The sequence below is a fragment of the Paenibacillus rhizoplanae genome, assembly GCF_042684125.1.
GTDB lineage: Bacteria > Bacillota > Bacilli > Paenibacillales > Paenibacillaceae > Paenibacillus_AQ > Paenibacillus_AQ rhizoplanae.
In genome coordinates this window covers 57672-113453 of the sequence record NZ_JBHUKY010000026.1, presented here as the reverse complement: position 1 = coordinate 113453, position 55782 = coordinate 57672, and the positions used below count along the sequence as shown (strand labels likewise).

Annotated in this window: 56 protein-coding genes, 5 tRNA genes, 1 pseudogene and 2 CRISPR repeat arrays (2 of these 64 running past the window's edge); of the genes and pseudogenes, 52 read left to right on the top strand and 10 right to left on the bottom strand. The window is 51.5% G+C overall.

Features of this window, described 5'->3' with window-relative positions; genetic code table 11:
- The 12 genes in view from ACFSX3_RS16370 to ACFSX3_RS16315 are tightly spaced (at most 53 nt apart) and all read left to right on the top strand, a layout consistent with a single transcriptional unit that may run on beyond the window.
- On the top strand, nucleotides 1-584 hold the 3' portion of the coding sequence (locus ACFSX3_RS16370) for a cyclase family protein (protein WP_209991698.1). The gene continues 178 nt to the left of window position 1, outside the view; 584 of the gene's 762 nt are visible here — the last part of the coding sequence; the start codon falls outside the window, past its left edge; its stop codon occupies nucleotides 582-584.
- A gap of 53 nt (nucleotides 585-637) precedes the next feature.
- Complete coding sequence (locus ACFSX3_RS16365) at nucleotides 638-946, top strand: TIGR04076 family protein (RefSeq protein WP_036723289.1); 309 nt, start codon at nucleotides 638-640, stop codon at nucleotides 944-946.
- A gap of 16 nt (nucleotides 947-962) precedes the next feature.
- Nucleotides 963-2330, top strand: coding sequence for a radical SAM family heme chaperone HemW (hemW, locus tag ACFSX3_RS16360; protein ID WP_209991697.1), 1368 nt, complete (start codon nucleotides 963-965; stop codon nucleotides 2328-2330).
- Nucleotides 2331-2344: 14 nt separating this feature from the next.
- Complete coding sequence (locus tag ACFSX3_RS16355; protein WP_209991696.1) at nucleotides 2345-2662, top strand: carboxymuconolactone decarboxylase family protein; 318 nt, start codon at nucleotides 2345-2347, stop codon at nucleotides 2660-2662.
- Complete coding sequence (gene hemW, locus ACFSX3_RS16350) at nucleotides 2652-4034, top strand: radical SAM family heme chaperone HemW (RefSeq protein ID WP_209991695.1); 1383 nt, start codon at nucleotides 2652-2654, stop codon at nucleotides 4032-4034. The genes ACFSX3_RS16355 and hemW (ACFSX3_RS16350) overlap by 11 nt, the downstream gene beginning before the upstream one ends.
- Nucleotides 4031-5470, top strand: a complete 1440-nt coding sequence (locus ACFSX3_RS16345) for a U32 family peptidase (RefSeq protein WP_209991694.1) — start codon at nucleotides 4031-4033, stop codon at nucleotides 5468-5470. The genes hemW (ACFSX3_RS16350) and ACFSX3_RS16345 overlap by 4 nt, the downstream gene beginning before the upstream one ends.
- A complete protein-coding gene (locus ACFSX3_RS16340) occupies nucleotides 5467-6663 on the top strand; it encodes a flavodoxin family protein (protein WP_209991693.1) in 1197 nt (398 codons plus the stop codon). The genes ACFSX3_RS16345 and ACFSX3_RS16340 overlap by 4 nt, the downstream gene beginning before the upstream one ends.
- Before the next feature lie 39 nt (nucleotides 6664-6702).
- Complete coding sequence (locus ACFSX3_RS16335; protein WP_209991692.1) at nucleotides 6703-7461, top strand: alpha/beta fold hydrolase; 759 nt, start codon at nucleotides 6703-6705, stop codon at nucleotides 7459-7461.
- A gap of 2 nt (nucleotides 7462-7463) precedes the next feature.
- The gene (locus ACFSX3_RS16330; RefSeq protein WP_209991691.1) at nucleotides 7464-8747 is read left to right on the top strand and encodes a B12-binding domain-containing radical SAM protein; all 1284 of its coding nucleotides are present in this window, start codon (nucleotides 7464-7466) and stop codon (nucleotides 8745-8747) included.
- 26 nt (nucleotides 8748-8773) lie between these two features.
- Complete coding sequence (locus ACFSX3_RS16325; protein ID WP_209991690.1) at nucleotides 8774-10060, top strand: B12-binding domain-containing radical SAM protein; 1287 nt, start codon at nucleotides 8774-8776, stop codon at nucleotides 10058-10060.
- A gap of 4 nt (nucleotides 10061-10064) precedes the next feature.
- A complete protein-coding gene (gene hemW, locus ACFSX3_RS16320; RefSeq protein WP_209991689.1) occupies nucleotides 10065-11363 on the top strand; it encodes a radical SAM family heme chaperone HemW in 1299 nt (432 codons plus the stop codon).
- Between the two features lie 15 nt (nucleotides 11364-11378).
- A complete protein-coding gene (locus ACFSX3_RS16315) occupies nucleotides 11379-12185 on the top strand; it encodes a hypothetical protein (protein ID WP_209991688.1) in 807 nt (268 codons plus the stop codon).
- Between the two features lie 1297 nt (nucleotides 12186-13482).
- Here ACFSX3_RS16315 and pyk read toward each other — a convergent pair.
- Entirely contained in the window at nucleotides 13483-14913 is a 1431-nt protein-coding gene (gene pyk / locus ACFSX3_RS16310; RefSeq protein ID WP_209991687.1) for a pyruvate kinase, read from the bottom strand.
- Nucleotides 14914-15052: 139 nt separating this feature from the next.
- On the opposite strand from pyk, the gene ACFSX3_RS16305 reads away from it, so the two are divergent.
- The 7 genes and pseudogenes from ACFSX3_RS16305 to ACFSX3_RS16275 all read left to right on the top strand — a co-directional run bounded on the left by ACFSX3_RS16305 (nucleotide 15053) and on the right by ACFSX3_RS16275 (nucleotide 22076).
- Nucleotides 15053-15955, top strand: a complete 903-nt coding sequence (locus ACFSX3_RS16305; RefSeq protein ID WP_209991686.1) for a LysR substrate-binding domain-containing protein — start codon at nucleotides 15053-15055, stop codon at nucleotides 15953-15955.
- A gap of 422 nt (nucleotides 15956-16377) precedes the next feature.
- Nucleotides 16378-17489: a CRISPR direct-repeat array (repeat unit 33 nt; unit sequence GTCGCACTCTGTATGGAGTGCGTGGATTGAAAT).
- A 229-nt stretch (nucleotides 17490-17718) separates the two neighbouring features.
- On the top strand, nucleotides 17719-18381 hold the full coding sequence (locus ACFSX3_RS16300) for a Type 1 glutamine amidotransferase-like domain-containing protein (RefSeq protein WP_209991685.1): 663 nt from the start codon (nucleotides 17719-17721) through the stop codon (nucleotides 18379-18381).
- Nucleotides 18382-18508: 127 nt separating this feature from the next.
- On the top strand, nucleotides 18509-19057 hold the full coding sequence (locus ACFSX3_RS16295) for a glutathione peroxidase (RefSeq protein ID WP_209991684.1): 549 nt from the start codon (nucleotides 18509-18511) through the stop codon (nucleotides 19055-19057).
- Nucleotides 19058-19104: 47 nt separating this feature from the next.
- A pseudogene (locus tag ACFSX3_RS16290) lies at nucleotides 19105-19263 on the top strand (RidA family protein); the annotation flags it as partial.
- A gap of 26 nt (nucleotides 19264-19289) precedes the next feature.
- A complete protein-coding gene (locus ACFSX3_RS16285; RefSeq protein ID WP_209991683.1) occupies nucleotides 19290-20282 on the top strand; it encodes an HD domain-containing protein in 993 nt (330 codons plus the stop codon).
- A 3-nt stretch (nucleotides 20283-20285) separates the two neighbouring features.
- Nucleotides 20286-20480, top strand: a complete 195-nt coding sequence (locus tag ACFSX3_RS16280) for a hypothetical protein (RefSeq protein ID WP_209991682.1) — start codon at nucleotides 20286-20288, stop codon at nucleotides 20478-20480.
- A gap of 524 nt (nucleotides 20481-21004) precedes the next feature.
- Nucleotides 21005-21434: a CRISPR direct-repeat array (repeat unit 32 nt; unit sequence GTCGCACTCTACGTGAGTGCGTGGATTGAAAT).
- A gap of 93 nt (nucleotides 21435-21527) precedes the next feature.
- Entirely contained in the window at nucleotides 21528-22076 is a 549-nt protein-coding gene (locus ACFSX3_RS16275) for an HAD-IIIA family hydrolase (RefSeq protein ID WP_209991681.1), read from the top strand.
- A 38-nt stretch (nucleotides 22077-22114) separates the two neighbouring features.
- On the opposite strand, the gene ACFSX3_RS16270 is transcribed toward ACFSX3_RS16275, so the two are convergent.
- Entirely contained in the window at nucleotides 22115-22825 is a 711-nt protein-coding gene (locus tag ACFSX3_RS16270; protein ID WP_209991680.1) for a hypothetical protein, read from the bottom strand.
- Nucleotides 22826-24138: 1313 nt separating this feature from the next.
- Nucleotides 24139-24372, bottom strand: a complete 234-nt coding sequence (locus ACFSX3_RS16265) for a helix-turn-helix domain-containing protein (RefSeq protein ID WP_209991679.1) — start codon at nucleotides 24370-24372, stop codon at nucleotides 24139-24141.
- Nucleotides 24373-24489: 117 nt separating this feature from the next.
- On the opposite strand from ACFSX3_RS16265, the gene ACFSX3_RS16260 reads away from it, so the two are divergent.
- From ACFSX3_RS16260 to ACFSX3_RS16250, 3 genes are all read left to right on the top strand, one after another.
- On the top strand, nucleotides 24490-25131 hold the full coding sequence (locus ACFSX3_RS16260) for a hypothetical protein (protein WP_379313036.1): 642 nt from the start codon (nucleotides 24490-24492) through the stop codon (nucleotides 25129-25131).
- 940 nt (nucleotides 25132-26071) lie between these two features.
- Nucleotides 26072-26407: a hypothetical protein gene (locus ACFSX3_RS16255; protein ID WP_209991678.1), complete on the top strand. Its 336-nt coding sequence runs from the start codon at nucleotides 26072-26074 to the stop codon at nucleotides 26405-26407.
- 306 nt (nucleotides 26408-26713) lie between these two features.
- Nucleotides 26714-27832, top strand: coding sequence for a GGDEF domain-containing protein (locus ACFSX3_RS16250; protein WP_379313034.1), 1119 nt, complete (start codon nucleotides 26714-26716; stop codon nucleotides 27830-27832).
- A gap of 1 nt (nucleotide 27833) precedes the next feature.
- Here ACFSX3_RS16250 and ACFSX3_RS16245 read toward each other — a convergent pair whose 3' ends face one another.
- Complete coding sequence (locus ACFSX3_RS16245) at nucleotides 27834-28406, bottom strand: CGNR zinc finger domain-containing protein (RefSeq protein ID WP_209991677.1); 573 nt, start codon at nucleotides 28404-28406, stop codon at nucleotides 27834-27836.
- A gap of 172 nt (nucleotides 28407-28578) precedes the next feature.
- On the opposite strand from ACFSX3_RS16245, the gene ACFSX3_RS16240 reads away from it, so the two are divergent.
- A complete protein-coding gene (locus tag ACFSX3_RS16240; RefSeq protein WP_209991676.1) occupies nucleotides 28579-29073 on the top strand; it encodes a DinB family protein in 495 nt (164 codons plus the stop codon).
- 152 nt (nucleotides 29074-29225) lie between these two features.
- Here the strand turns inward: ACFSX3_RS16240 and cmpA are convergent, their stop codons facing one another.
- Nucleotides 29226-29363 (bottom strand): cortex morphogenetic protein CmpA, encoded by a 138-nt coding sequence (gene cmpA / locus ACFSX3_RS16235; protein WP_209991675.1) that lies wholly within the window; start codon nucleotides 29361-29363, stop codon nucleotides 29226-29228.
- A gap of 119 nt (nucleotides 29364-29482) precedes the next feature.
- A complete protein-coding gene (locus ACFSX3_RS16230; protein ID WP_209991674.1) occupies nucleotides 29483-29842 on the bottom strand; it encodes a hydrolase/acyltransferase in 360 nt (119 codons plus the stop codon).
- Nucleotides 29843-29962: 120 nt separating this feature from the next.
- Between ACFSX3_RS16230 and ACFSX3_RS16225 the strand changes: the two genes are divergently transcribed.
- On the top strand, nucleotides 29963-30448 hold the full coding sequence (locus ACFSX3_RS16225; protein ID WP_209991732.1) for a SprT family protein: 486 nt from the start codon (nucleotides 29963-29965) through the stop codon (nucleotides 30446-30448).
- Here ACFSX3_RS16225 and ACFSX3_RS16220 read toward each other — a convergent pair.
- On the bottom strand, nucleotides 30445-31086 hold the full coding sequence (locus tag ACFSX3_RS16220; RefSeq protein WP_209991673.1) for a pentapeptide repeat-containing protein: 642 nt from the start codon (nucleotides 31084-31086) through the stop codon (nucleotides 30445-30447). The genes ACFSX3_RS16225 and ACFSX3_RS16220 overlap by 4 nt on opposite strands.
- 153 nt (nucleotides 31087-31239) lie before the next feature.
- On the opposite strand from ACFSX3_RS16220, the gene ACFSX3_RS16215 reads away from it, so the two are divergent.
- From ACFSX3_RS16215 to ACFSX3_RS16195, 5 genes are all read left to right on the top strand, one after another.
- Nucleotides 31240-31315, top strand: a tRNA-Asn gene (locus tag ACFSX3_RS16215).
- Nucleotides 31316-31321: 6 nt separating this feature from the next.
- A tRNA-Ser gene (locus ACFSX3_RS16210) sits at nucleotides 31322-31410 on the top strand.
- 195 nt (nucleotides 31411-31605) lie between these two features.
- Nucleotides 31606-32610, top strand: coding sequence for a Gfo/Idh/MocA family protein (locus ACFSX3_RS16205; RefSeq protein WP_209991672.1), 1005 nt, complete (start codon nucleotides 31606-31608; stop codon nucleotides 32608-32610).
- Nucleotides 32611-32658: 48 nt separating this feature from the next.
- The gene (locus ACFSX3_RS16200) at nucleotides 32659-33582 is read left to right on the top strand and encodes a helix-turn-helix domain-containing protein (RefSeq protein ID WP_209991671.1); all 924 of its coding nucleotides are present in this window, start codon (nucleotides 32659-32661) and stop codon (nucleotides 33580-33582) included.
- A gap of 12 nt (nucleotides 33583-33594) precedes the next feature.
- On the top strand, nucleotides 33595-34677 hold the full coding sequence (locus ACFSX3_RS16195) for a Gfo/Idh/MocA family protein (RefSeq protein WP_209991670.1): 1083 nt from the start codon (nucleotides 33595-33597) through the stop codon (nucleotides 34675-34677).
- A 278-nt stretch (nucleotides 34678-34955) separates the two neighbouring features.
- On the opposite strand, the gene ACFSX3_RS16190 is transcribed toward ACFSX3_RS16195, so the two are convergent.
- Entirely contained in the window at nucleotides 34956-35789 is an 834-nt protein-coding gene (locus ACFSX3_RS16190; RefSeq protein ID WP_209991669.1) for a CPBP family glutamic-type intramembrane protease, read from the bottom strand.
- 546 nt (nucleotides 35790-36335) lie between these two features.
- Here ACFSX3_RS16190 and ACFSX3_RS16185 point away from each other — a divergent pair.
- The 11 genes from ACFSX3_RS16185 (at nucleotide 36336) to ACFSX3_RS16135 (ending at nucleotide 44918) form a co-directional block, all read left to right on the top strand.
- Nucleotides 36336-37241, top strand: coding sequence for a branched-chain amino acid ABC transporter permease (locus ACFSX3_RS16185; RefSeq protein WP_209991668.1), 906 nt, complete (start codon nucleotides 36336-36338; stop codon nucleotides 37239-37241).
- 12 nt (nucleotides 37242-37253) lie between these two features.
- Nucleotides 37254-38222 (top strand): branched-chain amino acid ABC transporter permease, encoded by a 969-nt coding sequence (locus tag ACFSX3_RS16180; protein WP_209991667.1) that lies wholly within the window; start codon nucleotides 37254-37256, stop codon nucleotides 38220-38222.
- Entirely contained in the window at nucleotides 38191-38973 is a 783-nt protein-coding gene (locus ACFSX3_RS16175) for an ABC transporter ATP-binding protein (RefSeq protein ID WP_076086757.1), read from the top strand. The genes ACFSX3_RS16180 and ACFSX3_RS16175 overlap by 32 nt, the downstream gene beginning before the upstream one ends.
- A 4-nt stretch (nucleotides 38974-38977) precedes the next feature.
- On the top strand, nucleotides 38978-39679 hold the full coding sequence (locus tag ACFSX3_RS16170) for an ABC transporter ATP-binding protein (protein ID WP_209991666.1): 702 nt from the start codon (nucleotides 38978-38980) through the stop codon (nucleotides 39677-39679).
- A 75-nt stretch (nucleotides 39680-39754) separates the two neighbouring features.
- A complete protein-coding gene (locus tag ACFSX3_RS16165) occupies nucleotides 39755-40951 on the top strand; it encodes an ABC transporter substrate-binding protein (RefSeq protein ID WP_209991665.1) in 1197 nt (398 codons plus the stop codon).
- A 247-nt stretch (nucleotides 40952-41198) separates the two neighbouring features.
- Nucleotides 41199-42332, top strand: coding sequence for an alanine dehydrogenase (gene ald, locus ACFSX3_RS16160; protein ID WP_209991664.1), 1134 nt, complete (start codon nucleotides 41199-41201; stop codon nucleotides 42330-42332).
- Nucleotides 42333-42451: 119 nt separating this feature from the next.
- Nucleotides 42452-42526: transfer RNA gene (locus ACFSX3_RS16155), tRNA-Glu, on the top strand.
- 4 nt (nucleotides 42527-42530) lie between these two features.
- A tRNA-Leu gene (locus tag ACFSX3_RS16150) sits at nucleotides 42531-42613 on the top strand.
- 463 nt (nucleotides 42614-43076) lie between these two features.
- Nucleotides 43077-43970, top strand: a complete 894-nt coding sequence (locus ACFSX3_RS16145) for a polysaccharide deacetylase family protein (RefSeq protein WP_209991663.1) — start codon at nucleotides 43077-43079, stop codon at nucleotides 43968-43970.
- 74 nt (nucleotides 43971-44044) lie between these two features.
- Nucleotides 44045-44587 (top strand): GNAT family N-acetyltransferase, encoded by a 543-nt coding sequence (locus ACFSX3_RS16140; RefSeq protein ID WP_379257603.1) that lies wholly within the window; start codon nucleotides 44045-44047, stop codon nucleotides 44585-44587.
- A gap of 58 nt (nucleotides 44588-44645) precedes the next feature.
- Nucleotides 44646-44918, top strand: a complete 273-nt coding sequence (locus tag ACFSX3_RS16135; protein ID WP_209991662.1) for a hypothetical protein — start codon at nucleotides 44646-44648, stop codon at nucleotides 44916-44918.
- A 144-nt stretch (nucleotides 44919-45062) separates the two neighbouring features.
- On the opposite strand, the gene ACFSX3_RS16130 is transcribed toward ACFSX3_RS16135, so the two are convergent.
- Nucleotides 45063-45260, bottom strand: coding sequence for a hypothetical protein (locus tag ACFSX3_RS16130; protein ID WP_036697411.1), 198 nt, complete (start codon nucleotides 45258-45260; stop codon nucleotides 45063-45065).
- Nucleotides 45261-45406: 146 nt separating this feature from the next.
- On the opposite strand from ACFSX3_RS16130, the gene ACFSX3_RS16125 reads away from it, so the two are divergent.
- A complete protein-coding gene (locus tag ACFSX3_RS16125) occupies nucleotides 45407-45769 on the top strand; it encodes a helix-turn-helix domain-containing protein (protein ID WP_209991661.1) in 363 nt (120 codons plus the stop codon).
- Between the two features lie 83 nt (nucleotides 45770-45852).
- Nucleotides 45853-45935, top strand: a tRNA-Leu gene (locus tag ACFSX3_RS16120).
- A 119-nt stretch (nucleotides 45936-46054) separates the two neighbouring features.
- Here ACFSX3_RS16120 and ACFSX3_RS16115 read toward each other — a convergent pair.
- On the bottom strand, nucleotides 46055-46534 hold the full coding sequence (locus ACFSX3_RS16115; protein ID WP_209991660.1) for a glutathione peroxidase: 480 nt from the start codon (nucleotides 46532-46534) through the stop codon (nucleotides 46055-46057).
- A gap of 170 nt (nucleotides 46535-46704) precedes the next feature.
- On the opposite strand from ACFSX3_RS16115, the gene ACFSX3_RS16110 reads away from it, so the two are divergent.
- The 10 genes from ACFSX3_RS16110 to ACFSX3_RS16065 all read left to right on the top strand — a co-directional run.
- Nucleotides 46705-47139: an organic hydroperoxide resistance protein gene (locus tag ACFSX3_RS16110; protein ID WP_036697152.1), complete on the top strand. Its 435-nt coding sequence runs from the start codon at nucleotides 46705-46707 to the stop codon at nucleotides 47137-47139.
- A gap of 278 nt (nucleotides 47140-47417) precedes the next feature.
- A complete protein-coding gene (locus ACFSX3_RS16105; protein WP_036697149.1) occupies nucleotides 47418-47696 on the top strand; it encodes a hypothetical protein in 279 nt (92 codons plus the stop codon).
- Between the two features lie 128 nt (nucleotides 47697-47824).
- Complete coding sequence (locus ACFSX3_RS16100; protein WP_209991730.1) at nucleotides 47825-48223, top strand: thiol-disulfide oxidoreductase DCC family protein; 399 nt, start codon at nucleotides 47825-47827, stop codon at nucleotides 48221-48223.
- 196 nt (nucleotides 48224-48419) lie between these two features.
- Nucleotides 48420-49580, top strand: a complete 1161-nt coding sequence (locus tag ACFSX3_RS16095) for a hypothetical protein (protein WP_209991659.1) — start codon at nucleotides 48420-48422, stop codon at nucleotides 49578-49580.
- Nucleotides 49577-50848: a CpaF family protein gene (locus ACFSX3_RS16090; RefSeq protein WP_209991658.1), complete on the top strand. Its 1272-nt coding sequence runs from the start codon at nucleotides 49577-49579 to the stop codon at nucleotides 50846-50848. Before ACFSX3_RS16095 ends, ACFSX3_RS16090 begins: the two co-directional genes overlap by 4 nt.
- A 53-nt stretch (nucleotides 50849-50901) precedes the next feature.
- Nucleotides 50902-51702, top strand: coding sequence for a type II secretion system F family protein (locus ACFSX3_RS16085; RefSeq protein WP_209991729.1), 801 nt, complete (start codon nucleotides 50902-50904; stop codon nucleotides 51700-51702).
- Between the two features lie 19 nt (nucleotides 51703-51721).
- Entirely contained in the window at nucleotides 51722-52594 is an 873-nt protein-coding gene (locus ACFSX3_RS16080; protein ID WP_209991657.1) for a type II secretion system F family protein, read from the top strand.
- Nucleotides 52595-52607: 13 nt separating this feature from the next.
- Complete coding sequence (locus ACFSX3_RS16075; RefSeq protein WP_209991656.1) at nucleotides 52608-52796, top strand: Flp1 family type IVb pilin; 189 nt, start codon at nucleotides 52608-52610, stop codon at nucleotides 52794-52796.
- Nucleotides 52793-53458, top strand: coding sequence for a TadE/TadG family type IV pilus assembly protein (locus ACFSX3_RS16070; RefSeq protein WP_209991655.1), 666 nt, complete (start codon nucleotides 52793-52795; stop codon nucleotides 53456-53458). Before ACFSX3_RS16075 ends, ACFSX3_RS16070 begins: the two co-directional genes overlap by 4 nt.
- A gap of 143 nt (nucleotides 53459-53601) precedes the next feature.
- Nucleotides 53602-55782, top strand: the 5' portion of a protein-coding gene (locus tag ACFSX3_RS16065) for a hypothetical protein (RefSeq protein WP_209991654.1). Its footprint extends 66 nt past the window's final position; the window shows 2181 of its 2247 coding nt (coding positions 1-2181); its start codon is at nucleotides 53602-53604; its stop codon lies beyond the right edge, outside the window.

The window sequence follows — 55782 nt, the reverse complement described above, 5'->3', positions numbered from 1 at the left end:
CGTCCACCCATACCGGGACCCACTTCGATGCCCCTCTTCACTTCGGCTCCAGGAGCGAGGGAGAGCCGGCAGCATCCATTGACGAAGTGCCGCTGGAGTGGTGCTTCGGTGACGGTGTGGTACTGGATTTCACCCATATCCCAGCGGGCGAGGCTATTGAGGAGCAAGATATAGTGCAGGCGCTTGAGCGGATCGGGTATACGCTCAAGCCGCTGGATATTGTGCTGATCCGTACAGGTGCGGACCGGCACTGGGGAACCCCCCGGTATCTCACGGATTATCCGGGCATGAGCAGGGAGGCTACGGCATTCCTGACCGGCCAAGGCATCAGACTGATGGGCATCGACAGCTATGGGTTCGACCGTCCGTTCAAGCATATGATCAGCGATTATAAGCGGACCGGGGACAACGCCTATCTGTTCCCCGCTCACTTCTGGGGTAGAGAACAGACGTATTGCCACATGGAGCGCCTGGCGAATCTGGAGCAGATTCCGGTGCCGTACGGGTTCAAGGTGGCTTGCTTTCCGATCAAGATCAGAGCGGCCGGTGCGGCCTGGGTCCGGGCAGTGGCGATTATTGAGTAGCGTATTACAGGTTAAGTGAAACGAATCACATAATCCAAGAGGAGGAATTAGGGATGAATTATGAATTTGAGCTTAAGGTTACGGGTGTTAAGGGGCATTGCCGGGCAGGACATAAGGAAGGGGATATTATGAAGGTCTCTCCATTGAACGCAGGCAATCTGTGCGGAACAGCCTTTCATGCGGTCTTCCCGATGCTGCTGGCGCTGAACATGGATGCGAAGCTGCCGTGGGACCCGGAGGGCAACATTGTGCATTCGGCCTGCCCGGATATGCGCAACCAGATGACGATGGAAATCCGCCGTATCCCGGTGGAGCCGTCGGAGGATTCTCCATATGCCGGACGGATGCTGCAATCCAAATGAAGGGAGGCTGCTCCAGATGAATAGAGCGAAGCCATACGTTGAAATGTTCAAGGAGAGAGATTCGATCTGCGTCTCGCATTACCCGGTGCCCGTCTCACAGCACGCAGAGCCTGAGGTCCGGGCGTTGATGGAGCTGGATCAGGTGAATACCAAGGATACACCGGTAGCGCTGTATCTGCATATTCCCTTTTGCGATGCCACCTGCTCGTTCTGCCCGTTCAACCGTTATCTGAAGCGGCAGGATCAGGTGGACCGCTACCTGGACGCTGTCCGGCATGAGATTGACAGCTATGCAGCTACGCCATTTGGCAGCAGTATTACGGTCTCCTCTATTAATCTCGGCGGCGGAACACCCTCCTGCCTGTCCTCGGAAGAGCTGACCGGACTTCTGCAATACTTGAAGCAGTCCTTCCGTGTGGAAGAGGAGGCCATGATCTTCATCGAAGGCAACCCCCGGAATTTCACAGCTGACAAGCTGGAGATGCTGGCCTTGCAGGGCCTCAACCGGATCAGCGTGGGCGTGCAGACCTTCCAGGAGGAGCTTGCCGAGGTGCTGGGGCTGTACCACAGTGTGGAGGATTCCTTCGGGCTGGTGAAGAATGCGCGTAACAGCGGCATTGAGAATATCGGCATTGATCTGATGTACAATCTGCCGGGCCAGACACTGGATCAATGGCGGGCGGATATCCTCACCTCCATCGAGCAGGAGATTGACCATATCTGTGTGATTTCCTTCTGTGTGGTGCCGCATACGCAGATTGCTTCGCGTATAGCGGAAGGGAAGATTCCGGGCATCGGGGATGTCTACCGGGAGATCGAGCTGTATACCATCGCCAAGGAGATGCTGCTGGAGGCGGGGTATGAGCAGTACAGCGTCATTGATTTCGCCAAGCCGGGCAAGACGGACCGTCACGCCACCCTGTATTTCTCGGAGCAGGCGCATATGATCGGGATCGGCGCGGCTGCTTTTGGCATCATTAACGGCTATATGTATATCAACAGCGGCAATCTGAATGAATATATGGCCCGCGTGCAGGACGGGCTGCTGCCGGTCAATTGCGGGGAGAAGGCGGATGAACGTGAACTGGCGCACGGGGCTATGGCCAAGGGGCTACGGATGCTGTCCGTTAACCGTGCCGAGTTCGTGAAGATGTTCGGTCAGGAGCCGGAGCAGCTGTTCCCGGAGACGATAGAGCGTCTGGTGCAGGACGGGCTGCTGACTCAGGATGCCGAAGGGATTCGGCTGACAGGCGACGGTATTATATGGGGCAACAATGTGAGCAAGCAATTTTTCTCCGCAAAATATGCGGATTACGGGCTGCAGCACCGGATGAAGCTGGCTAAGGGACGCCCGGTGCAATCGGTACATTCGGTTCAATCATAAGGAGGGTATAGCTGATGAGCGATATGTTGATGAGAGTTAATCCGCAGGTGGGGGCCGCTTTTGATAGCATGTGCAAGTCGATTGAGGATACAGGGACGCTTGAGCCCAAGGTGCGGGAATTGATCCGGCTGGCTTGCGTGGTTACGGACCGTTCTGCCTACGGCATCCGGCTGCATGCGCTGAAGGCTTATGAGCTGGGCGCGAGCGCGGAGGAAGTGACGGAGACCGTGATGAATTGTCTGCCGGTGGCAGGGATTGAGGCTGTCTCCTCTGGTCTGGCTGCGGCATTGTCGGCTGTGGAAGCCAAGCGGGGTGTTCATCATGGCCGTTAAGACCACAACCCGTGAATCCTTCTACAACGTCTATCCCCATAGAGATCCTATCTGTGTGTCCCACTATCCCAATCCTGTGACCGAGGTTACCCCGGCTGATATTTACGGAACAATGGGCCTTGGTGACCAGCCTCCGGCGCATAATGTCGGCGCAGTCTATGTCCATGTTCCCTTCTGCGCCTCGGTCTGCATCTTCTGCCCCTTCAACAAGATGGCCTATCAGGAAAAACAGGTGGAGCAGTACATGGAGGCCGTCAAAGCCGAAATCGGCATCTATGCCTCTTCTCCATACGGTTCGCAGTCCACGATCAGCGCGGTGACGTTCGGGGGAGGGACGCCTTCGGCTCTGTCGGCTGAACGGATGGTGGAGATGCTGAAGAGTGTCCAGGCGAATTACCGGGTGACGCCGGATGCGCAGATCTCTTTTGAAGGCAGCCCGGCAACCTTGACGCTGGAGAAAATGCAGGCCATCCGCGCCCAGGGGGCGAACCGGATCAGCATCGGCATCCAGACCTTCAATGACAAGATGGGGCATCATTTGCGGATGAGCCATGATTCCCGGCGGGCCTTCGAGGTGCTGGAGGAAGCGAAGGAAGCAGGCTTCGAGAATATTGGCATCGATCTGATGTATAACCTGCCCGAGCAGACCATGGAGGAGTGGCTGGAGGACGTCCGTACGGCGGTGCGGCTCGGCATCGACCATATCACGGTATTTTCTCTGTGTGTAGTACCGTTCACTGCACTGTTCAAAATGATCAAGGAAGGCAAGATTCCGCCTACCGGCAGTGTCGAGCTGGAAGTGGATATGTATCTGGAAGCCAAGCGGTTGCTTCAGGAAGAAGGCTATGTCCAGTACAGCGTGTGGGATTTCGCCAAGCCGGGCTTCGAGGACCGGCATGTCCTCTTGTACTATACCCAGCAAAAGGATCTGTTCGCGCACGGTCCAGCGGCCTTCGGGTACGTCAACAAGCTGATGTATATCAACCAGGGGGATATCCAGGATTACAGCGACCGGCTCCAGCAGCAGCTCCTGTCCGTCTTCATCGCCAGCCAGGCGGATGATCTGGAAGCGATGCACGGCATGATGGCCAAGGGTCTGCGGATGCTGTCGGTGAAGCGGAAGGATTTCGCGGGTATGTTCGGATATCAGCCGGAAGAAGTCTTCGGTCAGACGATCGATGAGCTGGTAGCCAAAGGCCTGCTGGAAACGGATGAGCATGAGATCCGCCTGTCCGCCAGAGGTATTGTCTGGGGCAACAACGTCTGCAAGGAGTTCTTCTCGGAAGCGAACCAGCAGACCTTCGAGAGCCGTGTGAAGCTGGCACGCGGACAAAAGCCGGCTGAGGCTGCCGGAGAGGAGCTGAAGGGATGAAGCTGTCTGTCGGCACGAACTTTGATGACCGGTTGCCCATCCTGCTGAAGGATTCACATGTGGATGTTTTCTATGGCAAGCTGTCCTCTGATCTGGTGGGCGGCGGAAGACCGACCTTTGCACTGCCCACGATAGACCGGGTGAGAGTGGAGGAGCATGTGAAGCTGCTGCATGCCTACGGGTTCAAGTTCAATTATCTGCTGAACGCTACCTGTCTGGATAACCTGGAGACCACCAAGGATTTCCATTACCGCCTGCGCGAGCTGCTGGAATGGATCGGCACGCTGCAGCCGGAGTATGTGACGGTATCGCTCCCGATGCTGATTGATATGGTGCGTACTGCGTTGCCGGATGTGAAGATCAGCCTGTCTACCTTTGCCAATGTGAACACGCTGAGACAAGCCCAGTATTTCGAGGAAAAAGGCGTCAGCGAAATCACCCTGCCCGAGAGCCGCAACCGTGACTTCGCCTTCCTGGAGAGCCTGCGCAAGAATACCCGCTGCGACTATCAGCTCATTGCGACCAATGACTGTATGCTGGATTGCCCGATGCGCCAGAATCATGCGAACTTTCAGAGTCACGCCTCACAGTGCAACCATGTGACTGACGGCTTCGCGCTGGATTATTATATGCTGCGCTGTACGGAGCGTAAGCTCCAGCACCCGGAGGAGCTGCTGAAGTCGCAGTGGATTCGCCCGGAGGACATGTATGTCTATGAGGAGCTGGGCTACCACAAGTTCAAGCTGACCGAGCGTATGAAGACCACGGAGAAGATTGCGGCTACTGCGCAGTCTTACTCCGAGCGGAAGTATGAGGGGAACCTGCTTAGCCTGCTTAATTCACGGATGGCGGAGGCCGACTTCGAAATGCCGAACTTCTCCAAGAACATCAAGGAGGATTTCGCACCGTCTGACAAAATGAGACAGGTCTACCGCCTGCTGTTCAGCTTCCAGGCCAGCATCGACAACGAGAGTCTGGAGGGCTTTCTGGAGGGCTTCCGCTCGAAGCGCTGCGACCGGATGGACTGTGACAAGTGTGGCTACTGTGCCGAATGGGCCAGCCGGACGGTATCCATGGCGAAGCCGGGGGATGAGGCGCTGAAGGAATTTGAGCAGCTGTTCGCGGCGCTCGCTTCGGGAAGCTTCTTCGAGTCAGCGGCCGGGGCGAAGGCAGTCTGGAGCACGGAGGGCGAGAGTCTTCTGGGTGCGGTCATTGGGCGCAAGCCCGAGTTCATCCGCGATATGGCCGGGCCTGAGATCCGTAAGAAGTCCGAGGAGCTGGCAGCGGCGCGTGGAAGTGCTGAGGTCTTAAGGCAGGATGTGGCCAAGGCCAATGTACTATGCACCCCGGCAGACTTCCGGATGTTCGCGCTTAGCGATCTGCGTGCACTGGGCTTTGATACGGCCGAGCTGGACTTAGAGGAGGCAGCCGGATGAAGAAGATCATCGGGCTTGCCGGGTCTATGAAGAAGCATCACAGCTCCAGCGAATATCTGCTCTCCGTTGCGCTTGAAGCCGCAGCGGAGCAGGGGGTACAGACGGAGCTGCTGCGGCTGAATGATTACAACATTCTGCCCTGTGACGGCTGCGGCAACTGCATGAACGGCAAGCACTGCCACCTGCTGAAGGACCCGGAGGACCAGTTGACGGAGCTGTACGACAAGCTGAAGGAGGCGGACGGGTTCGTCTTCGCCTCTCCGGTCTATGCGCTCTCGCTCCCGGCTGTCTGGAAGAACTGGATCGACCGCTGCGAGCCGTGCAGTGACGAGGATCTGGACTTCGAGTACTACAATTATGACCGGGTGGCCGGAGTGAAGGGCAAAGCGTTCAAGGGCAAGGTCGCCGGACAGATTGTTGTTGCAGCGGGCCCGGGGCATGAATGGGCGCTGGCCTCGCTGATGCCTTGCTTCACGGCGATTAAGCTGTCGATGATTGCCAGCGCAGGCATCAGCCTGATTGAATATGACGGCCAGCCGGGTATCCGCAAGCGCTCCTGGAGCAAGCCGATTGAAGAAGCGGAAGAGGCGAAGATGATGGCCCGGGCGGTCGGGATGCGGGTGGCCTCCTCCTTGGGCTTCTCTTACTTCGACCTTCCCGGGCAGTCGGGGGCAGGGCAAGGGCAGGGAAGCGGGGGGCAGGAACCTATGGAGCGGAGCCAGGAACCTATGGAGCAGAATCTGGAACGCGGGGTGCAGGCTGAAGTCTGGTCTGCCTTCACTGTGCAGGATGTCCGGGATGAGGAGGTTACGCTCGGTGAACTGGCTTCGATTCAGCCGCGCATCTTCGTTATCGGCGATCAGCAGGCCAGCCTCCGTTGCGGGCCGCTGCTGGAGCGGCTGGAGCAGCAGTTCGGCGGGACCGCAGACTGTGCGCTGATTGCAAGAGTGGGGCAGCTGCCCCACTTTATCACTCATGAATTCGTAAAGGAGAAGACAAGTCAGACCGTTCCCGGCTTCGCGCTGTACTATGACTGGGAGGATAAGCTGGCCTCGCATTGCACCCTGGCGCCCGGACAGCCGGCCATTCTGGTAGGCCGAAGCCCCGGGGAATGGCGGTTGTTTGCAGTGGATGAAGCAGACGGCCGGGAGATAGACCGGGTCGTGGACTATCTGGAGGAAGCTGTCGTATGAGCGGCCCGGCCGGGAAGTTCAAGGGAGGATACAAATTACATGTTGAAGACTAAAGGGATACCTTTACATCACACTATTCAGGGTACAGGGGATGCCGTGCTGTGTCTGCACGGCAACCGTGACTCTTCGCTCGTCTTCCGGGATTTGGCCCAGGCGCTTACGCCTCATTATCAGGTGCTGTGCGCGGACTTGCGCGCACACGGCCAGTCGGAATACGACGGTCCGGCCTTCACCCTGGAGGATATGGTCGATGATATTCTCAGGCTGCTGGATGAGCAGGGGCTGAAGCAGGTCTCAATCATCGGGCATTCCCTGGGCAGCACGCTTGCGCTGCTGCTCTCCGCGCGTGAGCCGGACCGGGTGAAGAAGCTGGTATTAATGGGGGCCGCCGCCACCTTCGCGGTTCCGTTCAAGCGGCCGGAGCACGGGGAAGAGATCACGCCGGATACTGTGCGGCAGACGAATGCGGCGGCGGTTCCGTATTTTTTCACCGAGGGCCATGAGGAGGTTCAGCAGCAGATTCTGGAGGGCTGGTCCCGGCTGCCTGCTGCGACCCACCGTCTGATGATTCAGATTAAGCATCCCGATCTCCGGCCGGTCCTGCAGGGCATCCGGCAGAGATCGCTGATTATCACCGGGGAAGCGGACCGGATTACGCCGCTGCACAAGGCGCTCGAGCTGAACCGGTATTTGCCGGACTCCCGGATGCATACGGTTCCAGGCGCCGGACATTTTATGTTTCTTGAGGCGGGCGGGGATGTAGCTGCTGCCACGCTCACTTTTCTTAAGGGGGAGTGAGCATGGGCAGAGTGCTGCTGATCTCGGCGAATACGGAGAAGCGGCCGCCTGTATTCCCGCTGGGTCTTAGCTATATTCACGCCAGTCTTGTCGCTTCCGGCTGGGAGGCAGGCATGCTGGACATGACCCAGCTGGATTATACCCGGGAGGCCGTTACGAATTACCTTAACGCCTATGCGCCCGATTACATCGGCTTGTCGATCCGTAACCTGGATAATTGCTGCATGCAGTATCCCCGGAGCTTCGTGGATCAGGTCTGCTTGATGGTGGATTGGGTCCGGGAATGGAATAGCAGGGCCAGTATCATTCTGGGAGGGGCGGGCTTCTCGCTCCTGCCCAGGCAGTGGCTGCAGGAGACGGGAGCCGATTACGGCATTGTCGGTGACGGCTGTGACAGTATCGTGGAGCTGCTGGACCAGCTGGAAGCGGGGCAGGTGCCGTCCGCAGTAAGCGGGCTCATGTTCAGAACAGGGGCCGGGGAATGGAATTACTGGTCACCGTATGCGCCTGAGCAGCTGGATCAGGAGTATTTCCCCAGCCGCAGCGGATTTCTGCACAGCTATGATGTGGAGCGGAGGGTCCGCCATAATGTATTGACTAAAAGGGGCTGTGCGCTAAGCTGCACCTATTGTGCTTACCCGTCACTGGAGGGCCGGGCCGTCCGCCTGCGGTCGCCTAAGAGGATTGCCGATGAGATTGAGCAGATGGTGGTGCAGTATGATATCGGTTCTTTTGATTTCGTGGACAGTGTGTTCAACTATCCGCTGGAGCATGCCGAAGAGATCTGCCGGGAGCTGATCGGGCGGACACTTCCGTTATCCTGGGGCTGCTTCCTGAATCCGAGGTTCTTCACGGCAGCGTTCGCCGGTCTGCTTAAGCAGGCCGGGTGTACGGAGGTGGAGTTCGGCATTGATTCAGGCAGCGATATCTGCCTCAGGTCGTTCAAGAAAAACTTCCGGCAGGCCGAGATCCGGACGGTGGTCCAGCTCTGCCGCGATCAGGAGCTGGACTTCAGCTTCTGCCTGCTGATCGGGGGGCCGGAGGAGACGCCGGAGACCCTGCACGAGACGCTGGATCTGATGGAGGAGCTTGCGGTGCAGCGCATCTTCGGCTTGTTCGGCATCCGTATTCTGCCGTCCACCGATATGTACAGCTATGTAGGTTCGCCGGAGCCGGATGAGTTGCTTCATCCGAAGTTCTTCATGTCCCCGCAGCTGAGTCTGGAGCAGGCGAACAGCATCTGTGCGCCGTACCGGGAGCGTAACCCGGACTGGATGTTCATTTGAATGAGGAAGACAGGGTGGAGTGAAGCATGAGAATACTGGTGGTGTCTACGAATACACTGCTGAAGCCGCTGCCGGTCCTTCCCGTCGGAGCGGGAATGGTCTACTCGGCTCTGACCGCTGCCGGATTCAGGACACGCTTTCTGGATCTGGCCTTTGTGGCTGAGCCGCTGGAGGCACTCCGCGAGGAGCTGCGGGACACCGGAGCGGATCTGATCTGCCTCTCGGTGCGCAATATCGATAATCAGGTGATCCAGCAGCCGGAGAGCTATCTCTCTTTCTTACAGCAAGTCATGCAGGTATGCCGTACTTGCAGTTCAGCCAAGGTACTGCTTGGCGGGGCTGCAATGCTGGTGATGCCGGGCGAGCTGGTGAAGGAGCTGGGGGCGGATTACGGCATCAAGGGGAGCGGGGGCGAAGCGGAAGCGGTGCGGCTGGCCCGTGAGATCGAGCGGGGGCAGGCCCCGGAGACAGGTACGGTACGTAATGCAGATCCCGCCTATCATCCGGTGTACAGCCGTATTCCGCCGAAGCCGCTGTTCGCTCCGCAGTATTTTATCCCCAACCCCCGCATCAAAAAAGCCTCGATGGGCTATCAGGCCTCCAGAGGCTGCAGCCGGCACTGCATCTATTGCTCGGAGGGCTATATGAATTCCGGCGCCTGCCGGATTCCTGCGGAGCAGTTCAGCGAAGATATGAAGATCCTGGAGAATGACTATCAGGTGCATAATATCACTTTTGTAGACGGGGTGTTCAATCATGAGGTGGAGGAGACGGTAGAGTTCTGCAGGCTGATCGGCAGCACAAGCCCCTCGCTGGAATGGAGCTGCGCCCTGACTCCGGCCCATATTACCGAGGACCTGATCCGCTCGCTGAAGGAGACCGGCTGCCGCTTCGTAGACATCGGGGCTGACTCGGGTTCACGGCAGATGCTCCGGCGGATGGGCAAGCAATTCACCCCGGAGCAGCTTGTTGAGCTGGGACGCCTGCTGGAGCACTATCAGCTTCCCTATTCGGTATCGCTGCTGTTCGGCGGTCCGGGAGAGAATGTGGAGACGGTGCAGGAGACGGTAGAGGTGGTCAATCAGCTGAACCCTGTGTATATTTTGGCCAGCCAAGGCATCCGTGTCTACCCTCACACCGCACTCTACAATATCGCTCTACAGGAGCAGGTGATCAGGGCTGAGGATAACTTGCTTTTTCCGGCCTATTACCAGTCCAAGGAATATAGCGCTGACCTGCTCACCGATGCTCTGTCCGTATCACGCCACATCTATAAGGATATGCTTATGAATTCAATTGGAGGAAGGACTTGATAGAATGAACAAGCCTGTGTACCCGTTCCGGGAGATCGGGATAGGGCATTATCCCATGGGGAACACTCCGGTGTCGCCAGAGGACAGCAAACGGCTGCCGTCTCTCATGAACTTGAATCAAACCGCGGCAAGCTCCAAGCTGGTCTATGTACATATTCCCTTCTGCGACTCCATCTGCCCGTTCTGCCCGTACCCCAAGGCGTTCAATGAGCAGGGAGCCCGCAAGGATTATCTGGCTGCGCTGTTCCGCGAGCTGGAGATGTACGGGATGACGCCGCAGATCCGCAATTGCTCAGTGGAGGCGCTCTATATCGGCGGCGGGACGCCGAGCGTGCTGGACGAGGAAGAGATTACCGCATTATTCGAGCAGCTACAGGCCACACTGCCTATGCATAATATTGAAGAGATCACATTCGAGGGCAATCCCGCTTCGTTCACCGCTGCCAAGCTGAAGCTGCTTCAGGCGCTTGGCGTGAACCGGATCAGTCTCGGGGTGCAGACGTTCAACGATGAGCTGGGCAGACGCCTCGGGCTGCTTCAGACCGGTGAGGATTCACTGCGGAGTATTCAGGATTCCAGAGAGGCGGGTATCGCGAACGTCAGCCTGGACCTGATGTACAATCTGCCGGGCCAGACAATGGAGGAATGGCTGGAGGATCTGGCGAAAGTAGTGGAGCTGGAGATCGGTCATGTCACACTATTTCCGCTGAAGATCATTCCCGGCTTCGGTCTGGCGAAGCGCATTGCCAGCGGCGAGCTTCCGGCCTGCGGCGGACTTGAGCTGGAGCAGCAGATGTATATAGAGGCTTGCCGTTACCTGGAGTCGCAGGGCTATTCGGTGGAATCCACTTATGATTTCGTCCGGCCGGGAGGCCATCATGTGTATAGCCGCAAGCATTTCGACGATTACCTGGACCTGCTGTCTGTGGGGCTGGGTGCGTTCGGCGATGTGGGCGGCTATGCCTACCAGAATGTGAAATTGCTCCCTGAATATGTGAAAAAGATTACATCCGGCGACCTCCCCATTGCTTTAGGCTACGAAGTGAAGGCAGAGGATCTGCCCAACCAGTTCCTGGCGATGGGCCTGCGCCGTACAGCGATTGACCGCCAGCAGTTCCGCCGCAAATTCGGCGTTTTCCCGGAGGAGCATTTCCCGGAGCTGTTCGACAAGTTCGTGAAGGAAGGGCTGGTCGAGATCCGCGAGGACACCATCGCGCTGACGCGTTTCCACGGGTTGTTCTGGGGCAACAATGTATGTAAGGAGTTCTGCGAGGAGCAGATCAAGATGGCTTTTCCAAAATGATGGAGGGGTACTGAGATGAATAGTAAAGTAACCAAAAACGTCTTCTATGAGGATCTTCAGGAGGCCGGGAGGTTCGGGGAACTGGAGCAGCGTCTCATGGGCGAGTCGAACCTGCCGGGACCCCGGGCGAATCTGGGCGCGGCTTCCACCTTCGCGGATGCTTTCGCATCGGATTGGGTCGCCATTGAAGCCTGGGAGCTGCTTGTGCAGTGGACGGGCAAGACAGAGGCGGAAGCGCCTACGGATGATCCCCGCGAGTTCCTGCCGTTCTGCGCGCTCCAGGCGATGGGCAGCTATTACCGCTATGCGGAGCCTGCCCGCCAGGAGACCATTCTGGAGCGTTGCCGGGCGGCGATGAATGATGGCCGCTGGCGGATGCGCGAGGCGGCAGCGATGGCGCTGCAGCGCATCGGGGAGCAGGATTTCGGCGTGCTCCGGGCGTTGTTCGATGGCATGAAAGGCACGGCTAACGCGCTGGAGCAACGGGCCTTCGTCGCTGCCCTGGCTCATCCGCCGATGCTGAAGGAGCAGGCTAATGTCTTGTATGCGCTGGAGCTATCCGAGGAGATCCTGGATACCATTGCCGCCGGACAGACCCGCTACGGCGCGGAAGAATTCCGCGTCCTCTCCAAAGGTCTGGAATATGCGCTCAGCGTATTCGTCGAGCGCGCCCCCGAAGTCGGCTTCCGCATGCTCGCCAAGTTCGCTGTAACGAACGACAAGCGCATGCAAAAGATCGTGAAGTCCAACCTCGGCAAAGCCCGCCTGGCCAAAAAATTCAGCCAGGACGTGGAGCGCATTCAGGTGTTGATGAATGCTTGAGGCGTGCAGCTAGAGAGTATCTAGCTGGTGGTGAATGGCTGATGGGCGGGCAAGGGATACTTGCTCTCGCCTGTGGTGAGAGCAAGGCTGCTAGTGCTCCAGGAGGGCCGCGAAACTGCATCCAGTTGGTGAGGAATGCCTGTCGCACGTGGAGCGGGAGTGTCTGCTCAGCTCCTTAGCGGACCTGAGTGCCGCTATTTCCAAGGAAGTGATGTTTTTTGCTGCCTGGCGGACTGTGGTGCGCTTATTGTATCTCTGCGCGTCCTCTTCAGGCGATAAAGTGGCGAATAAGGGCCCTGGAGTCCGCGAAAGCGGATAAAGGTGGGTTTTCCGCGAAATAAGAGCCTCTGAGTCCGTTAAAGAGAGAAGATTGCTCTGTAGGGAGACCGTCCAAGTATTGCGATCACCTCCCTTGTATGGTGGCAGGACTACTGCAGAGCAGTTACTTATGCAACGCACCAGGGTTCAGAGTGTGAACACAAATAGCCGGCCTTGCACACATAAGTATGCGGTCAGGCTATTTGTCGTGTAGAGTAATATTCCTAGTAATAAGTCTTGTTATTGGTCGATACAGTGTTGAGCGGTTTATGATTGTGCAGAATTTGGGAGAAGAGGTACAATAGAAACAAGAATCGGTGCGAATGCCAAGCTCCCATGAAATCCCCGGGTCCTTCGCACCTCAGAATTTGTCGAATCCCTAAGAGATCGAGGGATATCTTAAAAAGTCAAGGTTAGACTTATACCTTTTCAAGAATAGAGTTAGGGAAGAGATGCTGGATTAATAAGGAAAAAGCATGGGTTATGCTGTTTTCCGCTGTCGCACTCCGTGTGGAGTGCGTGGATTGAAATCTGTCCGGGTCACTCTCACGCCTCACCATAGGCAGTCGCACTCCGTATGGAGTGCGTGGATTGAAATTCCTATGCGGAGAGTTTTAGCCTAACCGCCTGGGCGTCGCACTCCGTATGGAGTGCGTGGATTGAAATCCCACTCTGGGCACTCCAGCTGATCAATGAGCGTGTCGCACTCCGTGTAGAGCGCATGGATTTAAATCTTGACTCGTTAGTGCTTGCGGTAAGCAACGAATAATCGCACTCCTGGAGCTTGTTAATCTAAATCCCCTTTCGTTATACTCTATCCTTGCAATCTGTAACAATTGCTATGACTCTCAATTAGTTGAATAGTAAACGCGGTAAACCGTCCAAGCGGGATAATCACCGACAAGCTCCTTAGGGACGTAGGGTAAAACAAAGACATCCATAAAGGTGCGGTAGGCTCCTGCTTCGGATGTCTTTGTTTTTAGAGCGCTTCGCCTACTCGGTGAACCCGCAGCAGGTTAGTGGTTCCGGTACAGTCTGCAGGGACACCGGCGGTGATGAGGACCAAGTCGCCATTTTGTACGTATCCGGCTGACCTTGCTAGTTCAACGGCGGTTGCTATGGCTGCATCTGTGCTGGAAGCAGACTCGTCGCGGAGCAGCGGAATTACACCCCAAGTCAAGGAAAGGGCATGCAGCACGCTCTCCTTAGTGGATACGGCGATGACCGGTGCAGCGGGCTTGTGCTTGGCGATCATCCGGGCGGTAAAGCCGCTTTCGGTCAGGGCGAGAATAGCCTTGGCGGAGAGCGCGAGGGCAGTGCGGACAACGGATTCGCCGATGGCGCCGGTCACGTTGGTGCCAGTCTCGTTACTCTTGCAGTTGGAGCGGCCGTAGCTCCCCAGGACGGACTCAGCGCGGGCGGCGATGCGGGCCATAGTCTCGACGGACTCCAGCGGGTACTTACCTGCGGCAGATTCACCAGACAGCATGACGGAATCGGTGCCATCGAAGATAGCGTTGGCGACGTCACTTGCTTCTGCACGGGTCGGACGCGGGTTCATCTGCATGGACTCCAGCATGTGAGTGGCGGTAATAACGGGTTTTCCGGCCAGATTACACTTCTTGATCATGTCTTTTTGAACCAGCGGCACATCTTCCACCGGCAAGTCCACGCCCAGATCGCCGCGGGCAACCATTAGTCCGTCGGCTACGCTCAGGATGGCGTCCAGGTTCTCCAAGCCCTCGTCATTTTCAATTTTGGCGATGACTTGGATATGGTCGGCCTTGTGTTTACTCAGAATATGTTTAATCTCGAGAATATCTGCAGCTTTGCGGACGAAGGATTGAGCGATGATGTCGATATTCTGCTCAACACCGAATTTGATATGCAGGATGTCCTTCTCGGTTACGCCAGGAAGACTGGTTTTGATGCCGGGAACGTTGACGCCCTTGCGCGGCTTCAGCTTGCCGCCGTTCTTAACGAGGCAGGTGATCTCGGTACCTTCGGACTTTACGACCTCCAAACGGACTAGACCGTCATCGATCAGGATACTGCTACCGGGCTGCACATCTTGGGGCAACTGCTTATAGGTGACTTGGATGCGGTCCTTCGTGCCGAGCACTTCCTCTGTGGTCAGAATCACAGTTTCACTTGGTACCAATTCCACGTAGTCCGAGGCCATTTTGCCGATACGAATTTCCGGACCTTTGATGTCGAGCAGGACGGCCACATATTGGTTTAGTTCCTTGGCTGCTTCCCGGATGTGGCGGATGCGTTCTGTGTGCTCCTCCAGATCACCGTGAGCTAAGTTCAGGCGGGCGACATTCATACCGGCTTGGATCAGCTTACGGAGCATTTCGGGGCTTTCGCTGGAGGGGCCGATGGTACAGACGATTTTTGTTTTGCTCATGAAATTCTCTCCTTCATCGATAAATTATTTAATCTTGTGAAAATTTTCCCTTATCCTTACAATAAAGCATAATGATTCATCAGAAAAATATATATAATTTCGTTCTTCATCAATTTTGATGTAGGAGGCAGGTCATCTTATGAATCTTCATGCCCTTAAAATATTTCACACCATCTCTGAAAAAGGCGGAGTCACCCGTGCTGCGGAGGAACTACGGATCAGCCAGCCTGCGGTTACGGCCCAGGTACGCAACCTGGAGAAGGAATTAGGCATACAGCTGTTAGCCCCCAAGGGGCGTGGCATTCTAGTGACCGATGCGGGACAGATGCTGGCCAGTCATGCCAAACGATTGTTTGCATTGGAGCGTGAGCTGGATGAGGCAGTCCGTGAATACAAGGCCGGGTTCAGCGGAATCCTGCGGATTGTCGCCACCTATCTGCCCGCCAATCTGCTGCTGCCGGAATGGCTGGCACTCTACAAGCAGGAGCATCCTTCCGTGGAGGTGGTCTTGAATACTGCGAATTCTCGGGAAGCGGTGGAGGGGCTGCTACAGTACGATGCCGAGGTAGCCGTATACGGAGGTGGCTGGGAGGAGCAACCGGGTATTGAATGGGAGCAGCTTCTGGAGGATGAGCTCTGGTTCATCGTCCCGAGAAACCATCCATACGGCGGAAAGGAAATTACTTTAGCGGAGATGATGAAGGTTCCCTTCATTCTGCGTGAAGAGGGAAGTTCTACCCGGGAGCGTCTCTTCTCTTTATGCCGGGCTTTGAACGTGAGTCCTCCCAAGGTCGGTCTACAATTTAATGGGGTGAACGAGATGGTTCGGGCCGTCATCGCGGGCTACGGAGCCATCTTCATCTCCTCCCTGGCGGTAAGGGACAATGTGGAACGCGGGGAAGTGGAGCGTGTGATGGTTAAGGGCACTTCGCTGCTAAATCCGATTGCTGTCTGTACCCGGAAGCAGGAGGCATTGTCGCCGGCGGCGGCAGCCTTTCTCTCATTGGTCCGGGAGCAGGCTAAAGGATGGGCAAGAAATTAACTGTTCCGATGGGATAAGACACACCCTAAATATGGAGCATGGGATGTTTTGAACGTTCTTTTTACAAAAGAGAATTACACGATGATAGCCTAAAACTTGCTCCTTCAACCAGCGCGGTGAACCGGATCTTAAGTAAGAGGGATTTTCAACCTCCCTATGTCTTGTTATTGGTCGTTACAGTGTTGAGAAGTTTATGATTATGCAGAATTTAGGCGAAGAGGTACAATAGAAACAAGAGCCGGTGCGAATGCCAAGCTCCCATGAAATCCCCGGGTCCTTCGCACCTCAGAATTTGTCGAATCCCTAAGAAATTGAGGGGCATCTTAAAAAGTCAAGGTTAGACTTATACCTTTTCAAGAATAGAGTTAGGGAAGAGCTGCAGGATTAATACGGAAAAAGCATGGGTTATGCTATTTTCCGCTGTCGCACTCTGTATGGAGTGCGTGGATTGAAATTAACACTATTAACCGTCAGTAATCCAGCCGAAGCAGTCGCACTCTGTATGGAGTGCGTGGATTGAAATATTTTTTTGGCAAGGGCCATTAGGGTTGTACGAGTCGCACTCTGTATGGAGTGCGTGGATTGAAATTTTGAGAGCCTTATTGCAATCTCCCCTAAGCTCGTCGCACTCTGTATGGAGTGCGTGGATTGAAATAAATTGCCCATCCGGGTAGTTCCGGGCGGCAATAGTCGCACTCTGTATGGAGTGCGTGGATTGAAATACTATCCGTCCGATATGCAGCGCATAAGACTGGCCCGTCGCACTCTGTATGGAGTGCGTGGATTGAAATGCATAAAATCCGCGAATGGCTGACCAAGCGGGTTAGTCGCACTCTGTATGGAGTGCGTGGATTGAAATACGATGGATACTCCAGACGATGCTGCTGCGGAATGTCGCACTCCGTGTGGAGTGCGTGGATTGAAATACCAACAACGGCGCGTGTATCAAACAAACCGGGATTAAGTCGCACTCCGTGTGGAGTGCGTGGATTGAAATATGTGCCGCTGTAACTCCTGGCTCCGCATTTTCCGTCGCACTCCGTATGGAGTGTGTGGATTGAAATGAGACAGTGTACTACGGTGACCGTACCCGGCTGCGTCGCACTCCGTATGGAGTGTGTGGATTGAAATATTGCCTCGTCATAAGCTATGCCAGGCTTTTGCATGTCGCACTCCGTATGGAGTGTGTGGATTGAAATATATCGTGACAAATGAACGATTGTGAGTCCACAAGTCGCACTCTGTATGGAGTGCGTGGATTGAAATACGAGAATACTGGCCGTATTGCAGCTTGACTACGTCGCACTCTGTATGGAGTGCGTGGATTGAAATATTCCATCTCCGTTCTCCAGCAAGCAAGTCTTTAATGTCGCACTCCGTATGGGGTGCGTGGATTGAAATCTTAGCGTCACACACCAATCATGCGAGTCAATCGTCGCACTCCGTGTGGAGTGCGTGGATTGAAATAATTGAAACCAAGGCAGGGATTCTGGAAGTCGATGTCGCACTCCGTGTGGAGTGCGTGGATTGGAATAACAATGGAATGAGATGTTTCGGATCGTCATGGCTGGCTACATTGCTATTTTCTCTTAAAGTAGTCGCTGCTTCTCTACTACCTGGAGGAGCTGATCCATTGTATGGAAAGCGATATTGCGGGGTATGAATGACAGAAAAAATCTTACTCTTACCAGCGCACTGCTGACAGCTGAAGCTAAATTAAACTGCTTTAACGGGGCAAATCATACATATGGAGGTAATGAAGCTTGAGTACTCACTACTATTTCAGTTGGTTTAATGATTTTTTCCCAGATAAGCTGGTTAAGTGGTTGCAGGAGGATCTACAAGACAGACAATCGCTTGTTATGATTAGCGCTCAACCGTCTAATTATGAAGACGGGCAGATTAACTTTGAGGATATAACGGAATGGACATGGCTCCATCAGGCTAATCTTATGTTTAAGGAGAAGCATTTCATCGATTACCGCATGCAGAAGGAAGAGGCCCGGCAATGGATTCAGAACGCTTCGGTCATTTTTTTATGCGGCGGAGATCCTGTTCAGCAGAACAAGTTTTTGGCGGAATATGAATTAACGGATGTAATTAAGAACAGCAAAGCCGTTATCTTGGGGGCCAGCGCCGGTGCATTGAACATGTCTGCCAAATGGGTAACCTCGCGTAACGCCGCTCATACAGTTGAAATAGATACGATTCAGAATGGGTTGGGCTTTGATCCTTTTGCCTATGAATCACACTCGCAACGCGACTACACCTCGTTCGTTCAAGGCTACCTGTTCCCCTTATCGGAGGAGATCGATGTATATGCGGCAGAGCAGGAGAGCGCGATTCGTGTAAAAGACGGCAAAATCGAAATAATGGGTCCGGTATATTATATATCCCGCTCGAAGATTCAGAAAATAAGCGTATGACAACGAATTAGTATTCGATTGCGGATGGTATATTGATTCTTCCTATAAATATAATTGCATCTATATATTAGACCAATAAGAGATAACAACCTATGATGTGTTTATCATAACGAAGGGGAATGATCTGATGTCTATATATGATTTTCAGGTAACCAAGATCAGCGGGAAGACCATTGATTTATCAATATACCTTGGAAAAGTACTCCTTATTGTAAACACAGCCAGTAAGTGCAGTTATTCTCGCCAATTCGCTGATCTTCAGAAGCTTTATGACAATCACAGAGAGCAGGGTTTTGAAATCCTCGGTTTTCCTTGTAACCAGTTCAATGAGAAAGAGCCAGGGAACAACTCAGAAGTGCAGGAATACTGTGAGGGACACTTTGGAGTGACATTTCCGTTATTTGAGAAGGTGGAGGTTAGGGGGCAGAACCCGCATCCATTATTTGAATTTTTAACGAAGCAAGCGCCATTTCAAGGCTTCGATACCCAGACTGTGAACGGTAAATGGATGCAGAATTTCCTGCAAGAAAAGTATCCTGACCTATACGCAGGGCATGGGATCAAGTGGAATTTTACAAAATTTCTGATCGGCCGGAACGGACAAGTACAGGGTAGGTACGAAACAACGACGGAGCCATTTGAAATACAGTCAGCGATTGAAGCATTGCTAGACTGATTGTTGATCCTTACCTCATAGGGTAGTATAATCATTGAAATTTTGCTAATTTTGAAGAACATCATAAAGTGTTAAATGGCTGTTCTGATCTTATGCTGGATGTTTTCGGAGAAAAGGGTGTCCATGCGCGATCAGTGTTTGGAGCTGTTTCGGTAAGAGACAATTTTCCAATCATCATTGATTCAATATTTGAGGTTGAAGAATAAAGGAGAACCCAGGAGGAAACCTTGGAATGGACTTTCGGTTAAGACTTGATGGTGCTTTAGATGAAATTTATGAACCTCTATGGAAGTTACAGATTCAGCTCACCGATGAAGAAAAAGCGCTGCTCCGAAGCAAGAAGGTGCGGCGGCTTCATTACATTCGGCATGGCGGAGCTTCTTTCATTAATACCCACCATACCTACAGCCGCTTACAGCATACGTTGGGTGTATTTGCGCTTACAGCGCATTTTGAGCCGGATAATCATACGTTGCGGGCAGCTGCATTGCTGCATGATATCGGGCATGCGCCTTTTAGTCATACACTAGAATCCCTTCCAGGCGTGGATCATCATGAATGGACGCGGGAGGCCGTGTTTTCACAGGAGATCGTTGACATCCTAGCCCGTGCGAATATTCGTACAACTGATGTTATGGACTATATAGATGGATCAAAGCGGAGCCTATTGAGGAACAAGGACGGAATTCTTCATGCAGATCACCTGGACTCCTGGGTCAGAAGTGCATTTGTCGGCGGTTATCTGACTATTTCGACTGGGGAACTTTTAGAAGCGATGAGCTATAGAAATGGAAATCTCCAGTTCACACTGGAAGCCGGCAAGCGTATCACTGAGCTTATATGGGAAGAAGCCCGTATGCACGCTTCCCCGGCTAATATCGGCGTAAACGCGATAATGAGGAAACTGGCTGGCCGCTTAGTACATAAGGATGAAATTGAAGCAGCAAAGTTGCCGATCATGACGGATACGCATATTGAGCAGTTGCTTTGTAGTGATCCAGACACACGGGAAGAGTATGAGAAGTTACTCATGGAATCATGGCGAATTCGCATGTCGCGGGCAAAGCCTGCTTTTCCAGTGGAAACGGCAGTGCTGAGTAAGCTCTATCTCGCAATGCCGCTTATCCAAGGTGTTGTAACTACTGAGTATTCGGAAGACTGCCTCGCCACGATCAACCAGCTTACAGAGCTGCTAGGCACATACTACGTTTGGTGGGAGTATTAATATATGACGAATCAAGAGAATTTAACTTGCAAAGCATGTGGAAGTACTACCTTTGTAAAAGGTGAAGTGAATGCAGTGGATGCTAGAGTGATGCCGATCGGTAAAACCTTTTCCTTTGGCTCCCCGGTTATCTATACATTTTGTAAAAAGTGCGGAGAAGTAGCCTCCATTAGAATTAAAAATCCGGATAAATTTTGAACATAACATTTCGTAATCAAATTTAATGAGGAGTGAATTTATATTGATATTCTTTAAATTAAAGCCCCTATTTAAATTAACTGCTCTGGTTCTTACTGTCTTTGGCTGCTACGTGCTTATTATGAGATTATTTTTCTAATGATGGCCTTATCTTCAAAAAAGTCCAAAAAATTGTGGCCGAGTGCCTTATCGATAACATTCCATCTATCAGAGTTTTGGAGAAATTGAATTTTACACGAACCGAGTAAAGAACGGAATGATTATGTGGGAATTACTAAATATACACTAATTTATCGCGTCATGCAGAATGACTTACGATAGATTAAAATAGAAAAGAGATCCGGTGCGAATGCCAAGCTCCCATGAAATTCCCGGGAGTTTCGCACCTCAGAATTTGTCGAAAGTCTATAAATATGGGGGTAGTCTTGATAAGTCAAGGGTGGTCTTATATCTTTTCAAGAATAGACTTAGGAGCCAGATAGTGAATTAATACGGGGAAAGCATGGTTTATGCTTTTTTTCGCTGTCGCACTCTACGTGAGTGCGTGGATTGAAATATGGCAAGTATGAGCTTCCGGGAGGGAGGGTCAGTCGCACTCTACGTGAGTGCGTGGATTGAAATACATTACGACACTTAAAAACCTGAGACACAAAACCGTCGCACTCTACGTGAGTGCGTGGATTGAAATACAAAATGTCGAAATCAAGGGATAAGGGTGTAGGTCGCATTCTACGTAAGTGCGTGGATTGAAATAGCTCATTGAGCAGCGTCTGGCAGCGTGCCAGCAGGTCGCACTCTACGTGAGTGCGTGGATTGAAATCAAGTGAGGCAGATCGGTAAAGCTTTTCCAATCGCGTCGCACTCTACGTGAGTGCGTGGATTGAAATTACGTCCTGGATGATGTAATGTACATCGGGGATAGGTCGCACTCTACGTGAGTGCGCGGATTGAAGTATCTAACGAGGTGATGTCCATGAGAGGTTTTGTAATCGTTGTTTTGATTTTAGTTGTGGCTTTGGATTCTTCAGAAAGAAGAGGTGAGTCCGCTTGACCCTGCAAGCTGTATTTGTCGATCGCGATGGAACCTTGGGCGGGAACGGTCATTTCATTCACCCCCGGAATTTTGAATTATTTCCATCCTCATTAGAAGCATTGCAATTATTCAAAAAATATGGAATCCCAATCATCGCCCTAACGAACCAACACAACATATCTAAAGGACGTGCTACAGAATTAGACTTTAGGAATGAATTTGACAGTTACGGATTCTATTCCGCATACATATGTCCTCATGAGCCTGAAGACGGCTGTGTATGCCACAAACCGCAACCTGGGATGCTTCTGCAAGCGGCAACCGATCATGGATTAGATTTAACCCGGTGTGCGGTGATTGGCGATGTGGGTTCAACTGATATGCTTGCAGCCGCAGCAGTGGGGGCCAGAAGAATTCTGGTAGAGACAGGCTGGGGGCTGCAGTCTTTGAATAAATACCGTCACCTGTGGTATGAGCAAGCAGAACCAGATTATATTGCGAAAGACCTTCTGGATGCGGCAAAATGGTTAGTTAGCACAATAAAGCGGACCACGCTTGAGTAGAACTGCGTTGTCCGCTTTGTTTTGCTAGGGTCCCTCGGTTATTGCACGTTTTCCGGGTTAAACTCCGTTAGGCGGATCAAAGGCTTTTTCCTCCGAGTTCCTTTTTTCGTTGTGGTATTTCCTTGTTCGTCCGTTCTCCGCTCTATAAATTGTCCGGTCAAAAAATTGATATCATCCTCGTCCGCTTGATCCATAGTGGCTGCTCCGGTGAAGTAGCTTCCGCTTGTCGCTCCGATTAGAAACCAATCCTTATCCTGGTACCGGAATCTGTATTTGTTATACCATCTCCAGTTGCTCCCTCCGTAATCGCTAACCAAGACAGACCCCCGATTAATGGTAAGGCTATCAAAAGGATCGCCCCATATCCCGCCCTCATCCGCTTTTAGAATGACATTGTCTGCGATGATCGAGAGGGTATAAGAATTGTTTTTGCTGCCAAAAGCGATTAAGAGTGACCGGGGAGACGCCTCGTCCTTGAGCGCATTTTTCTCAATGACCATTGCCAGATCGGGGATACCATCTTTATTCAAATCCCCTTTGGCGATAGCCTTCTCTCCCAGACTTGGCTCTAACATGTGCCAACCTGCCGGAATTAGTGCATTAATGTTATTTGCTTTGGCTTCCGGTGTTGGGGTATGGGTTGGCGCTGCTTTTGCCTCCGCAGTTTGAAGTTGATAAGGAGCGTTACACCCCACTATGTAGCTTAAAAGGGCAACAATACCTACGGACCTTACTATTAGTTTTTTCATCGAGTCAGATTCCCTTCCTCTTCATGTGTTTCAGCTTAGTACGTGTACCTTCACTAGTATAGCGAATGGATTGATGAACATGTAATACCTTGGACACAACAAAAAAACTACAATATTGAGAGATTTATATTTATGCAGAATTACTTGCGATGAATTAAAATAGAAAAAGAGAATCGGTGCGAATGCCAAGCTCCCATGAAATCCCTGGGGGTTTCGCACCTCAGAATTTGTCGAATTCCTGACAGGTTGATAGTGCTAGTTGAATGTCAAGGTGTGATTCATACTTATCTGATATAATATTAAGGGAAAAGAATTGAAACGATATGGGAAAGGCATGGGTTATGCTGTTTTCCGCTTCGCACTCTACACGAGTGCGTGGTTTGATTGTTAATGACATATCATCTCTCCTTCTTAGTTTTCCGCTTCGCACTCTACACGAGTGCGTGGATTGAAATGTATACCTCACTGGATGAATGCTTTTGAAGTGGAGTCGCACTCTACACGAGTGCGTGGATTGAAATAGCGTAACGTATGTCAGTCATGCCGTCATAGGTGTCGCACTCTACACGAGTGCGTGGATTGAAATTGGGCGTAAACCTGTGTTTGAAAAAGGTGCTGTCCGGTCGCACTCTACACGAGTGCGTGGATTGAAATCATAATACGTTGGAATTTGGAATAGACACTTTGGTCGCACTCTACACGAGTGTGTGGATTGAAATCATAACAAAATACCTCCAGCAACAACAGCACCAAGTCGCACTCTACACGAGTACGTGTATTGAAATGCGAAGCCGGTTATATCGAATGAGTCAATACCTGGTCGCACTCTACACGAGTGCGTGGATTGAAATTATAAGTAGTGGTCCTGAGCAAAAGGGCAAGGGGGTCGCACTCTACACGAGTGCGTGGATTGAAATATACCAGGGTTACCGGGCCTACATTGACCGACACGGTTGCACTCTACACGAGTGCGTGGATTGAAATCGGGAATGGCTTGCAGGAGACGGGTGGTCTCTGGAAGTCGCACTCTACACGAGTGCGTGGATTGAAATCTAATTTGGAAGGCATAAATCGGGGCTTGTCCGGTCACACTCTACATGAGTGCGTGGATTTAAATCTCAAGGGGAAATACTTTGGGGGTTAAAGCACTTAAATGATTGGACTTCCTGTAAAACGGATAATAACGAATACGGTTGGGTCCCAGCTTTTTGTTTATCTGACTTACAGGATTCTTGTTAGCTCCTGCTCATAAGTAAAAGCACTGAATATCTGCGCAGCCGCAGGACTCAGTGCTTTTTTTATAAAATCTTATCCTATTTCTTTCGGCGTACCTCAAATAAGTCGTTAGGGCTGACTTCAAAATAAAGACACAACTTCATGATCAACTCTGCCGATATTTTCTTCTTGTCCATGTTGGTGTTATGCACTAATTCCATAATTGTTGTTCTTCGGTGTCCGATTTCATTGGACAATTTTAGTACTGAGATATTGTGTACCTTTAAAATTTGGTCGAGTTTACAATGTAGCGTATATTTATCAAATTCCATAGGGCCCCTCCTAAATAAAAATGGTTGCACTTTAAAGGTGCATAATGTATATTGTTGATATAGAAGTTGAACTTTAAACGTGCAGTTCCCTTGAGGCAATCAAATGGAGGATGCTCTATGCCCAAACGTCGCCCTCGTAAGCTTAACACTCAAGCTATTCTTGAAATATTACGAAAAAACATAGTGTGGCCAGAACTTCAAGGATTACCTGATAACATTCATTACTATCACCTCACTGATGCACTGGGGCGCAAATGGCAGACCATCGGTTGTCATGTTACAGATGCGATTAAGGTTTTCAAAATGGGCGCGTACCCACCTTGGACAGTGATTATTGAAAAAGCACCTGATAAGCCTGATATTACATCCCGAGAGTTGATAGCGATCCTGAATTGTGATGATAAAGCGTTAGTTAGTGACATGCAAATTATTTTAAATACACCAAGAAGATGCAATCAGTTTATAAATACTATTGTTAACGTTAATCATTATAGCATTTTTACAGTGTTATATGATCTGAAAAATGAGTATATGTTGAATGATCCAATACCCACTTTAGAATTCGAGGCTCTGTATAAAACAAACCCAATCGAAGCGTTATCGCGATTTTATTTGGAAAATGTAGATACATTGGATTATTGGGATTGGGTGCAAACTGGAGGTTCATCCGAACTGGCTGTTGATTTTAGAACAGAGAATCCTACGCTAAGTTTTATACAAGCTATTGAAAAGGCTGAGCGGACGAAAGGGAATACATAAACATTGGAAGCTAGGAATGAGTAAAATCATTTTGCAGAATATATGCCGTGGAGTAAGATAGGGGATAGGGCTGGTGCGAATGCCAAGCTCACATGAAATACCCGGGTCATTCGCACCTCAGAATTTGTCGAAACTCTGAAGGAGTGAAGGCGGTTTTGAAAAGTCAAGTATAAACGCATACCTATTCGAGAATATACCTAAGGGAGAACTAGTGAATTAATACGCAGAAAGCATAGGTCATGTTGTTTTCCGCTGTCGCACTCCGTGTGAGTGCGTGGATTGAAATTCGAATGACGTAACTGGTGATGATACGATTGACTGTCGCACTCCGTGTGAGTACGTGGATTGAAATTTGAATGTGCCTCAATTATTCAACTTAGCCAAATTCGCACTCTATGCGAGTGCGTGGATTGAAATTTTATTCCCCACGATAATGACCTTTTGAATAATGGTCGCACTCTATGCGAGTGCGTGGATTGAAATAGCATGGAATACGTCGTCCGGCGCGGCCTTTGCGGGTCGCACTCCATATGAGTGCGTGGATTGAAATATTAAACAGGGGTATGAGTAACTAAAGACACTACCTTCGCACTCCATGTGAATGCGTGGATTGAAATAAGTCAGACGGCAAACGTGAGTACAAAGCTTACATGTCGCCCTCTATGCGAGTGCGTGAATTGAAATATTAATCCATATGCCACGACTTTCAAAAGAACGCAGTCGCACTCTACGTGAGTGCGTGGATTGAAATCGGTTTCTTACTGCATCAAACATGGACAAATCGTCGCACTCTATGTGGGAGCGTGGATTGAAATACAAAGGAATGAGAGTCAAATAGACCTAGACCGTGTCGCTCCTCATGTAGGAGCGTGGATTGAAATACTCAATCGTGAGAATCCTGGATCTCCTAGATTGTCGCTCCTCGTGCAGGAGGCGTGGATTGAAATTTAGTATGATTGCCCTGCAATACATTAAAGACTATGTCGCTCCTAGTGCAGGAGCGTGGATTGAAATACCTGTGATCGTAATTTGTACGGGCATGTATGAGTCGCTCCTCGTGCAGGAGCGTGGATGCGGCATCCAGCATTCTATCTGTGATGCGGTCGCTCCTCGTGCAGGAGAGTGGATTGAAATTCCAACGAGATTAGCTGAGTTTATGAAGATGGTGTCGCTCCTTGTGCAGGAGCGTGGATTGAAATACCAACTGGACATCTGTGGCCAAAGCTTGCATCTGGTCGCTCCTCGTGCAGGAGCGTGGATTGAAATTGTTTGGTAATGACCGGTGTCCCACGCACCTGAAGTCGCTCCTCATGCAGGAGTGTGGATTGAAATAGCCAGCCGATCAGGAGAATTTTTATCTCGTTGGAGGCGCTCCGTATGCATGAGCATGAATTGAAATAGAGCGAAGAATAATCGCCCTCATACCCTCAGATGCTTCCCCCTCCCCCCTCCCCACTCCCCCACCCCCCGTACATATCCCACAAGTGAGTATCCGACCCGGACCCTGGCATGTTAGAATAGGAGCAATGTGTACATCTAATGTGTGAATTTAATCGGGGGGCAACAGGTGAGAGCGTTGAGATTGAGAGATTACATGGGCCCTTCGGAGACTTCTGCGCACCGGCAGGCGAAGTGGGTCAAGCGGTTTCTGTATACGTATTGGTTGGTGATTGCTCTGCATTTCCTGGCCCAACTGGGGTCTTTTGTATGTTTGCCGTATCCCATGGGAGCGCATGAGTTCTACTATGATGTGCTGCTGTATCCGACGCTGCTGATGAGTGCGGTGGTCGGGTTGACGCAGCTGGTGGATGTTGCGGCACCGAAGTATTCCTTCGTGCTGCTGTTTGTGGCGGGGACGATTATCGCGATGATGATTATTCATCTGAATATGGATATCCGGATTATCGGGGCGTTGATGCTGCTGCCGATTATGGCGTCGGCGATCTTTTTTCGGCTGGATCTGACCTTGTTTACGTCTGCCCTTCAGGCGGCTGCGTTTTTCATTCTCTATCGCTGGGATTACATGTTCAAGTACTATCTCACGGACTTCGATCTGATTGCGATCCCGCTCTTCCTGCTGGTCGGCACACTGGTCGCGGGGATTATTATCATTAACGGGCGTGAGCTGGCGAGCGATCTGGAAGCTACCTTAACGGCCAAGCAGGATCTGATGATCGAGAACGCGGTGATCCGCAAGCTGTCGACCACCGATGCACTGACGGGGCTGTATAATCATATTTCTTTTCACGAATTCTATGAAAAAGCGCTGGAATACGGCAGCCAGGGCGCCCCGTTCCATCTTGCGCTGGTGGATATCGATAATTTCAAGCAAATTAACGATAAATATGGACACCGTATGGGGGATCTGGTGCTGGCCCGGGTCGCGCAGATCATCAAGGACCATCTCTCTGCGGCAGACATTGCTGCCCGCTACGGCGGCGAGGAATTCGCCATACTGCTGTTCGAGAAGAGCTTCGAGGAGGCTTATACGCTCATGGATTGGATACGCCACCAGCTCTCGGAGACGTTCCATGAAGAGATGGAGAACGGGGCGGTGACTGTCAGCATTGGCCTCAAGAGCTATGCTGAAGGCACCACCAAAGAAACGCTCTTCGAAGAAGTCGATAATCTCCTCTATACGGCCAAGCACTCCGGAAAAAATACTACGCTGACCCCGCTGACCCAGCGGAACGCTGTGTAGATTACTCCTTTGCAGCTTCACCCTCCGCTGCTTTTTTGCGTGCCCGGAACCGCCGGACCTTCATCAGATTCCCGCACAGCTTGTCGTCGCAGTACCGCTTCGAGCGGTTGCGGGTATCGTCATAATAGACCCAGAGACAGTCAGGATTCCCGCAAATGCGGAAGCGAGAGGGCTCCTTCTCCAGCAGCGCAGCCGCAAAAGAGGCGGCAATCTCCGCCATGATCTGGCCCCAATCCGCACCCTGCGGCTGGAGGGAGATCTCGGCTTCACCTGCGGGCGTCCAGACCACCTGCCGTACAACGGGCCCGTTGCTCATGTACCTATTCAACTGCACAAGCAGCGCTGTCGCCGCTGACTCCCCCGCGACCAGCCGCTGTAGCTCGTCCCACAACAATCCGCGCAGTCCTTTGAGCTGCTCCAACTCCGCCAGCCGGGGAGGAGCTGCCGCCGGCAGCTTGTGCTCCGCCAGCCATTCCGCCAGCCACTTGGGGTCCTCCAGCCGGTCCTGGTCCGTGCTCCGGTCACTAGTCCGCCAATTCCGCCAATAGCTGTTCATGAAATCTACCCACAGCAAGCTTCATCTGTCCTTTCGCGTTACCTTTCCTTTGATTGTAACAGTTAAAAATAAGTTATGCTAGTTACTTGAACCGCTCGGGCAAATATGTTACATTGCTCATGTAACTTTTATTCGGGTTGTTTGGTCGTTACCGAGGTATGTACACCCACAAATTACAGGAGGGATACAGATGGAAAATAAAATCAGCGATGTGCTGGTCGAGAACTGGGATTATGTGATGGATGTAGAGGATTGGCAGCCGCCGCTTAGTGCTGCGCTTGATGGTGTGAACAGTGAGCAGGCTAGCTGGAAGCCGGAGGGAGCTGCGGGCAATTCCATCTGGGAGAATGTCAATCACCTGACTTATTATAAGGAGCGCCTGCTGCGTAAGCTCAAGGGAATGGAGAAATTGCCTGATCTGGAGAGCAATGATGCTACATTCACTGTAACAGGAAGCGGGGAAGAGGACTGGCAGCAGGCGGTAGACAAGCTGAAGTCGATTCATGCCTCACTGCGCGAGATTATTGTAGCTCTGGAGGAAGGCGCTTATGAATGGGGCGGCTCCGGGCATGCTCCAGGCGAAGAGGTCATGAGCCTGATTCTGCATGATGCCTATCATACGGGACAGATTGTACTGGTCCGCAAGCTGCAAGGCTCCTGGCCGGGCACCCGCCGTTTCGATTAAACATTATAATCACCTTCGGAGTTCTGTTTTTCCTGGTGAAATACGTATTTCCGATGTTCAAATAAGCCGGCTGCCCAGTGCAGACTTGGACGGATTCACGCCAAAAAGCCACGATACCCCTCAGGGGATCGCGGCTTTTTTTGACATAACCGTTATACGTTCTTCTGCATCATTTCGTGGGAATCGGCGGTATTCCGGTAAAAGAACCAGCATTCGTTCAGCAGTCTAATCTGACGGCAGTCCTTCTTGAAATAGGCCTTCATGAGCTGTTGGCGAAGCCATTGTGGCAAGGGTACCCCTCCTCTGCATGCTTCCTATGTATAGATAGCATATGGGGGAATACGCCCAAAGGTGCACGGTTAGTTTCGGTTAGCCAAGCCGAATTTCACAAAGCCGCTCGGAACCGGCGCTACTGCACCCGTTCTTCCTCTTCTTCATACCACTGTTCAAGCTGTGCCTGGAGCGCCCGGATTTCGGTCAGTAATGAGATTAGCGGATACTCCTTCTCTTGAATGGAGGCAAAAGCGCGCTCCAGCCGGTTAATGTACGCCAGCCCCGATTCCAGGTGATGCTCTTCGCGCAGCAGCTCCAGATTGTCACATTCCGCAACAGCGAACGGCAGTCCGGGTACATTCTCGGCTGTCAGCTTGTCGATTTCTTTGTTCAGGCGAAGATTGAGGGCGCTTAGCTGGTAAGCATATTCCTCCGGCATCTCCACGAATAGCAGTTCCTGATCCTGCTGCATAATTACGTAACGCATTCTAGGCATCTTTCATTCTCCCTCCGAACTTGTCTTCCTTCTTGACAGTGTAGCCCATGGGCAAGTTACAATTCAAGTAGAGATCTGATTTCCTTAAGGAGAGGACCGTGAAGGAACGCTATGAACAGTATGAGCAACGAAGAGCTGCAGCTGTGGATCGAGCAGGTGTCGCTGAGCAGCTTTGGCGTGCCTTTCCGGCATACGGCGAGCTTTAACAGCAGACTTACAACAACCGGCGGACGATATTTTACCAAGAGCCATAATATAGAGATTAACCCCCAGCAGCTGGCGATGTACGGACGGGAGGAGACGGAGCGAATCATCAAGCACGAGCTCTGTCACTACCATCTGCATCTGGCGAAGCGGGGCTACATGCACCGGGATACCGATTTCAAAACACTGCTGGCCCGCGTCGGCGGCAGCCGGTATTGTCAGACCCTGCCGGGAGCCAAGGCCCGCAAGCCGCAGCCTTACCGGTATAAGCTGGTATGCATCGTCTGTGCCACCGAGTATCTGCGTAAGCGCCGGGCCGATCCCGGGCGGTACCGCTGCGGTAAATGCTCCGGCAAGCTGAAGCTGGTTGCGTTAGAAGCGGGCGCGGGTCCGGCTACTTAATTTTTGATAACCAGACCTAGTAGTCCGGCAAAAGAAGCCGCCTGCTCCGCAGAGATGATGCAGCCCTCCAGATCCTGGAGATCCACCAGAAGGCCGATGAACTCGCACTCGCTCAGGTCAACGCCCTTCAGCTTGCATCCTGCCAGCGTGGCCTGCTCCAGATTACATTCCGAGAAATACAGGTCTTTCAGGGTGGACTGGTAATAATCTGCGCTGACCAGCGAGCTGCGCTCGAAGGAGGCCCCTTTGAAGTTGGCAAAACGGAAGACCGCGAATTCCCCGATACATCCGGTAAAGGATACATTTTGAAACCGCGCTCTGGTGAAGTCTGTGCCGATCAAGCGGCAATCCCTGAACTCGGTCCGGTGTATGAAGGCGTCGCTGAAATCTACATTGGACAGGTCGCAATGGTCGAAGATCACATCGGTAAGCTCAATGCGCTGCAGCGAGGATTCCGTGATGGTGACGTTTTTGAAAAGGGTCTTGTCGAAGGCTACCCGGGTAGCCTCCTGATATTCAATGAGCGCTCCTTCAATGAGGCAGCGGCTGAATTCGTCTTTGGAAGCAAGGGTGTGAATGTCCTGCGGCGTAAGCAGCCCGGGATCTGGGATTCTGGGTGGTTCTATCTTGTTACTCATGTCGGCCTCCTTGGGGTTAGATGAATTAACTATCCTGCGAAGCGGAGGGTTTGTCAATTGCCGGGGCAAGTTGTAAACGATCTCATAATCTCTCGCTACGCGCTTGACTAACCTGTAGAATCATGATAAATTAATCCTTGTTCATGTTAATGTTCCCTGATAGCTCAGTTGGTAGAGCACTCGACTGTTAATCGAGTTGTCACAGGTTCGAGTCCTGTTCGGGGAGCCATTACTTGGAGAGATACCCAAGTGGCTATAAGGGGACCCTCTGCTAAGGGGTTAGACTGCGTAAGCGGTGCGAGGGTTCGAATCCCTCTCTCTCCGTTATAAAAGGAGCTCATATTGAGCTCCTTTTTTGCGTCCACCCAGCGGGAGTGGCTGAATCTCTGGACGATACGATTTTCTTGTATGATGTCGTAATTACATATATCCGATGTCGCATTTATCTACTAAAAATCCTGTCTATTATATGATACTTTATAGGTGATGTCAGAATAATGTATATGGAGGTGCAGGCGAATGAGCATTAAGATTGGCAAGATCAGCTTTTGGCATGTACATGCCTGGGATTATACGAAGCAGGCTCAGGAGCATGGCGATACGGAAATTGCTGCGGTATGGGACGAGGATGCGGAGCGGGGCAGGAAGGCGGCAGAGAGCTTGAATGTCCCGTTCTGTGATTCTTTGGATGATCTGCTTGCCCGGAAGGATATAGATGCCGTTATTGTCGACGCGCCAACCTATATGCACCGGGAGGTCATGATTGCAGCGGCCAGAGCAGGCAAGCATATCTTCACCGAAAAGGTTGTAGCTGCAACGCTGAGTGAGGTTAACGAGATCCTCTCCGAGGTCGCAGATCATGGAGTGAAGCTAACAGTCTCCCTGCCGCGGCTGAATGACGGTTATACATTATCGGTTCAAGACATTCTAAGCCAGGGATTACTGGGGGAGATCACCTATGTCAGAGTCCGCTTATCCCATAACGGGGCAACGGCCAACTGGCTTCCCGAGCATTTCTATAGCCTTGAGCAATGCCAGGGCGGTGCGTTGATTGACCTGGGATGTCATCCCATGTACCTGACCAGACTATTCCTGGGTCAAGAGGTGACCGGGGTAAGTGCGAGCTTCGGATATGTGACGGGCAAGGAAGTGGAAGACAACGCAGTAGCGACGCTCTATACCGGTTCGGGAGCGATCGGTGTGGTGGAAGCCGGCTTCGTGAACAGCTACTCACCGTTTACCATCGAAGTGCATGGAACAGAAGGAACCCTACTATATGGAACGCCTGAAGAGAAGCTGCTAGTGAGAAGTACCAAAGCGGCAGATCAAGGGGCTTCCTGGAACGATACGCCTGTGCTGGTCAATCGGGAGAGCGCTTTCCAGCAATGGGTTGCCCACATCCAGAACAACACACTTGCTTCTGACAATATTCAAGCGGCAACGGAGCTTACCCGGTTAATGGAGGCGGCGAATCTCTCAGCGAAGGCAGGACGCGTGGTCCGGTTAGCCGAATTGAAGTCTTGATTTGATCACTTATCCGGGTACAGAGCGCAGCTCAAGCAGGAGGTTAACATGAGTCCTTTTCCCTTCGAGATTATGTTTGAGAAGATGGATCTGCTGGAACGGCTGGATATTTCCATCCTGTGGGGACATTATGAAATTTCAGTGCTCCGGTTTCATTTGACCACTTTCCTGCCGGGTAAGGTCATTGATTTCCATAACCATGCTGAATTTGAATTTCATTTCATCCCGCGGGGCAAGGGAACGGTCATTCTTGGCGATCAGCAGTATCCTTTATCGGAGGGAATGCTCTATTTGACCGGACCTGGAGTCATGCACCGTCAGGAAGCGGATGCGGATGAGTCGATGGAGGAGTTATGTCTGCATGTCAATATTGCGGAGAAGCCCAGAGACGATGCAGATCCATGGGAGGTTGCGGAAGCAGAGGAATGTGTGGAGAAGCTGAGGAGGCTGCCGCTTATCCCTGCGCAGGATTATCACAGGGCGATGAAGTGTTTTCTGGAAGCCTATGAAGCCTGTGACGGCAAGCTTGCGGGATATTACACATCCATCAAGCATCTCGTGATCAGTATTTTGCTGAAGGTAACCAGAGCTTATGATGCAGGCGGGATGGGAGCTGCGGCACCCGTACGGGATATGTTGACCTACCGCTATCAATATGCCGTTCAGTACATGGAAGCGAATTATTCCTCAGCCGTGACGCTGGAGAATGTTGCGGAGAAGCTGAATATCAGCTCCAGACAGCTGCAGCGGATCTTTAAGCAGGTCCATCCGGATCAGACCTTCAGCCGGATTCTTGAAGAGATCCGGTTGCAGGCGGTGTGCAGAAAGCTTGAAGCCAGCAGCCTGTCGATTGAACACATCGCGGAGTCCGAAGGGTTCACCAATGCGACCTATCTGCATTCGGTATTCCGCAAGCGGCTGGGCATGACCCCGGCTGCATACCGCAAGGCCCGAAAAATACATGAACAGTGAGGATGAGAGACTATGAGCAAAGTGTATCGTGTTGGAGTTATCGGCTGTGGAGGAATTGCGAACGGGAAGCATTTGCCTGCCTTAAGCAGACAGGATAAGGTTCAAGTGGTGGCTTTTTGCGATATTATCAAGGAACGGGCGGAAGCGGCTGCTGAACAATACGGCAGTGCGGAATCGGCTGTCTATACGGACTATCAGGAATTATTGAAGGATGCTTCCATTGATATTGTTCATGTTCTTACGCCCAATGATGCGCATGCGGAAATATCCATTGCGGCCTTGGAAGCGGGCAAACATGTGATGTGTGAGAAGCCCATGGCCAAAACTGCGGCGGACGCCAAACGTATGGCTGAAGCAGCGAAACGTACAGGCAAGAAGCTGACCATCGGGTATGACAACCGGTTCAGACAAGACAGCCAATATTTGAAAAAAGTCTGTGAAGCTGGCGAGCTCGGCCATATCTATTATGCCAAAGCACATGCCATCCGGCGCAGAGCGGTTCCGACCTGGGGAGTATTCCTGGATGAGGAGAAGCAGGGGGGCGGCCCGCTTATTGATATCGGAACGCATGCGCTGGATCTGACGCTCTGGATGATGGACAACTACAAGCCGAAGGTTGTGCTGGGGACCAAATACCATGAGCTCTCACAAAAAGAAGACGCTGCCAATGCCTGGGGACCCTGGGACCCGAAGAAATTCACCGTGGAAGACTCTGCGTTCGGGATGATTGTGATGGAGAATGGAGCGACCATTACGCTGGAAGCAAGCTGGGCGCTGAATTCGCTGGATGTGGATGAAGCCAAGTGCAGCTTAAGCGGAACCGAAGCGGGAGCGGACATGAAGAATGGTCTCCGAATTAATGGGGAGAATCATAGCAAGCTATACACGAATGAGATTGAGCTTGGTGCCGGGGGAGTAGCTTTTTATGAAGGCAAAGAAGAGAAATCTACGGATGTGGAACTGCGAAAGTGGATCGAAGCCATTGAACAGGATAAAGATCCGGTCGTGACTCCTGAACACGCCTATGTCGTATCCCGGATACTTGAGGCTATCTATGAATCGGCGCAGACGGGTAAGGCGGTCTATTTGAACTAGGTGATCATTGCTGAGTCCAATCTCAGATCTTTTAAAAGCTTCAAATGTTAAAAGAGCAGCGGTTCTCGTTAATGGAGAATCGCTGTTTTCTGTTTTTGGCCCCTTGTAGCTAGTTTTAATAGTAACTCCATTTTACCAAAGTACGATTTCTTTTTGTGTTGAAAAAATGTGTTTTCGTATCCCGCTTAAACAACGGTTCGTTCGCGCAGCGTCCATCCAAGTACTCCCGTTGATCCTGCTCAAAAAAAGGGGCTGTCTCGTTTTTGCCGTATTGCCATTTACAACCGGGCCGTTTGCTTTACAAGCGCAGATCTTCTGTAGAAGATCCACGCTGCAATCACGAGCGTAACAGCCACCAGTATCCCCGATTCGCCCGTCCAGAGATAAGCATTGGTTCCGCTGGTGAACCGGTCGAAAGCGTCCTGGATGATGGCATTCCATGAGGCGTGGAGCAGAACCGCCGGCCATATGCTCCCCGTGCTTAAACGCAATAGACTAATTATGATGTTAAATGAGCTGATGGTTACCATGAACAATACGATCGATAAGGCCAAAGAAGGACCTGAATAGTAGCTGCCGATTAGGATCGCCGGGATATGCCACATGCCCCAGATCAGTCCGCTCATTAGAATAGGCTTCGGGACGCGGGCTTGGATAAGCCGGGTCAGCATATAGCCTCTCCAACCTAACTCTTCTCCAGCACTGCTGATGATTCCCATCGCGGTTCCGATGGACATCTGAATAAGGATAGCCCCGGCCAGCGAACCGACAACATTGCCATTGTGGCCGGTATACTCCGCCAGTCCTGTGATCCAGGCGGTCCCGTAGGCCACCAGGCCAACTGCCACCGGCAACAACAAGATGAACGGAATCGTCTTCAACGTGCGCCGTCCCCCGAACCTCAAGGAGATATCCGCGAACCCCTCTCGCAGCAGGATACGGGTGAGTATAGAGGAGATCCCGGGCGCCCACATCAGCAGCAAGCCGTACACAGGCGTTACCGTAAGGGCCAATATGTAACTTATAGCCGTAAGGGGAACGAGTATCAGGAAGAATACTAGCAACCCTCTCCTGGCAGATTGTACGGTCTCCTCTTTTTCGATGGTGCTCATTTCAATCTCACTCCTTTGATTGTGTGTAATGCTTGGTAGAGTATAGCAACGAACGGGAATGAGAGGAACAACCCGGAGCCCGGCAGCCCGCCCGGACCTTGGCCCAGTCATCAATGAGACTGTAGACGTAGGGGGGCTTTTATACGCTTAATCCTGACCTCTGCCACCGCACACTGCCGGTTCAATCCGTTACCCCTTTAATTAATTGAAGGAATGCTGCTGTAAAGAGACAAATGTTATATTAATTACGCAGAAAAAAAGTATTGTATAAGAAAAGGAAACAACTTCTAAAACATTCCTGCTTAAAAATCCTCTGTTTTTCTCCTGTTTTCTGCGCATTTTTCGTAAACCTACAATAACCTACCGAATCCTACATATATCATGTTATGTAATATAACACCAACTATTGAATTTTGTATTAATTCCCACAATTATTAGTGACGATCCTCTGACCTTGTGTTAATATAAATGACATCATAATCCAAGAATAGAGAAGCAGCACAGAGAAAGGGGTATTACGATGAATATGGGGAGAAGGGGATGGCGATGGAGTACTTCATTCAGCAACTAATAAACGGAATATCCGTAGGTAGTATTTACGCTCTGATCGCCCTTGGTTACACAATGGTGTACGGTATTATCAAGCTGATTAATTTTGCACATGGTGATGTATTTATGGTAGGGTCGTTCATCGGTCTGTACAGTGCCAAATACCTGGCGAATGCCGGAATGCCGCCGATCGTTGTACTGCTCTTGTCGCTGATAATCTCAATGACGATCAGTGCGCTGCTAGGTATCACTATTGAACGTCTGGCGTATAAGCCACTTCGTAAGTCCACACGGATTGCGGCGCTGATTACAGCGATTGGTGTATCCTTCCTGCTCGAATATACTGGAGTCTTGATCCTCGGGCCGCAGGCCAAGGGCTTCCCGGATATTATGGATAAGAAGCAGTATCATCTCTTCGGGTCTTCCATCCAAGTCGAATCCAATCAGATCATGATTCTATTGACCACCATTATTCTAATGTTAGTTCTGCAGTATATCGTTCGTTATACCAAGACGGGAAAAGCTATGCGGGCCGTTTCCTTCGATGTAGAAGCGGCGCGGCTGATGGGCATCAATGTAGACCGCACCATTTCAGCCACCTTCGCCATCGGTTCGGCGCTTGCCGCTGCAGCGGGCGTGATTTTCGGCATGACGTACAATTCGGTTGATCCTCTCATGGGCGTAATGCCTGGGCTTAAGGCTTTTGTCGCGGCAGTGCTTGGAGGGATTGGAAGTATTCCGGGGGCGCTCGTCGGCGGATTGCTGCTGGGAACGGTTGAGACAGAGATATCTTCGCTGGGGTTCTCCTCCTGGCGTGACGGTGTAGCCTTTGCGGTACTGATTCTAATCCTTATCTTCAAACCATCCGGGCTGTTCGGCAAGAATGTCCGGGAGAAAGTGTAGGGGGAAGCTGCCGTGAAAAAGATAAATAAAAAGTTCTGGCTGGGCATACTGATCGCCCTTGCGTTCTATGGAATCATAAAGGTTCTTCTAACAACCGGAGTTCTTAGTGATGTGAATCAGTCTATGCTGCTGCTCATCGGGGTTAATATCATGCTGGCTGTGTCGCTGAACCTGATTACCGGGATTACCGGGCAGTTCTCCATTGGTCATGCCGGGTTCATGTCGGTGGGTGCGTATACGTCGGCGATCCTTACCCTTGACTACAATGTGCCGTTCATTCCAGCGATTCTTGCGGGCGGACTGTTGGCAGCGGTATTCGGTGTATTGATCGGGATGCCTACGCTCCGGCTTAACGGGGACTATCTCGCTATTGCCACGCTGGGGTTCGGTGAGATCATCCGCATCATTATGCTGAATACAGAGTTTGTCGGCGGAGCTTCAGGGCTAAGCGGTATTCCGGCCAAAACCACCTGGACCATGCTCTTCTTCTTCACTCTGATCTCAGTCGTACTGATTAATAACTTCATTAGATCTACTCACGGCCGGGCCTGTATTGCGATCCGCGAGAATGAGATTGCCGCTGAGGCGATGGGGATTAATACGACACGCTACAAAATCATCGCCTTCACCATAGGTGCTCTGTTTGCCGGAATGGCGGGCGGCCTGTCGGCCCATACGTTCTATGTCATTACGCCGGGCAGCTTCAACTTCCTGAAGTCTTTTGAAATTATCGTCATGGTGGTTCTCGGGGGGCTGGGCAGTACCGCGGGCTCTATCGTGGGTGCGGTGTTCGTTACCCTGCTGTACACCTACCTACGTGAATTCCCGGAATGGCGCATGATTATCTACTCGATTGTGCTCATTCTGATGATGATCTTCCGTCCGAGCGGCCTGCTTGGCGTAAGCAAATTCTCATTTGGCAAGTTCGGCAAAAAGGAGGCGAAGGCAAATGACACAATCGAGAGCAGCGGTACTCCTTGATGTGAAAGCGGCCAGCCGGGCCTTCGGCGGACTGAAGGCGGTCAGCGAGGTATCTCTTCATATTGATAAAGGCGAGCTGATTGGCCTGATCGGACCCAACGGTGCCGGTAAAACCACGCTGTTCAACCTGTTAACCGGAGTGTACCCGCCATCGTCGGGCAGCATTCTTTTGAATAATGAGTCCATCGGCGGGATGAAGCCCTACAAGATCAATCATAAAGGCGCTGCGCGTACGTTCCAGAACATCCGCCTGTTCACGGCTATGACCGTGCTGGAGAACGTCAAGATTGCCTTCCATCAGCATGCGAAGCACTCGTTGTTCTCTTCGATGCTACGTCTGCCGAAGCATTTCCAGGGCGAAGAGGAGATTACCCGGAAGGCGATGGATATTCTCAAAATTTTCAATCTGGCTGACCAGAGTGAGGAGGTAGCCAGCAACCTGAGCTATGGGAATCAGCGGCGTCTGGAGATTGCCCGGGCGCTTGCGGCCGGACCCAAGCTGCTGCTGCTCGATGAGCCGGCAGCCGGGATGAACCCTAATGAGACGCGTGACCTGATGAATCTGATCGCCTGGATCCGGGAGGAGTTCGACCTGACCATTCTGCTGATCGAGCATGATATGTCACTGGTGATGGGGGTCTGCAGCCGCATCTACGTGCTGGACCGCGGAATCCTGATCGCTGACGGAACGCCGGCGGAGATCCGCAACAATCCGAAGGTCATCGAAGCGTATTTGGGACAGGAGGCGTAGCGCCATGCTTACAGTACAAGGGATTAATGTATATTACGGAGCCATTCATGCCCTGAAGGACCTTAGCATCACCGTGAAGCAGGGAGAGATTGTGACACTAATCGGTGCCAATGGCGCCGGCAAGTCTACGCTGCTCAAGACGCTCTCGGGGCTGCTGAAGCCCAAGACAGGAAGTATTGAATTCCAGAATAAATCGATAGTGAATCAGAGTGTACAGGCGATTGTCAAAGAGGGGCTGATCCATTGTCCCGAAGGACGGCGCGTATTCGCTAATATGTCGGTCGAGGAGAATCTCGAATTGGGCGCTTACCTGCAGGATGGAAGCAGCCTGGCTGCTGACTTCGCGAAGGTGTATAGCACCTTCCCGCGATTGCTTGAACGCATGAAGCAGCAGGCCGGAACCTTATCCGGCGGGGAGCAGCAGATGCTGGCGATGGGGCGTGCCATTATGGGCCACCCGAAGCTGCTGCTGCTGGATGAACCGTCGATGGGGCTGGCGCCGCTGCTGGTCCAGGATATTTTCCGGATTATCAAGGAAGTCAACGATGCCGGAACCACTGTACTGCTGGTCGAGCAGAATGCCCACCAGGCGCTCAAAATCGCCGACCGCGCCTATGTTCTGGAGACAGGCCGGGTAGTGCTTGAAGGGGATGCCAAGGAAATGGCCGATTCCGATGAGATCAAAATGGCTTATCTCGGGCACTAAGCAGGGTATCCATCCTACAGCAGCATCACAGAAACAACATATATAAACTAAATAATCAGGAGGCTGGGAGAAACTATGAAGAAAATTGGGGCCATTATCTTGTCGGCAGTATTGACTGCGGTATTAGCATCCGGCTGCGGCAACAACACAGAGAACAGCGGTAACTCTGCAAGCGGCGGCAACACTGCCGGAGGCACCATCAAGATCGGGGCTGACCTTGAGCTCACAGGCGGTCAGGCTTCTTTCGGCGACTCCGCATCCAAGGGCGCGAAGCTGGCGGTTGACGAGATCAACGCCAAAGGCGGTATTCTCGGCAAGCAGCTGGAGCTGGTAGTTGCAGACAATGCATCGAAGTCTGAAGAAGCTACCCAGGCGGCACAGAAGCTGATCACGAGTGACAAGGTCGTGACCATTATCGGCGCATCCACTTCGACCAACACGCTGGGGATCGTTCCGGTAGCTACGGAGAAAAAGATTCCGCTTGTCTCGGTAGGAGCTACCAATCCGAAGGTTACTGTGGATGAGCGCAGCGGCAATGTGAATGAATTCGTGTTCCGCGCGGCGTTCATCGATCCGTTCCAGGGGGAGGTAATGGCTAACTTTGCGCTCGATTCCCTGAAGGCTAAGACGGCTGTCATCTATACCGACACTTCGTCCGACTATTCCAAGGGTCTGCAGAAGTTCTTCGAAGAGACCTTCAAGGCCAAAGGCGGCGAGGTGCTGAGCCAGGAGTCCTACCAGCAGAAGGATTCGGACTTCAAAGCAGTTCTGACCCGGATCAAAGCAGCGAACCCGGATGTCATCTACCTGCCTGGTTATTATGAAGAAGTAGGTAAAATTGTGAAGCAGGCCCGTGAGATGGGCATCACCGTTCCGTTCCTCGGCGGCGATGGCTGGGATTCCCCGCAGCTGGCGGAAATCGCTGGTGCCAAAGCGCTGGAAAACACGTTCATGTCCAATCACTACTCGCCTGAAGATACAGCTCCTGAAGTAACCAGCTTCGTGGATGCCTATAAAAAGGCTAACGGCGGAGCGGTTCCCGATGGTATGGCGGCCCTGGGCTATGATGCCCTGAAGCTGGTGGCTGATGCGATTACCCGTGCGGGTGAAGCTGATCCGGTCAAGATTACAGAAGCACTGGCAGCGACTAAGGATCTGCAGCTCGCTACAGGCAAAATCACCCTGAACGACAAGCATGACCCGGTCAAAGCCGCAGTTGTGCTGAAATTCGTTGACGGGAAGCAAACCTTTGAAACCAAGGTTAATCCTTAAGCCGTGAAATTGCATATACTGAGGTGAAGGGAACGGGGAGCCGGTCCGCAGGAGGCCAGGGAGCCTCTTGCCTTTGCCTCACCTTAACCGTGAAGAGGAAGGCCCCGAATGGGAGCCTTTCTTTTCGCATCTCACAAGGATAGAATGTTGACTATACTTACACAACTAAGCAGATGCTTCCGAAGCGAGTTTTGCCGGTGAGATATCAAGGAAGGCTATGCTAACATAACTTTGAGGGGGAATCGGCATGATTATTGGCGTACCCGCAGAAATCAAGAATAACGAGAACCGCGTCGCCATCACCCCGGCCGGGGTGGAAGCGCTTCGGAAGGCAGGTCATGAAGTCTGCATCCAAGCTTCAGCCGGAGCAGGCAGCGGCATGGGTGACAAGGAGTACTCAGATAAAGGTGCAGTGATTCTGGATACAGCTGCTGAGGTCTGGGGCAGGGCAGAGATGATCATCAAGGTGAAGGAGCCGCTGCCGGAGGAGTACGATTATTTCCGCAAAGGCTTGATTCTCTTCACTTATCTGCATCTGGCACCTGAAGCGGAGCTGACCAAGGCACTGGTGGATAGCGGTGTAACCGCCGTGGGCTATGAGACGATTCAGCTTGAAGACGGCTCGCTGCCGCTGCTGATTCCGATGAGTGAGGTCGCCGGACGCATGGCGGTGCAGATCGGTGCCGGGCTGCTGGAGAAGCCGCATGGCGGCAAAGGCGTTCTGCTGGGCGGGGTGCCTGGTGTACAGCCGGGTGAGGTTGTCATTGTCGGCGGTGGAATCGTTGGCACCAATGCCGCGAAGATAGCGCTGGGCATGGGGGCGCGCGTCACCGTGCTGGATCTGAATGCGGGACGTCTGCGCGCGCTGGATGATATTTTTGGCGGACGGCTGGTGACCGTGATGTCGGATTCCTATCATCTGGAGCAGGCTGTGCGCCGGGCCGATCTGCTGATCGGGGCAGTGCTGATTCCCGGTGCCCGTGCCCCTAAGCTGGTCAAAGAGTATATGGTGCAGCAGATGGAAGAGGGCTCTGTAATTGTGGACGTTGCGATTGATCAGGGCGGGTCGATCGAGACGATTGACCGGATCACCACCCATGAGAACCCGACGTATGTGAAGCATGGCGTGGTCCATTACGCCGTAGCCAACATGCCTGGAGCGGTCGCCCGGACCTCGACACTGGCGCTGACCAATGTCACGATCCCCTATGCACTGCAGATTGCTAACCGTGGCATCCGTGAGGCTGCGGTGAAGAACGCGGCGCTTGCGCGCGGTCTGAATGTGGTAGCTGGACAGGTGACCAATGCTGCGGTGGCCGGCAGTCTGGGGTATGAATATGCGGATGGAATCCAGGTGCTGGCTGCTGGCGGGGAGAAGTGATCTATAGAGGGGAGAAGCAGATGTTGTACACTGTAGTTCTCCCTTCAAAAAAAGGCTTGTCAAATCCGCCAGCGTTTGATATACTCATTTTTGTTGTCACAAAGAAAAACTTTAAATCTGGCTCGTTGGTCAAGGGGTTAAGACACCTCCCTTTCACGGAGGTAACATGGGTTCGAATCCCATACGAGTCACCAATATGCGGTAGTGGTGGAATGGCAGACACGCTATCTTGAGGGGGTAGTGGGTGTATACCCGTGGAGGTTCGAGTCCTCTCTACCGCATAATAGGAATGAGCAGAGACCTTTGGTTATCCAAGGGTCTTTGCTTTTTTGTGTTAGCTGCTGCGCCGGGGGAAGGGGTTCATGCCCCACAGCCAGTAACATTGATTGAGGAATGATGCAAGAAATGCAACAATACTGCTCCATAGAGGGCGGTCTATGCTGAAATCCTGCACAAAATACAACAAATCCAGTGCTAACTTGATCTAACCACCGAATTTTGTGCAAATCATGCAACATTGTACTTCATTGAGTAATCGGTATAGATGAATTCTTGCAAGAAGTGCAACAATTCTCTATACAAGCGGCCGCTGAGGGAAGGCATCAGCATCATTCACCCGTTAGGGTTAATTTGTATTTAGTTTTTTTGAAACTAAACAGTAGCGATACGCACATGACAATGTGTTTTGTATCCCTACTGTTTTTCTTTTATGATTGCAAAAAACTTATCAAGGTGGAGATTTTTATGATAAGCAAATTAGGTTTTTCTTCAGATGACCGTTTATTAATTATTAATGCTGATGATTTCGGAATAACTAAGGGAACTAATGAAGCGATTGTTAGTTTATTTGAACAACAAGCTATAACCTCAACATCTATAATGTTTCCCTGTCCAGCAGCGCGGGAAGCTATTGAATTAAGTAATCAAAAAGTCCTAGATAATATCGGGATTCATCTTACCTTAACAAGCGGTGAGAATCATTCATATAGTCCAGTATTTCAAGAAAGGCCATTGAAAAGTCTAATTAATAAGGATGGTAATTTCCATAATGATATTTCATATATAGAGGAAAATGCTGATGATGAAGAAGTTAGAATTGAATTAGAGGCTCAAATACAAAGTGTAACTATGTTAGGAATTGACCCAACTCATCTTGATAGTCATGGTGGTAGTATTATGGGTTTATATGCGGGCAATGATTTTTTAGAAATAACCTTTGATCTATGCGAGAAATATCGTCTCCCCTTTAACTTACCAACAAGAATAATTGAACAACCATTTTTTAATAACAAGCAAAAAGAAACTTTTCGCATTAGAATTAATTCAGGAAGAAAACGTGGGATCTTGTTTATTGATGATGTAATTTCGTTGCCGTACTGCTGTAAGTCCGTGGAATATGAGGAAATGAAGAGACAGTTGCTCACGCTACTAAAAAATATTAAGCCCGGTATAACACAATTAACTATACATCCATCGAAAATAACTGAAGAATTGAAGTCTGTAACGAGTTGTTATTTTGAGCGTGGGATTGAGTATCTATTACTAATAGACCCTGATATTAAGAAAGTGCTTAAAAAAGAGAATATTAATTTAATCTCATGGAAAGAAATACGTGATTTACAAAGAATTCTAACTTGATCACGCTCTAGCTGGTGACAATTACCTGAAACCTTTAGAATGGAAGAAATGAAGATGGATGAAAGGGAGATCCTATGTTACTGGAAACGGAAAGGCTAATTGTTCGTGAATTTTCAGAAAACAATTGGAGCGATTTACACGAGTATTTGTCATTGGAGCAGGTGCTGAAATACGAGCCGGGCGGTGTAAGCAGTGAAGAGGAATGCAAGAATATGGCCAGGGAACGTGCGGAAGGAGATTGTTTCTGGGCAGTTAGCTTGAAGGAGACCAATAAAATGATCGGTCATGTTTATTTTGGGCAACAAGAGCCTGCTGAATTTAAAACATGGATGATAGGTTACATCTTCAACCCTAATTATTATGGAAAAGGCTATGCCACTGAAGCTTGCCAAAGGATTTTAGAATATGGGTTTAAAGAATTAGGAATTCATCGGGTGGTGGCTATGTGTAATCCTGAGAATGCGTCTTCCTGGAGATTGCTGGAGCGATTGAATATGCGCCGTGAAGGGCATTTCAAGAAAAAAGCCTTTTTCAAACGAACAGATGACGGGCAGCCTATATGGCATGATGCGTACCAGTATGCGATTTTAAATGAAGAGTGGAGTTTTATCGTATAATCCTATCAATCTTGGAGACAATACTAGTAAACGCCTTATTGGGAGGTAGTCTACGGTAATGAATTACTCTGAGATCTATGATCTTCACCTTCGATTGTTAAAAGCTTACTCTGCCCATAACAACGGAGAGTACTCGGCCTATCAAAGGGAAATCGATTACTACACGAATCAACTGCGTTTTGCAGAGGATATGGTGCAGAGGATATTCGTTCTGAATCAATTGGTCAAGCTGCATGAGCAAGAGCGGGAGAGTATGATCCGGTGGTGTTCAGAAGCATATTTTCATAAAAATTACGATGTTAACGACTCACCGGACGGCAGTCTTGGATAATGCCAGCCGGTGAGTTTTTTGTGCAGATGGAGTGGTGTGCGCGGGAAAAGAAGGATTTTACCAGGATCAGGTGGAATAACAGTAGTTACGAAAAGAAGAATACCAAGACTACTCACTTATGGAGAACTGCTGCTCCAACTGGAACTAAGATGGAGGCAGGTTCAACAACTCTGCGACTTGACGGCGGTATCTGTCTGCCTTGCGTGTGCCATGAATCAGGTTGGACAGCCGATAGGGTGGGATGTCGTGTAATTCACAGAATTTCTTCTGATCCAAGTGCAGTTCTGCCAGACGTTGCTTAATGGCCCAGCCGTAGGCAGTAATAGGGCGTTTGCTGTTCAGATTGCTCACCTCGTATCGACTATCCAGCCGGTATGATATAAAATAGGTAAAGATATAATAATAGTTAATTATATACTTTTTTACGTCATTTTTCAATAAAAAATAACGTTTTTACGTATTATATTTTTGGGGGAGGCAGTTGGCTGATGCAATCCATCTATGAACGTATTGAATTATTGATCAAACGGCAAGGAATTACGAAGAAATCCTTCTGTGCGCAGCTCGGAATCAGCACTGGCAATATGGGAGACTGGAAGCGTGGCAAATCTACACCTGGCACACATAAGCTGATTGAGATTGCTGCATTTTTTCATGTGAGCTTGGATTGGCTGATCCTGGGCAAACAGCCCCAGACGATTCAGGAAAGCGGCGAGGATTATTTTTTTGGCCAAATGCGGCAATTGAATTGCCAAACCGAGGAATTGCTGCCAGAGGAAAAGAACTTTATTAAGGAATATCTGGCCTTCACCAAGTACCGCAAGGATAAGGATACGAACGAAAATTCTTGAGCAGGCATCTTTACTTTTGAGCGCAACCGATTTATAATATTGAATGTTGGCCTCAAACAATTCTTCAACGTTAGACACACCGCGCGGTAGTGGTGGAATGGCAGACACGCTATCTTGAGGGGGTAGTGGGTGTATACCCGTGGAGGTTCGAGTCCTCTCTACCGCATATTTTTTCATAAAAGCCGAGATCCTTGATCATTCAAGGGTTTCGGCTTTTTTTGAACGCAAAAACACCCTTCGCACGGAGTTAATCCGGGTTAGAAGGGTGTTTTTGTTGAACCCGCTCTAGCGCAGCAGCTTCTCGATATCCTCTTCGATCTGATCCGGTGTTGTCTGCGGGGCGAACCGCTTCAGCACACGGCCTTCCTGGTCCACCAGGAACTTGGTGAAGTTCCATTTGATACTCTTCGAGCCGAGTACTCCCGGTGCTTCTTTGGACAGATACTGGAACAGGGGATGGGCGTCGGCGCCTTTGACATTGATTTTCTCATACATCGGGAAGGATACACCGTAATTGATTTCGCAGAACTCGGCAATATCCTCGCTCTCACCCGGCTCCTGTCCAGCAAACTGGTTGCTGGGGAAGCCCAGAATCTCAAAACCGCGGTCTTTGAATTTATCGTACACTTCCTGGAGACCCTTATATTGCGGGGTAAGTCCGCACTTGCTGGCTGTATTCACGACGAGCAGAACCTTGCCTTTGTACTTGGAAAGTGATTCTTCCTGGCCCCGCAGGGTGTTGGCTTCAAAATCATGGACATTCATGAATGATTCCTCCCGAACATTGATTTATCACAATTTAATTGTACACTATTCACCGCTGGAAGCAAGTTCTAAAAGATAACAATCTGCGGGGTCGTTTCAAAAATGTGAGGTTGTTTAAGTTAAGGGTAAGTGTTCTTATAAAAATTGTGTTAAAAAGGAGAGAGTTAAAAATGAGTACATTGAAATTAAAACCCCTATATACAGCTTCAGCCAAGGTTCGCGGAGGCCGTGAAGGTTCGGTGGAATCGTCCGACGGAGCGCTGAAGCATGATCTCAAAATCCCGAAGGAGCTCGGAGGTCCTGGTGGTGCAGGGACAAATCCGGAGCAGCTGTTCGCGGCGGGCTATGGTGCGTGTTATGAGAGTGCTCTTGCTAATATTGCCCGTAAAGAAGGCGTAAAGCTGCAGGATGTCGAGATTACCTCGAATGTGCTGATCGGCAAGGACGAGAGCGACGGAGGCTTCAAGCTGGCTGTAAAGCTGGATGTGAAGCTGCCGGGCATTGAGCGCTCTGTGGCAGAGGATCTCGCTAAGAAAGCCCATGATTTCTGCCCGTACTCCAAGGCGACTCGCGGAAATATTGAGGTTGAACTGAACGTTCTGTAGAAATAGATAACAATGTTCGATTGAATAGAATGGTTATCTGTAAGACCAGACATTGGATGTCTGGTCTTACATTATGTTGAGCGCAGAAACACGGGTAGGAATGGACAAAGCTGGGAATAATGGCTAAATAGAGTCGGAGAAGGCCGGAAGTATGGTAAATAGCGTACAGAGCCTGTACTTTGGTTGACATCACCCCGGAAATTCTTTAATATGTCTAAGTATCTGTTAATGTCGCGCGTGCTATTAACTACCAAAAATTTAAATAATGGGTGATGAAGATGTCTTACAAACCGAGTATTACGAATGTGACCAAAGCCAGCAGCAATGATAAGGAAGGATTGTATGAGTTCATTATCAAGCTTGCTGACGGAACGGAGTGCCGCGCGTTCTACAACCGGTTTCCGGAATGGAAAATGACGAACATCAGCCGTCTGCTCAAGACTCCTTGTCCGGTATGCCGCAAAGATTTCATTTGCAAATGCATGGATTCCTTCACTGCTGATTTCGAAGGGCAAATGACCGGGGACGAATGGATTAACAAAGCAATTGCTGAATAATTAGACGTACGGACGTTGTAGGCGCGGGAGCTATCCCGCGTTTTTTGTTTTTTTTCAAAAGGGGAGATGAAGGGTACACTAAGATTAAGAGGAAGGGGGCGGTGGATGTGGCTGAGGAGCGGAAGGAAATGCAGGGGGAATCTATTGTGCTAATTGATGGGGTCTGTCATCTGTGCCAGGGAATTGTCCGGTTCATTATTCCGCGTGATCCCAAGGCGCACTTCAAATTCGCCTCCTTGCAGAGTGAAGCGGCCCGGGAACTGCTTAAGGCAGGCGGTCTGCCCGAGCAGCAATTAGACACTGTGGTACTGATAGAGGACGGCAAGTATTATACGAAATCGGCAGCAGTGCTGCGGATTGCCCGTAGACTCCGGTTCCCGTGGCCCGCCGCCTATGTGTTCATCCTGATTCCAGGGCCGCTGCGTAACGCTATGTACAGGATTGTGGCCAGGAACCGCTACCGCTGGTTCGGCCGGGATGAGCAGTGTCTGCTGCCGACACCGGATATGAAGCGCAGATTTCTGTAGCTGGTAAGGGGGATTCTGAGGGATTCTCTCAAATAGTGGTGAAAAAGATATTGCTGACTTCTTATATATATGCTACTATAGCAGTAAATTACAGGAACAGTAACGGAAGCACCGTTCAATGACCGTATTCACGGTTATTGGCGGTGCTTTTTTTGCTGTTCTTTTTCCTATGTATTCAAGAGAGGAGGAGGAGTTCATGACGGCAAGAATCGTGCTTGCAGTTAGGGAGAGCCAATATATTGAACCGCTGCTTCATTACCTTCATCATAGCGAATATGGGGAGATGCTGCGGATTACGGCTTTCAGCAGACTGGACGCTTTTATGGAATTTATGACAGGTGACGAGCTGCCGGATGCGGTTGCCGGTGACCCCGCTTTCATTGAAGCCTGGCTGGTGGAAGGGAGAAGTACAGTTCCCTGGGCAGTCTTAAGCGAAGGCGGTGAATTGCCGAATGGCCGGGATCTGGCGGGGGGAAGGCATATTGCCAAGTATCAGGCACTACCGTCGCTGTTGGAAGCGATTCTCCAGCTGAGTGATCTGAAGCGGGTCCGGACGGCTGCTCTGCCTAAGGAAGCAACGCTGCTGCTCGGGATCGTCTCGGCCAGCGGCGGCAGCGGAAAAACAACGGTAGCGTTGAACCTGGCGAAGCAGCTTGGAGCGGTCGGCCTGTCTGTGTTCTATCTTAATCTGGAGAGTGTGGACAGCAGCGGATTCATCCTGCGGATGCCGGGGAGCCATGTTCCCGGTCTGGAGCGGCTCTTATATGAGCTTAAGGCCGGAGGAGCAGAGAATAAGGGGGGAAGAGGGCAGCCGAAATGGACTGATTATGCGTTCAGACATGATAGTCTGCGGTGTGATGCCTTCCGGCCTGTGGAGAACTTCAAAGAGATGCTCCAGATGTCCCGGCAGGACACACTGGATCTATTGGAGGGGCTGGCCGGAGCCGGGAGCTATGATGTGGTTATTGTAGACACCGGCGCTATTGAGGAGGAGCGGGCCCAGGCTGTTCTGAACAGATGCGGCGTTCTGCTGTGGGTGCTGAAGAATGACCAGGCCAGTATACGCAAAACCGAACGCTGGCTCGATTATATTGCAAGTCCGCACTCCGGCATGCAGCCCGAACTGGTGAACAGGAGCCGATTCGTCATGAACGCCTGTACCGGAGCAGAGGATGATAGGCCGCTATCCGCAGCACTCCGGCTGGATGCTGTACTTCCGTATATTCCATCCTGGGGGTTACAGCATTATGGAGAGCTCTGCCTAAGCTCTCCCCAATTCATTGACGGCATTCAGCAGCTCTCCAGAGCTATAGTAGAGCCTGAATTGCCTGGGGTGTTCACCGGGATTCCTGTATGAATGAAGAGACGTTCCGCGCCTTGCGCAGCGATATCCGTGCAGGGCTGGATGTGACCTCGGTCATCGGGAATGATGAGCTGGCTGCTTATATCGAACGGATCATTCTGGAGCGGGAGCAATTACGCCTCCTTACTGCCCAGGAGAAGCACGAACTGCTAAAGAAGCTGTTCGATTCCTTCCGGGGGCTGGATATCCTCCAGCCGCTGGTGGATAATCCGGCGATTACCGAGATTATGATCAACAGCCATGAGGAGATCTTTATTGAGGAAGAGGGCATGATCCGCAGGCTGCCGCTGGCTTTTGAATCGGGGAGCAGGCTGGAGGATATCATTCAGATTATCGTCTCCGGCGTCAATCGTGTGGTTAATGAATCGTCGCCGATTGTGGATGCGCGGCTGCAGGACGGCTCGCGTGTCAATATCGTACTGCCGCCTGCAGCGCTGAAGGGTCCGGCCATGACCATCCGCAAATTCCCGGAGACACCGATGACGATGGCGGAGCTGGTAAGGCGTGAGGCGCTCTCGGAGGAAGCAGCTGAGTTGCTGCAGATTCTGGTTACTGCCAAATACAATATTTTCATCAGCGGCGGTACTGGCTCGGGCAAAACAACCTTTCTGAATGCTCTCTCGCAGTTCATCCCGCCGCAGGAGCGTGTCATTACGGTGGAGGATTCGGCAGAGCTGCAGATCGTTACGGTTCCGAATCTGGTCTCCCTGGAGACCCGGAATGCCAACACAGAGGGGCGGGGGGAGATCACCATTCGTGACTTGATCCGCACCTCGCTGCGGATGCGGCCGAACCGTATTGTCGTCGGCGAGGTGCGGGGAGCTGAATGTCTGGATATGCTGCAGGCGATGAACACCGGGCATGACGGTTCGTTGTCAACGGGGCATTCGAATAGTGCGCTGGACATGCTCAGCCGGCTGGAGACAATGGTGCTTAGCGCTGCCGATCTGCCGGTAACCGTCGTCCGTCAGCAGATTAGCTCAGCGATCAATATATTCGTGCATCTGTCACGGCTGCGTGACCGTTCACGGCGGGTGATGGAGATCAGTGAAGTTGCTGGTATACGCAGTGGTGAAGTCATTCTGAATCCCCTATATGAATTTCGGGAATTAGGCGAACAGGATGGCCGGGTGCAGGGGAGGCTTGAGGTCTGCGGCCATCCGCTTCTGCATACAGACAAGCTGCGGATGGCCGGAATCCTTGATTATCCGCTCAAGCAGTATGAGAGTAGAAGCTCTGCTAGGGAGGAGAATGTACCTTGAACGTCATGAAGAAGAGAGACCGGCATCTCCCTGTAAGGCGAAGCAAAGGGTTCATGAAGAGGACTTCGCCCGTACTGCCGGTTGGCGCATCTCAAGGGGGAGAGCAGATGCTGTTGCCGGATTATACCGTATACGAGTTGACCTCCCTGCAAAGAATGATGGTCATTCTGGGTGCCGGAGCCTTGTTGTTCGGTATTGGTTACCTGTTCTATCACCGGCTGCTCCTGGCTGTACTGCTTGTCCCCGGAAGCGCCTATGGGCCGCGGCTGCTGCGCGAATATCTGCTGCAGCGCCGCCGGGCTGCGCTGAATCTGCAATTCAAGCAGATGCTGTTCTCACTCTCTTCGTCGCTCTCTGCCGGACGTTCGGTGGAGAATGCCTTCCGGGAAGCCGTGCAGGACCTGCGGATGCTTGACCCGGAGGGCGCAAGTGACATGATCTCTGAGCTGAATATCATCTGTGCCCGGATGGAGAACGGGGAGCCGATTGAAGATGCGCTGTACGAATTCAGCAAAAGAGCAGGAATGGAGGATGTGGAGCGCTTCGCAGATGTATTCATGGTCTGCAAGCGAACCGGCGGGGATCTGGTAGAGATCGTACGCCGCACATCATCTATCATCGGCGAGAAACTGGATATCCAGCAGGATATAGCGGTCAGTATAGCCCAGAAGAAATTCGAGGCGAAGGCGCTGCTGGTCTCTCCGCTGATGATGGTGATGTTCATGAGTCTGAGCGCCGGAGACTATATGGAACCTATGTACACAGGTGCAGGAATAGCGGTGTCTACACTGGCGCTGATTGCGTTGTTCCTCTGTTACCTCTGGACCAATAAAATCATGGATATTCCGCTGTGAAGGAGGGGGAGTGAAGGCGATGTCATTGATCTGTGGTGCCATTCTGCTCCTGCTCGCAGCAGGCTGGCTCATTCTGAGGATGAGATGCGGCAGCCGTTATACTGCGCTGCGGGAGCTGCCCATGGAAGGCCTGCGGCTGCGGCGGCTGGGTGAGCCTCTATTGTTACTTGTAGAGAAGGGCAGAATCGCCAGTTATCTCCCCTCCGTGATGTTCAGGATTCAACGCTCGCTGCAGCGGATCTATGGTATGCGCTACAGTGCAGAACGTACCTTGCTCTTCATAGGGGAGATGCTTAGCTACAGCTGGCTGCTTGCAGCAGGCGGAAGTGCGCTGACAGTGCTTACGGGAGAGCAGGCAGGAATCATCCTCGGAGGGCTGCTGGCAGTAGCACTCCCGGTGGCGATGGTTAGCGATCTGCACAAAAAGGTACGTGTGCGGGAGCAGAATATTATGCTCGAGCTTCCTGAGCTGCTGAACAGTATTGTTCTGCTGGTCGGTGCGGGTGAGACCGTTCAGCGGGCGATTGTCCGCTGTGTGCACAGCCGTCATGGGGATAGCGCCCATCCGCTCTACGCTGAATTAATGAAGATGACAGCTGAATGGGACGGCGGTTACTCCTTCCAGCAGGCGTTCGAGAACTTCAGCAAGCGCTGTGCCGTGCAGGAGGTCTCCATCTTCACAACTACAGTGCTGCTTAATTACCGCAGAGGCGGGGCCGACTTTGTTCTGTCGCTGCGGGATCTGTCACGGATGCTCTGGGAGAAGCGCAAGGCGATCAGCCGCACACGCGGCGAACAGGCATCGTCGAAGCTGGTTTTTCCGATGGTGGTTATCTTCTTGATTGTGATTGTGCTGGTGGGAACACCGGCGATTATGATGTTAAAAATGTAGGAGGTAGAGGCGTATGTTAACACAGATGGTAGAAGGAGCAAAGGGCTTTTGGAAAGATGAAGAGGGGCTGGGAACACTGGAGATGATTCTGATCATTGCTGTCCTGATTGCAGTCGTTCTGGTATTCCGTGAGGAGATTGTGAAGGTGGTTAAAGATCTGATCGGCACTGCCGGAGATAAGAGCCAGGAAGTCTTTGAGTGATTCCGCTGCGGGAGGATGAGGGGAGCTTCACCATTGAGGCTTCGCTACTGCTGCCGATTCTTATGGGGATTACGATGGTGCTGCTATTCTTCTCCTTATATAGCTATCAGAAGTCGATGCTGCTGCAGATTGCCTCAGCTACTGCCGAACGGGCTGCTTATAACTGGGAGAATAGCAACCGGGCGGTAAGCGGAGAATTCCAAACCGGTAATGTTGATCCGCTGTACTGGAGAATCGGTGAGGACGGACTGTTGGCCTCGCTATTCGGTTCAGGAGCAGAGAGCGGCAGTTCGGCCATTACACTGCCTGGTAATGCTGAAGAAGGAGGGCCCCTGCCGGTAGTGAAGCTTCGCCGGGCATCACAGATGGTACCTGCCGGATTGCAAGGGGAAATGAGCTACGTCTACGGATTGACAGGCCGCAGAATCAGTACGGAGCTGAAGAAAGTGCTGAGTCTGCCTGTTCTGGACACTATGCTGGCCGATGGAGCCGTACCTGAGGTGTATGCACGCTCCAACGTTACGGAGCCTGTTGAATTCATAAGAACAGTGGATCTTATGCGTTACTACGGGTCGAAGTTCAAACAGCATTCCTCCGCCGGTAAGGAGGGGAGCGGCATGGAGAAAAAGCATGCAGCACTGATGCTGGATAAGCTGAAGTAAGGATGGCTGATGTTGGAGCGGCCAGTGCCGGGGTTGTTCAAGAATATGGTTAAGGGGAAGTTCGGATGCGTCTTTTCAGTCACGGGAGGTTCTTAAGCAAGCCGCCTCGCCGGAGCCGCTGCTTGGATTATAGAGGTAATCCTATGAACAGTACTGCGGGCAAAGGGTTAACCGGAGATATATTCAGAGGTCTCCGTTCAACGGAAGGATCGGTATCAGTCTTTCTTATTATGGTGCTGGCGTTTGTATTTCTTTTTAATGCTGTGCTGATCGATTACGCACGGATTGCGGCGGTGAATGTGCAGGAGGAACGTCTGGCGAGAGCCGCTATACGCTCTGTAATGTCGGCATATAACATTGAGCTGCGAGAGAACTATGGCTTATTTGCTTACGGCGGCGGGGACGGCAATCAGCTGCTATCGAAGGTGCTTAACGATAATCTGTACGAGAGCGGACGAGGTGATGCTTTTAACCTGCTGCCCGTGATGGTGGACTCCTCCTCGCTGGACTGGAGCCGTCCGCTAGGCACCTATGAGGTCTTCCGGCGGCAGATTATAGAAGAGATGAAATACAAAGCGCCGGTTGATTTCGCCCTGGAACTGGCGGGCAAGCTTAAGCCGTTATCGGCAGCGATGACTGAGGCTTCACGGACAACAGAGATACTGGGTGACTTGCAGCCCTTATATGATCAGCGTGAGGAAGCGCTGGATCTCATGCTGAAGAAGCGCAAGGAAGCTGCTGACAGTGCACAGAACCTGCAGAAGCTTCTGATGAATCCTCCGGGTGACAGTATTCCGGCACGTTCGCTTGCTTCCTTGGCCGCAAGCTCCGATATCCCGGCGATGTACGGAGATTATGTCAACAAATACTATGACGATTATTACCGTCCCCCCAAGACATGGCCGAAGTACACGGCAGTGCTATCGCAGTATCAGGTTCAGGTTGTTGAAGTAACAGGCAAGATACCGGCAGTGCTGGCTGACTTTCAGGAGAAAAACAGCCATCTGCTGGATGAAGCAGAGGCTGCGCTTGAGCAGGTGAACGCGCTGAACCTTCAGATGAAGAGTGTCATTGATCAGGCAGAGGCGGATGCCAGTGCTGCGGGGGATGATCCTGCCCGCAACTGGGACATTCCGGACACGGCCGGGGAGCTTAGCTCAGAGCCCCTGAAGAAGCTAAGAGCACAGGTGGAGGGACTTATCCTTCCTCCAGCTGAGCTTAGCGAGCTGGGGAATAACATCGGGGTACAGCGAAGTACCGCGCTTCCCTTGGAGCCACTGGTCTCCGGCTTGCCGGCTACATTAATTACAGCATCCGGGTTGTATGCCGACTATTCTCTTATGAGTACAGGGGTTCTTAATGCTTCCAGGGCTGTTCACGGCTATATAAGCAGCTACGGGCAACACGGTACTGTTATAACGCAGGAAGCGGCACAGATTGAGAGCCGCCGCACTGCTGACAGCCAGCGCAAGCAGTTAGAAGGGCAGGCGAAGAAGAAGCTTGGCGATGCCATGAAGCTGCTGGATCAGATCCGCGCGCTGGGAAGCAGCGCACAGGAAGCGATGGAGCAGTATGGTAGTCTGCGTCAATACTACCAGCAGAATGTGGTCTTTAACGAAGGTCTGGAACAGGAGCCGGGGGCTGCTGTGAATACTGGCGATCAATACGCTGCGGGCAAGACGTCCATGAAAGATATGGATGGGATATATGCTGCAATGGGCATTGTGCTGGCAGGAGCCAGAGACCGGCTATACCAGACAGAGTATTCTGCGATGTATTTCCGGCATTTTGATCTGTCTGCGCTAACCTCCCTGGCCTCCGGGTCTGCTGAAGGATTCGGTGAGCAGCTGGGAGAGCAGCTGAAGCCGCAGGCGCAAGAGCTGGAATATATTTTATACGGATTCTATAATCCTGCAGGCAATGTGGCAGCCGCTTATGGCGAGATCTTTGCTCTGCGGCTGGCTGTGCGGACAATGGAAGGACTGATTGAGAAAGCCGGTATGGGTAATCCGCTTGTCGTCCTGGCTGCTGCACTGCTGTACGGCATTGAGCAGGCTATACAGGATATGATACAGCTCTGCACCAAGGGGGAGATTCCCTTATCCAAATATATGACCGCACAGCTCAGCTATCGTGACTATCTTCGGCTGTTCCTCTTATTGCATGGGGGAGGGGAAGAACAGTTGTCCCGGATGCTTGCGCTGATCCGCCTGAATACCGGTATCAATCCGGTAGAGAAATATACATATGCCTCCGCCGGGATCACGATGGGGATGCAGCTTTGGTTTCTGCCGGGTGTAGTGAAGCTGGTGAATTACAGTGCC

Excerpts from the sequence above, each read along its gene's own strand:
- ACFSX3_RS16165 (WP_209991665.1), top strand. The coding sequence starts at position 39,755 with ATGAAGAAAATTGGGGCCATTATCTTGTCGGCAGTATTGACTGCGGTA.
- ACFSX3_RS16365 (WP_036723289.1), top strand. The coding sequence starts at position 638 with ATGAATTATGAATTTGAGCTTAAGGTTACGGGTGTTAAGGGGCATTGC.
- ACFSX3_RS16145 (WP_209991663.1), top strand. The coding sequence starts at position 43,077 with ATGATAAGCAAATTAGGTTTTTCTTCAGATGACCGTTTATTAATTATT.
- hemW (WP_209991689.1), top strand. The coding sequence starts at position 10,065 with ATGAACAAGCCTGTGTACCCGTTCCGGGAGATCGGGATAGGGCATTAT.
- ACFSX3_RS16175 (WP_076086757.1), top strand. The coding sequence starts at position 38,191 with ATGACACAATCGAGAGCAGCGGTACTCCTTGATGTGAAAGCGGCCAGC.
- ACFSX3_RS16280 (WP_209991682.1), top strand. The coding sequence starts at position 20,286 with ATGACGAATCAAGAGAATTTAACTTGCAAAGCATGTGGAAGTACTACC.
- ACFSX3_RS16305 (WP_209991686.1), top strand. The coding sequence starts at position 15,053 with ATGAATCTTCATGCCCTTAAAATATTTCACACCATCTCTGAAAAAGGC.
- ACFSX3_RS16115 (WP_209991660.1), bottom strand. The coding sequence starts at position 46,534 with ATGAATGTCCATGATTTTGAAGCCAACACCCTGCGGGGCCAGGAAGAA.
- ACFSX3_RS16080 (WP_209991657.1), top strand. The coding sequence starts at position 51,722 with ATGTCATTGATCTGTGGTGCCATTCTGCTCCTGCTCGCAGCAGGCTGG.
- ACFSX3_RS16135 (WP_209991662.1), top strand. The coding sequence starts at position 44,646 with ATGAATTACTCTGAGATCTATGATCTTCACCTTCGATTGTTAAAAGCT.
- hemW (WP_209991697.1), top strand. The coding sequence starts at position 963 with ATGAATAGAGCGAAGCCATACGTTGAAATGTTCAAGGAGAGAGATTCG.
- ACFSX3_RS16105 (WP_036697149.1), top strand. The coding sequence starts at position 47,418 with ATGTCTTACAAACCGAGTATTACGAATGTGACCAAAGCCAGCAGCAAT.
- ACFSX3_RS16240 (WP_209991676.1), top strand. The coding sequence starts at position 28,579 with ATGGAAAATAAAATCAGCGATGTGCTGGTCGAGAACTGGGATTATGTG.
- ACFSX3_RS16270 (WP_209991680.1), bottom strand. The coding sequence starts at position 22,825 with ATGAAAAAACTAATAGTAAGGTCCGTAGGTATTGTTGCCCTTTTAAGC.
- ACFSX3_RS16195 (WP_209991670.1), top strand. The coding sequence starts at position 33,595 with ATGAGCAAAGTGTATCGTGTTGGAGTTATCGGCTGTGGAGGAATTGCG.
- ACFSX3_RS16185 (WP_209991668.1), top strand. The coding sequence starts at position 36,336 with ATGGAGTACTTCATTCAGCAACTAATAAACGGAATATCCGTAGGTAGT.
- ACFSX3_RS16355 (WP_209991696.1), top strand. The coding sequence starts at position 2,345 with ATGAGCGATATGTTGATGAGAGTTAATCCGCAGGTGGGGGCCGCTTTT.
- ACFSX3_RS16285 (WP_209991683.1), top strand. The coding sequence starts at position 19,290 with ATGGACTTTCGGTTAAGACTTGATGGTGCTTTAGATGAAATTTATGAA.
- ACFSX3_RS16225 (WP_209991732.1), top strand. The coding sequence starts at position 29,963 with ATGAGCAACGAAGAGCTGCAGCTGTGGATCGAGCAGGTGTCGCTGAGC.
- ald (WP_209991664.1), top strand. The coding sequence starts at position 41,199 with ATGATTATTGGCGTACCCGCAGAAATCAAGAATAACGAGAACCGCGTC.
- ACFSX3_RS16170 (WP_209991666.1), top strand. The coding sequence starts at position 38,978 with ATGCTTACAGTACAAGGGATTAATGTATATTACGGAGCCATTCATGCC.
- ACFSX3_RS16110 (WP_036697152.1), top strand. The coding sequence starts at position 46,705 with ATGAGTACATTGAAATTAAAACCCCTATATACAGCTTCAGCCAAGGTT.
- ACFSX3_RS16325 (WP_209991690.1), top strand. The coding sequence starts at position 8,774 with ATGAGAATACTGGTGGTGTCTACGAATACACTGCTGAAGCCGCTGCCG.
- ACFSX3_RS16075 (WP_209991656.1), top strand. The coding sequence starts at position 52,608 with ATGTTAACACAGATGGTAGAAGGAGCAAAGGGCTTTTGGAAAGATGAA.
- ACFSX3_RS16125 (WP_209991661.1), top strand. The coding sequence starts at position 45,407 with ATGCAATCCATCTATGAACGTATTGAATTATTGATCAAACGGCAAGGA.
- ACFSX3_RS16265 (WP_209991679.1), bottom strand. The coding sequence starts at position 24,372 with ATGGAATTTGATAAATATACGCTACATTGTAAACTCGACCAAATTTTA.
- ACFSX3_RS16230 (WP_209991674.1), bottom strand. The coding sequence starts at position 29,842 with ATGCCTAGAATGCGTTACGTAATTATGCAGCAGGATCAGGAACTGCTA.
- ACFSX3_RS16190 (WP_209991669.1), bottom strand. The coding sequence starts at position 35,789 with ATGAGCACCATCGAAAAAGAGGAGACCGTACAATCTGCCAGGAGAGGG.
- ACFSX3_RS16335 (WP_209991692.1), top strand. The coding sequence starts at position 6,703 with ATGTTGAAGACTAAAGGGATACCTTTACATCACACTATTCAGGGTACA.
- pyk (WP_209991687.1), bottom strand. The coding sequence starts at position 14,913 with ATGAGCAAAACAAAAATCGTCTGTACCATCGGCCCCTCCAGCGAAAGC.
- ACFSX3_RS16085 (WP_209991729.1), top strand. The coding sequence starts at position 50,902 with ATGAAGAGGACTTCGCCCGTACTGCCGGTTGGCGCATCTCAAGGGGGA.
- hemW (WP_209991695.1), top strand. The coding sequence starts at position 2,652 with ATGGCCGTTAAGACCACAACCCGTGAATCCTTCTACAACGTCTATCCC.
- ACFSX3_RS16295 (WP_209991684.1), top strand. The coding sequence starts at position 18,509 with ATGTCTATATATGATTTTCAGGTAACCAAGATCAGCGGGAAGACCATT.
- ACFSX3_RS16340 (WP_209991693.1), top strand. The coding sequence starts at position 5,467 with ATGAAGAAGATCATCGGGCTTGCCGGGTCTATGAAGAAGCATCACAGC.
- ACFSX3_RS16315 (WP_209991688.1), top strand. The coding sequence starts at position 11,379 with ATGAATAGTAAAGTAACCAAAAACGTCTTCTATGAGGATCTTCAGGAG.
- ACFSX3_RS16090 (WP_209991658.1), top strand. The coding sequence starts at position 49,577 with ATGAATGAAGAGACGTTCCGCGCCTTGCGCAGCGATATCCGTGCAGGG.
- ACFSX3_RS16100 (WP_209991730.1), top strand. The coding sequence starts at position 47,825 with ATGCAGGGGGAATCTATTGTGCTAATTGATGGGGTCTGTCATCTGTGC.
- ACFSX3_RS16140 (WP_379257603.1), top strand. The coding sequence starts at position 44,045 with ATGTTACTGGAAACGGAAAGGCTAATTGTTCGTGAATTTTCAGAAAAC.
- ACFSX3_RS16095 (WP_209991659.1), top strand. The coding sequence starts at position 48,420 with ATGACGGCAAGAATCGTGCTTGCAGTTAGGGAGAGCCAATATATTGAA.
- ACFSX3_RS16200 (WP_209991671.1), top strand. The coding sequence starts at position 32,659 with ATGAGTCCTTTTCCCTTCGAGATTATGTTTGAGAAGATGGATCTGCTG.
- ACFSX3_RS16345 (WP_209991694.1), top strand. The coding sequence starts at position 4,031 with ATGAAGCTGTCTGTCGGCACGAACTTTGATGACCGGTTGCCCATCCTG.
- ACFSX3_RS16330 (WP_209991691.1), top strand. The coding sequence starts at position 7,464 with ATGGGCAGAGTGCTGCTGATCTCGGCGAATACGGAGAAGCGGCCGCCT.
- ACFSX3_RS16205 (WP_209991672.1), top strand. The coding sequence starts at position 31,606 with ATGAGCATTAAGATTGGCAAGATCAGCTTTTGGCATGTACATGCCTGG.
- ACFSX3_RS16220 (WP_209991673.1), bottom strand. The coding sequence starts at position 31,086 with ATGAGTAACAAGATAGAACCACCCAGAATCCCAGATCCCGGGCTGCTT.
- ACFSX3_RS16260 (WP_379313036.1), top strand. The coding sequence starts at position 24,490 with ATGCCCAAACGTCGCCCTCGTAAGCTTAACACTCAAGCTATTCTTGAA.